This is a genomic window from Streptodolium elevatio, assembly GCF_053592165.1.
Window position 1 is genome coordinate 114,143 of sequence record NZ_JBSFVE010000006.1, and the last position, 52,522, is coordinate 166,664.

The 52,522-nt window shown below is 71.0% G+C and carries 43 protein-coding genes, 2 tRNA genes and 1 pseudogene (1 of these 46 only partly in view); 18 read left to right on the plus strand and 28 right to left on the minus strand.

The window, feature by feature from the left end; translation table 11 throughout:
* Nucleotides 1-654, minus strand: partial view of a nitrate- and nitrite sensing domain-containing protein gene (locus ACWD12_RS13900; RefSeq protein WP_358358850.1) — the 5' end (the start) only. The gene continues 1,764 nt to the left of window position 1, outside the view; only the first 654 of its 2,418 coding nucleotides appear in the window; its start codon is at nt 652-654; its stop codon lies beyond the left edge, outside the window.
* Between the two features lie 515 nt (nt 655-1,169).
* On the opposite strand from ACWD12_RS13900, the gene ACWD12_RS13905 reads away from it, so the two are divergent.
* Nucleotides 1,170-2,375: an FAD-dependent monooxygenase gene (locus tag ACWD12_RS13905; protein WP_450099744.1), complete on the plus strand. Its 1,206-nt coding sequence runs from the start codon at nt 1,170-1,172 to the stop codon at nt 2,373-2,375.
* Here ACWD12_RS13905 and ACWD12_RS13910 read toward each other — a convergent pair.
* Nucleotides 2,369-2,965: an anthrone oxygenase family protein gene (locus tag ACWD12_RS13910; RefSeq protein WP_450099745.1), complete on the minus strand. Its 597-nt coding sequence runs from the start codon at nt 2,963-2,965 to the stop codon at nt 2,369-2,371. The genes ACWD12_RS13905 and ACWD12_RS13910 overlap by 7 nt on opposite strands.
* A 365-nt stretch (nt 2,966-3,330) precedes the next feature.
* On the opposite strand from ACWD12_RS13910, the gene ACWD12_RS13915 reads away from it, so the two are divergent.
* Nucleotides 3,331-5,283 carry an ATP-binding cassette domain-containing protein gene (locus tag ACWD12_RS13915; RefSeq protein ID WP_450099746.1) on the plus strand — a complete coding sequence of 651 codons (1,953 nt, stop codon included), beginning with the start codon at nt 3,331-3,333 and terminating at the stop codon, nt 5,281-5,283.
* A 195-nt stretch (nt 5,284-5,478) separates the two neighbouring features.
* On the opposite strand, the gene ACWD12_RS13920 is transcribed toward ACWD12_RS13915, so the two are convergent.
* On the minus strand, nt 5,479-6,945 hold the full coding sequence (locus ACWD12_RS13920) for an MFS transporter (RefSeq protein WP_450099747.1): 1,467 nt from the start codon (nt 6,943-6,945) through the stop codon (nt 5,479-5,481).
* 265 nt (nt 6,946-7,210) lie between these two features.
* Here ACWD12_RS13920 and ACWD12_RS13925 point away from each other — a divergent pair, with 265 nt between their 5' ends.
* From ACWD12_RS13925 to ACWD12_RS13935, 3 genes are all read left to right on the plus strand, one after another.
* Nucleotides 7,211-7,516: a putative quinol monooxygenase gene (locus ACWD12_RS13925; RefSeq protein WP_358361770.1), complete on the plus strand. Its 306-nt coding sequence runs from the start codon at nt 7,211-7,213 to the stop codon at nt 7,514-7,516.
* 186 nt (nt 7,517-7,702) lie between these two features.
* Nucleotides 7,703-8,374 (plus strand): helix-turn-helix domain-containing protein, encoded by a 672-nt coding sequence (locus ACWD12_RS13930; RefSeq protein WP_450099748.1) that lies wholly within the window; start codon nt 7,703-7,705, stop codon nt 8,372-8,374.
* Nucleotides 8,371-10,935 carry an FtsX-like permease family protein gene (locus ACWD12_RS13935; protein ID WP_450099749.1) on the plus strand — a complete coding sequence of 855 codons (2,565 nt, stop codon included), beginning with the start codon at nt 8,371-8,373 and terminating at the stop codon, nt 10,933-10,935. The genes ACWD12_RS13930 and ACWD12_RS13935 overlap by 4 nt, the downstream gene beginning before the upstream one ends.
* 66 nt (nt 10,936-11,001) lie before the next feature.
* Here ACWD12_RS13935 and ACWD12_RS13940 read toward each other — a convergent pair whose 3' ends face one another.
* The 6 genes from ACWD12_RS13940 to ACWD12_RS13965 all read right to left on the minus strand — a co-directional run bounded on the left by ACWD12_RS13940 (nt 11,002) and on the right by ACWD12_RS13965 (nt 18,985).
* Nucleotides 11,002-11,817: an ABC transporter ATP-binding protein gene (locus ACWD12_RS13940; RefSeq protein ID WP_450099750.1), complete on the minus strand. Its 816-nt coding sequence runs from the start codon at nt 11,815-11,817 to the stop codon at nt 11,002-11,004.
* Nucleotides 11,814-14,609 (minus strand): ABC transporter permease subunit, encoded by a 2,796-nt coding sequence (locus ACWD12_RS13945; RefSeq protein ID WP_450099751.1) that lies wholly within the window; start codon nt 14,607-14,609, stop codon nt 11,814-11,816. The genes ACWD12_RS13940 and ACWD12_RS13945 overlap by 4 nt, the downstream gene beginning before the upstream one ends.
* A 159-nt stretch (nt 14,610-14,768) precedes the next feature.
* Nucleotides 14,769-16,028 (minus strand): ABC transporter substrate-binding protein, encoded by a 1,260-nt coding sequence (locus ACWD12_RS13950; RefSeq protein WP_358361758.1) that lies wholly within the window; start codon nt 16,026-16,028, stop codon nt 14,769-14,771.
* A gap of 269 nt (nt 16,029-16,297) precedes the next feature.
* A complete protein-coding gene (locus ACWD12_RS13955) occupies nt 16,298-16,975 on the minus strand; it encodes a TetR/AcrR family transcriptional regulator (protein WP_450099752.1) in 678 nt (225 codons plus the stop codon).
* Between the two features lie 375 nt (nt 16,976-17,350).
* Nucleotides 17,351-17,557: a developmental transcriptional regulator BldC gene (bldC, locus tag ACWD12_RS13960; RefSeq protein WP_003980577.1), complete on the minus strand. Its 207-nt coding sequence runs from the start codon at nt 17,555-17,557 to the stop codon at nt 17,351-17,353.
* Between the two features lie 519 nt (nt 17,558-18,076).
* Nucleotides 18,077-18,985 (minus strand): hypothetical protein, encoded by a 909-nt coding sequence (locus ACWD12_RS13965; protein ID WP_450099753.1) that lies wholly within the window; start codon nt 18,983-18,985, stop codon nt 18,077-18,079.
* A 188-nt stretch (nt 18,986-19,173) separates the two neighbouring features.
* Here ACWD12_RS13965 and ACWD12_RS13970 point away from each other — a divergent pair, with 188 nt between their 5' ends.
* Both ACWD12_RS13970 and ACWD12_RS13975 read left to right on the plus strand, forming a co-directional pair.
* Nucleotides 19,174-20,238 (plus strand): Glu/Leu/Phe/Val family dehydrogenase, encoded by a 1,065-nt coding sequence (locus ACWD12_RS13970; RefSeq protein ID WP_450099754.1) that lies wholly within the window; start codon nt 19,174-19,176, stop codon nt 20,236-20,238.
* A 239-nt stretch (nt 20,239-20,477) separates the two neighbouring features.
* Complete coding sequence (locus ACWD12_RS13975) at nt 20,478-20,723, plus strand: DUF3073 domain-containing protein (RefSeq protein WP_358361745.1); 246 nt, start codon at nt 20,478-20,480, stop codon at nt 20,721-20,723.
* A 134-nt stretch (nt 20,724-20,857) separates the two neighbouring features.
* Here the strand turns inward: ACWD12_RS13975 and purM are convergent, their stop codons facing one another.
* From purM to ACWD12_RS13990, 3 genes are all read right to left on the minus strand, one after another.
* Nucleotides 20,858-21,916, minus strand: coding sequence for a phosphoribosylformylglycinamidine cyclo-ligase (gene purM / locus ACWD12_RS13980; RefSeq protein ID WP_450099755.1), 1,059 nt, complete (start codon nt 21,914-21,916; stop codon nt 20,858-20,860).
* Nucleotides 21,917-22,011: 95 nt separating this feature from the next.
* Complete coding sequence (gene purF, locus ACWD12_RS13985; protein ID WP_358361739.1) at nt 22,012-23,568, minus strand: amidophosphoribosyltransferase; 1,557 nt, start codon at nt 23,566-23,568, stop codon at nt 22,012-22,014.
* 37 nt (nt 23,569-23,605) lie between these two features.
* Entirely contained in the window at nt 23,606-24,394 is a 789-nt protein-coding gene (locus ACWD12_RS13990; RefSeq protein ID WP_450099756.1) for a sterol carrier family protein, read from the minus strand.
* 360 nt (nt 24,395-24,754) lie between these two features.
* Here ACWD12_RS13990 and ACWD12_RS13995 point away from each other — a divergent pair, with 360 nt between their 5' ends.
* From ACWD12_RS13995 to ACWD12_RS14010, 4 genes and pseudogenes are all read left to right on the plus strand, one after another.
* Nucleotides 24,755-25,033, plus strand: a complete 279-nt coding sequence (locus ACWD12_RS13995; protein WP_450099757.1) for a hypothetical protein — start codon at nt 24,755-24,757, stop codon at nt 25,031-25,033.
* Between the two features lie 253 nt (nt 25,034-25,286).
* Complete coding sequence (locus ACWD12_RS14000) at nt 25,287-26,399, plus strand: hypothetical protein (RefSeq protein WP_450099758.1); 1,113 nt, start codon at nt 25,287-25,289, stop codon at nt 26,397-26,399.
* Nucleotides 26,400-26,770: 371 nt separating this feature from the next.
* On the plus strand, nt 26,771-27,760 hold the full coding sequence (locus ACWD12_RS14005; RefSeq protein ID WP_450099759.1) for an aldo/keto reductase: 990 nt from the start codon (nt 26,771-26,773) through the stop codon (nt 27,758-27,760).
* 394 nt (nt 27,761-28,154) lie between these two features.
* Nucleotides 28,155-28,400 (plus strand): annotated as a pseudogene (locus ACWD12_RS14010) (hypothetical protein); the annotation flags it as partial.
* Between the two features lie 365 nt (nt 28,401-28,765).
* On the opposite strand, the gene purL reads toward ACWD12_RS14010, so the two are convergent.
* From purL to purS, 3 genes are read right to left on the minus strand one after another with little or no spacing between them, the layout of a single operon-like run.
* Nucleotides 28,766-31,057 carry a phosphoribosylformylglycinamidine synthase subunit PurL gene (gene purL, locus ACWD12_RS14015; protein ID WP_358361723.1) on the minus strand — a complete coding sequence of 764 codons (2,292 nt, stop codon included), beginning with the start codon at nt 31,055-31,057 and terminating at the stop codon, nt 28,766-28,768.
* Entirely contained in the window at nt 31,054-31,731 is a 678-nt protein-coding gene (gene purQ, locus ACWD12_RS14020) for a phosphoribosylformylglycinamidine synthase subunit PurQ (RefSeq protein WP_358361721.1), read from the minus strand. The genes purL and purQ overlap by 4 nt, the downstream gene beginning before the upstream one ends.
* On the minus strand, nt 31,728-31,976 hold the full coding sequence (purS, locus tag ACWD12_RS14025; protein ID WP_235050812.1) for a phosphoribosylformylglycinamidine synthase subunit PurS: 249 nt from the start codon (nt 31,974-31,976) through the stop codon (nt 31,728-31,730). Before purS ends, purQ begins: the two co-directional genes overlap by 4 nt.
* Nucleotides 31,977-32,765: 789 nt before the next feature.
* Here purS and ACWD12_RS14030 point away from each other — a divergent pair.
* The 3 genes from ACWD12_RS14030 to ACWD12_RS14040 all read left to right on the plus strand — a co-directional run bounded on the left by ACWD12_RS14030 (nt 32,766) and on the right by ACWD12_RS14040 (nt 33,789).
* The gene (locus tag ACWD12_RS14030) at nt 32,766-33,083 is read left to right on the plus strand and encodes a histone-like nucleoid-structuring protein Lsr2 (protein WP_358361718.1); all 318 of its coding nucleotides are present in this window, start codon (nt 32,766-32,768) and stop codon (nt 33,081-33,083) included.
* 468 nt (nt 33,084-33,551) lie between these two features.
* Nucleotides 33,552-33,623 (plus strand) — tRNA-Gly (locus ACWD12_RS14035).
* A gap of 93 nt (nt 33,624-33,716) precedes the next feature.
* A tRNA-Gly gene (locus ACWD12_RS14040) sits at nt 33,717-33,789 on the plus strand.
* A 247-nt stretch (nt 33,790-34,036) separates the two neighbouring features.
* On the opposite strand, the gene ACWD12_RS14045 is transcribed toward ACWD12_RS14040, so the two are convergent.
* The 4 genes from ACWD12_RS14045 to purD all read right to left on the minus strand — a co-directional run bounded on the left by ACWD12_RS14045 (nt 34,037) and on the right by purD (nt 39,985).
* Entirely contained in the window at nt 34,037-34,939 is a 903-nt protein-coding gene (locus ACWD12_RS14045) for a phosphoribosylaminoimidazolesuccinocarboxamide synthase (protein ID WP_450099760.1), read from the minus strand.
* A gap of 94 nt (nt 34,940-35,033) precedes the next feature.
* Nucleotides 35,034-36,647, minus strand: a complete 1,614-nt coding sequence (locus ACWD12_RS14050) for a N,N-dimethylformamidase beta subunit family domain-containing protein (protein ID WP_450099761.1) — start codon at nt 36,645-36,647, stop codon at nt 35,034-35,036.
* A 218-nt stretch (nt 36,648-36,865) separates the two neighbouring features.
* On the minus strand, nt 36,866-38,272 hold the full coding sequence (locus ACWD12_RS14055; protein WP_450099762.1) for a hypothetical protein: 1,407 nt from the start codon (nt 38,270-38,272) through the stop codon (nt 36,866-36,868).
* A 453-nt stretch (nt 38,273-38,725) separates the two neighbouring features.
* Nucleotides 38,726-39,985 (minus strand): phosphoribosylamine--glycine ligase, encoded by a 1,260-nt coding sequence (purD, locus tag ACWD12_RS14060; RefSeq protein ID WP_358351954.1) that lies wholly within the window; start codon nt 39,983-39,985, stop codon nt 38,726-38,728.
* A 448-nt stretch (nt 39,986-40,433) separates the two neighbouring features.
* Between purD and ACWD12_RS14065 the strand changes: the two genes are divergently transcribed.
* Nucleotides 40,434-40,934 carry a hypothetical protein gene (locus ACWD12_RS14065; protein ID WP_450099763.1) on the plus strand — a complete coding sequence of 167 codons (501 nt, stop codon included), beginning with the start codon at nt 40,434-40,436 and terminating at the stop codon, nt 40,932-40,934.
* A 74-nt stretch (nt 40,935-41,008) separates the two neighbouring features.
* Here ACWD12_RS14065 and ACWD12_RS14070 read toward each other — a convergent pair whose 3' ends face one another.
* The 6 genes from ACWD12_RS14070 to ACWD12_RS14095 all read right to left on the minus strand — a co-directional run bounded on the left by ACWD12_RS14070 (nt 41,009) and on the right by ACWD12_RS14095 (nt 46,827).
* Nucleotides 41,009-41,422: a hypothetical protein gene (locus tag ACWD12_RS14070; protein ID WP_450099764.1), complete on the minus strand. Its 414-nt coding sequence runs from the start codon at nt 41,420-41,422 to the stop codon at nt 41,009-41,011.
* Nucleotides 41,423-41,622: 200 nt separating this feature from the next.
* Nucleotides 41,623-42,180, minus strand: coding sequence for an RNA polymerase sigma factor (locus tag ACWD12_RS14075; protein ID WP_450099765.1), 558 nt, complete (start codon nt 42,178-42,180; stop codon nt 41,623-41,625).
* A gap of 246 nt (nt 42,181-42,426) precedes the next feature.
* Complete coding sequence (locus tag ACWD12_RS14080) at nt 42,427-43,032, minus strand: hypothetical protein (RefSeq protein ID WP_450099766.1); 606 nt, start codon at nt 43,030-43,032, stop codon at nt 42,427-42,429.
* A 71-nt stretch (nt 43,033-43,103) separates the two neighbouring features.
* Nucleotides 43,104-43,814: a GntR family transcriptional regulator gene (locus ACWD12_RS14085; protein WP_450099767.1), complete on the minus strand. Its 711-nt coding sequence runs from the start codon at nt 43,812-43,814 to the stop codon at nt 43,104-43,106.
* A 256-nt stretch (nt 43,815-44,070) separates the two neighbouring features.
* Entirely contained in the window at nt 44,071-45,423 is a 1,353-nt protein-coding gene (locus tag ACWD12_RS14090) for an aspartate aminotransferase family protein (protein ID WP_358351928.1), read from the minus strand.
* Nucleotides 45,424-45,537: 114 nt separating this feature from the next.
* Nucleotides 45,538-46,827: an adenylosuccinate synthase gene (locus ACWD12_RS14095; RefSeq protein ID WP_450099768.1), complete on the minus strand. Its 1,290-nt coding sequence runs from the start codon at nt 46,825-46,827 to the stop codon at nt 45,538-45,540.
* 122 nt (nt 46,828-46,949) lie between these two features.
* Here ACWD12_RS14095 and ACWD12_RS14100 point away from each other — a divergent pair, with 122 nt between their 5' ends.
* Complete coding sequence (locus tag ACWD12_RS14100) at nt 46,950-47,987, plus strand: diacylglycerol kinase family protein (protein ID WP_450099769.1); 1,038 nt, start codon at nt 46,950-46,952, stop codon at nt 47,985-47,987.
* 7 nt (nt 47,988-47,994) lie between these two features.
* On the opposite strand, the gene ACWD12_RS14105 is transcribed toward ACWD12_RS14100, so the two are convergent.
* Nucleotides 47,995-48,411 carry a DUF3151 domain-containing protein gene (locus ACWD12_RS14105; protein ID WP_358351920.1) on the minus strand — a complete coding sequence of 139 codons (417 nt, stop codon included), beginning with the start codon at nt 48,409-48,411 and terminating at the stop codon, nt 47,995-47,997.
* Between the two features lie 180 nt (nt 48,412-48,591).
* On the opposite strand from ACWD12_RS14105, the gene ACWD12_RS14110 reads away from it, so the two are divergent.
* The gene (locus ACWD12_RS14110; protein ID WP_358351917.1) at nt 48,592-48,855 is read left to right on the plus strand and encodes a hypothetical protein; all 264 of its coding nucleotides are present in this window, start codon (nt 48,592-48,594) and stop codon (nt 48,853-48,855) included.
* Nucleotides 48,856-48,949: 94 nt separating this feature from the next.
* Here the strand turns inward: ACWD12_RS14110 and fbaA are convergent, their stop codons facing one another.
* Together fbaA and ACWD12_RS14120 are read right to left on the minus strand one after the other, a co-directional pair.
* Nucleotides 48,950-49,972 carry a class II fructose-bisphosphate aldolase gene (fbaA, locus tag ACWD12_RS14115; RefSeq protein WP_358351914.1) on the minus strand — a complete coding sequence of 341 codons (1,023 nt, stop codon included), beginning with the start codon at nt 49,970-49,972 and terminating at the stop codon, nt 48,950-48,952.
* Nucleotides 49,973-50,165: 193 nt separating this feature from the next.
* On the minus strand, nt 50,166-51,545 hold the full coding sequence (locus ACWD12_RS14120) for an FAD-dependent oxidoreductase (protein WP_358351911.1): 1,380 nt from the start codon (nt 51,543-51,545) through the stop codon (nt 50,166-50,168).
* A gap of 109 nt (nt 51,546-51,654) precedes the next feature.
* On the opposite strand from ACWD12_RS14120, the gene ACWD12_RS14125 reads away from it, so the two are divergent.
* A complete protein-coding gene (locus ACWD12_RS14125; RefSeq protein WP_450099770.1) occupies nt 51,655-52,344 on the plus strand; it encodes a DedA family protein in 690 nt (229 codons plus the stop codon).
* Nucleotides 52,345-52,522: the final 178 nt, after the last annotated feature.

A 52,522-nucleotide genomic window follows, 5' to 3' on the forward strand; every position in this document is an offset into this window, starting at 1 on the left:
CCGCGCGGGGCCCGAGAGGGCGATCAGCGCGTCCTCGCGCGAGAGTGCCTCGAAGGCGTGCATCAGGCCGACCAGCGGGCGCGTCTCGTACGTGAGCGGCCCGTCGTCCATGTTGGACATCTCCTGGTACAGCCGGATCATCTGGTCGATGACGCCGTTGTAGTAGTCCAGGACCTTCTGCGGGTCGCCGGCGCGGGTGTCGGCCAGGCGGCGGTGTTCGTCGAGGCCGACGAGCTTGTCCTTCACCATGACGACGTAGTCGTAGACGAACCGGTCGGATGCCGGGAGTTCCGGACCCGACAGGCGCATGAAGTCCGCCTCGACCTTGTCGGTGGCCGCGCGCTGCTTCTCCATCTCCTCCTGCGAGACGGGGGTGCCGCCGAGCCGGGCGGCGGTGAGACGCCGCTCCGCCTGTATCTGCTCCATCACCATGTAGCTGGGGAGGCCGGCCTTCTCACCCGTGACCGAGTCGTCCCGAATGTTGTCTGCTTGCTCGAGCAACCGCACGGCGGTGAAAGCCACTTGCGCGCCCAGCGCGACGGTGACGACGACGGCGAGCAGGATCAGCAGTGTGCGGATGCGGACGGCGCGCGGCGGACGCTGCGGGCGCGGCGACGCGTTGCGGTCATCGGTTAAGGGTGTGGAAGTCGTCATGAGTCCTCGTGGGCGGTCGGTTGTGGCTCCTGCGACGACCCTCGCCGCTCTGGGGCGAGTGCCTGCACCGATCCGGACGGATGCGACTTCGCTCTGCGCCTCCGACCCCCGCGCTACCCACAAGCGCTTCCGGCGTCGCTGCATCGTGGCAATGGGCTGGCACGGCACCGTCTCTGACGTGCCGTCAGCCAAGCAGGCATAGTCTCGCTCTAGGCTCTGTACACGCGCGTGGCCCTCCCGTTGCTGCGGCGCGTGGGCCCGTGGAGCCTACCGCCGCGTGACGGCAGTGGCCAATGGGTCGCAAGTGGCCAAATCGCCACAGTCGATACCCGGCCGCCCGAACCGGTGGCTCCCTCGCCTAGGCACGGAAACCACGCGGCACCGGCCGCGGCGCACGCACTGACCGGACCCGCACCGCGGGTGGTCAGCGGCCGGTAAGTGCCTGGTCAGCGGGCCGAACGAAGCTCTGAACACGACGCGGTGAACGGCCGCGACACGAATCAGAGGAGCGCAACATGGACACCGCCACCGGCAACCTCGGCATCGACACCGACATTCTGATCTCGGGTGCGAGCATCGGCGGCCCGGCGCTGGCGTACTGGCTCGACCGGTACGGGTTCAACGTCACCGTGGTGGAGCTTGCGCCGCGGATGCGGGTCGGCGGCCAGGCGGTCGACGTACGCGGTCCCGCACTGGAGGTCGCCGAACGCATGGGCGTCCTGGACGGACTGCGCGCAAGGCAAGTGCAGATGCGCGGCATGTCCATGGTCGACGGCGACGGCACCGAGCTGTTCAGGACGACCGAACGGACCATCACCGGCGGGGACATCGACAGCGAGGACATCGAAATCCTGCGCGACGACCTGTCCGAGGTGCTGGCCGGGGCGGCGGACGACCGTGTGGAGTACCTGTTCGGGGACTCGATCACCGCGATCCAGGAGGACGAGGACGGTGTTCTGGTCACCTTCCGGAACCACGCGCCGCGGCGCTTCCATCTGGTCGTGGGCGCCGACGGCCTGCACTCCAACACGCGACGGCTGGTGTTCGGCCCGGAGTCGGACTTCATCCGGCACATGGGCACGTACCTGTCGGTGTGGACCGTCCCCAACTTCCTGGGCCTGGACCGCTGGCAGGTCTTCCACCAGGTGCCCGGCGGCACTTGGGGCGGCGGGGTCATGAGCGTGCGCGGCAACACCGAGTGCCGGGTCTACCTGGGCTTCGAGTCCGCCGAGCCGATCGAGTACGACCACCGCGACGCCGAGGCCCAGAAGCGCCTGCTCGCCGCACGGCTGGGCGGCCTGGGCTGGGAGATCCCGCGGCTGCTGGAACACATGTGGACCGCCGAGGACTTCCACCTGGACTCGATGGCGCAGATCAAGATGGACTCGTGGTCGCGCGGCCGCGTGGTGCTGCTCGGCGACGCCGGCTACTGCGCGTCGCCGCTGTCGGGTCAGGGCACGACGATGGCGATCGCCGCCGCCTACATCCTGGCCGGCGAGCTGAAGGCGGCCGGAGGCGACCACGTCGTCGCGTTCGCGGCGTACGAGGAGGCGCTGCGCAAGTACGTGGCGCAGAACCAGGAGTTGGCGTACACCAACAAGGCCCGCGTCGAGGCCCAGGCCGCCGCGGAGATGGGCGCCGACACCGAACTCGACACCGCCGTGCCCGACTTCCAGGAGGCCGCGGACATTGTCGGCTCCCTCGTCCTCAAGGACTACTGACCCGCGCGGCGGAACGCGGTGACGCGGCGGTGCAGGCGAACGGCCTTGACGGCGCAGACGAAGGCGGCCGTGGACAGCACCGCCCGCACCCCGTTCCAGACGTTCCAGGTGGTCTCGAAGTCGGCGCGGACTCCCGAGGGGTTCGCGTCGCCCTTCGACGCGAGCATCTCGTTCAGCGGCACGTTGATGCCCGACGTGGTGAGCACCCCGGCGGTGTAGAGCGCGAAAGCGGCGGCCGTCCACTTGAGCAGGGTGCGGTCGCCACCGCGCTTGCGCAGCTTCCACCACGCCACGGCGGGAGCCAGCATCGCCCCGAAGAACGCGGCGAAGAACACCGGGTTCTCGATCACGACGTTGATGCGCTGCATCGAGTCGACGAACCCGGCGTCGTCCTTGCGCCCGAGCATCGGCATCACGAACGCGCTGAAGGCGAAGTACGTGGCGGCCATCGCACCGCTGGTGACGGCGCCCGCGGTCAGCCACTTGCCGAGGGAGTCGCGGGTGGTCGCGCTGAGCGCGGGGGCGGCGGTGGTGCCGATGACGGTCGGCGCGGTGATGGCGTTGGTGGTGGTGCGGTCGTAGGCGGCCATGGCGAACTCCTCAAGAAGGCGCGTCAGGTGGGGTCTTGCCGGCAGGGGCCGCGGTCCGTGTGCTCCGGTCCGTTCCACCCCGCTCTCTGTGTCTCAAGACTCCTCGATCGCAAGGGCCCGAACAACGGCCAGGTCGGCAACCCCGGTTAACCCACGAGTTACCGATCCGAGCGCCCCCGGACCTGCGGTCCCGGCGCGCGGCGCGCCCGAACCCGGTGCCGACGAGGACCCCGCGGAAGCCCGGATGGTCGAGCGCACGTTCGAGAGGAGTCGGGGCCGGGCGCCGTCGGTGTGCCTCCGCACGCCCTGCCGTCACCCCGTCTGCCAGGACGACCATGGCGTCCCGTCACGCCCCGGAGGTCCCCATGACACAGCCCACGCCTGTCCCCTCCTCCCCCGCCGTCCCCGCCCAGGCCGCCCGTGAGTCCCAGGCGGATCCGCCCGAACCCGCCGACCGGGCAGGCGAGTCCGGGCAGGAACTGCGCTACGTGGGCAGCGCGGGCGACACCGAGGAGGCGCTGCGGCAGGTCACCACGCGCGCGATGGCCGCACGCCTGCCGCGCCTCATCGCCCAGGCCCTGCGCCTGGCCTGGGCCGCCGACCCTCGGGCGTCCGCCGCGCTGCTCGTGTGCCAGGTCCTCGCGGGCATCCTGGAGGCCTTCGGCCTGCTCGCCACGACGTCGACGATCACCGCCGTCATCTCGTCCGGCGAGATCGGCGACCGCCTCCGCGACGCCGCGCCCTCGCTGGTCGTGCTGGCCGCCGCCGTGGGCCTGCGCGCCCTCCTCGGGGTGGCGGTCGTCGCGTTGTCGGCGCGCGTCACCCCGCGTCTGACCCGGGAGGCCGAGACGCTGCTCCTCGACGCCTCCGCCCGCGCCGAACTGGTGGCGTACGACCACCCGGGCTTCAACAACCGCTGGGACAGCGCCGATCGGGGCGTGCAGTCGATGCGCGGGCTGATCCCGCAGACCCAGGACGTCATCGCGGCGTGCGCGTCGCTCGCCGCGGCGGCGACGGTGCTGACCGTGCTGCACCCGGTCCTGCTGCCCCTGCTGCTGTTCGGCGCGGTGCCGCGCGGGCTGGCGGCCGTACGCGCGGCGCGCATCGAGTACCAGACGACCATCGACACGCTCAACGAGCGCCGCATCCTCGGCATGATGCGCTGGCACATCTCGGACAAGCACTGGGCCGACCAACTGCGTTCGAGCACGATCGCGCCGTTCCTGCTGGACCGCTACCAGCGCGCGTCCGACCGCGTGCAGCAGGTGACGCAGGACGCCGCGTGGCGCACCGCCAAGGTCGGCACCCTCGGTGCGGCGGCGGGCGGTGTGGCGGCCGGACTCGTCTGGGGCGCCGTGGTGTTCCTGCTGGCGACCGACCGGATGTCGGTGGCCGCGGCGGGTACCGCGGTGATCGGGTTGCGTACCGTCAGCACCGCGCTCGGCGGCATCGTCGCCTCGGGGTCGCGGCTCTACAGCGTGGGGCTCTACCTGGACGATTGGGACCTCTTCCTCAAGGAGGCCGGCGGGCACCGCATGAGGCGCGGTTCCCTGGTGCTCAAGCAGCCGTCGGCGTTCCGCGCCGAGGGCGCCGGGTTCACGTACCCGGGCAAGGACCGGGCGGCCGTGACCGGCATCGATCTGGACGTACCGGTCGGCAAGGTCGTCGCGCTGGTCGGCGAGAACGGTTCGGGCAAGTCCACGCTGGCCAAGCTGCTCTGCGGGCTGTACCTGCCGACCGAGGGCCGCGTCACCTGGGACGGCCACGACGTCCGCGAACTCGATCCGCACGAGTTGTGGGCAAGGCTCGGCTACGTACCGCAGGAGATCGCCCGCTGGCCGCTCCAGGCGATCGACAACGTGACGCTCGGTCAGTTGCGGTCCGAGCACGAGGTGGAACTGTCGGCCGCGCTAGCGGCTTCCGGGACGGACCAAGTGGTCGCGGAGCTGAAGTTCGGCCTCAGTACGCTGCTCGCGCCCGACTACTGGAACGGCACGGGGTTGTCCGGCGGACAGTGGCAACGCGTGGGCCTGGCCCGGGCGTTCTACCGCGACGCGCGGCTGCTGGTGCTCGACGAACCCACGTCCGCCCTGGATCCGCGGGCGGAGAACCGCCTGTTCACGAGCCTGCGCACGCTCGCGAAGGACCGAGCGGTGGTGCTGGTGACGCACCGCCTGGCCAATGTCGCGAAGGCCGACGAGATCGTGGTGATGGAGCACGGCCGGGTACGCGAACGCGGCTGCTGCGACGAACTGTTGGCCATGCCGCGCGCGACCGGACTGTTCCGCGAACTGTGGGAGCTGCAAGGGGAACGCTAGCGGGCACGGCAACGGAGCCACGGCCCGCCTTCGCGGCGGGCCGTGGCTCCGGGTGGCGGAACGGCGGGCGGCTGCCCGTCATTCCTGGACGGATGTCGTGTCGGTGCGTGTCGGATCGGTCGATACCAGGTCGGTTGTCGTCCGGTCCGTCGGTGCCGTGTCGGTGGGTGCGTCCACCAGGTTCGCGGCTACAGCTCATACGCCCTGCCGGGTGGGTTCCGCCGAGCCGGCCGGCTCGGACGCGTCCTGCGCCCCGGCGTCCGCGCCCCGGCTGCCGCGCAGCGTCACGACGGCGAGCAGGGCGCCCGCGACGGCGATGCCCGCCGCCCCGAGGAACGCCGCGGAGAACCCGTCGGTCAGCGCGGCCGCGTTGCCCAGCTCGTCCGCACCCTGTGAGGTGGCCAGTGCGGTCATCGCCGCGAGGCCGAGTGCCGAACCGACCTGGTAGCTCGTGTTGACGATGCCGGACGCCAGGCCGCCTTCCTCCGGGCGGGCGCTCGACAGGGCGGTGCCCAGCGACGGGATGAACGCGAGCGACATACCGGTCGCGGCGACCAGCGACGCGGGCAGGACGTCGACCCAGAACGAGCCGTCGGCGCGCACGAACGACAGCCACATCATCCCTGCCGCCAGCAGCGCGAGACCGGAAACGACCAGCGGCTTCGGTCCGAAGCGGGCGATCAGGCGCGGCGCGACGGTGATCATCATGACCATGATCGCGACGGTCATCGGGAGCAGCGCCGACCCGCTGGCGAAGGCGCCGAGGCCGAGCACCTGCTGCAGGTACAGGTTCAGGAAGAACCACATCGGGATCCAGGCCGCGGCCATGAGGAACTGCGCGACGTTCGCCCCCGCGAGGTTCGGGGCCTTCCAGATGCCCAGGCGCATCAGCGGCTCGCGGCGTCGGGCCTGGATCGCCACGAACAGTCCGACCAGCAGCAGGCCCGCGGCCAGCACGAGCAGGGTCTCGGCCGAGCCCCAGCCCACCTCGGGCGCACGGACGATGGCGAACACGGTGGTGCCGAGTCCGGCGGTGACGGTGGCGGCACCCAGCAAGTCGACCGAGCCGGGCCGTGCGGGGGTCGCGGGCATCAGGCGCGGGGTGGCGACGAGAGCGATCACCGCGACCGGGATGTTGATGTAGAAGACCCACGGCCAGCTGGCGTATTCGGTGATGACACCGCCGAGGAAGACGCCTGCCGTGCCACCTGCGGGGGCGGCGGCGCCGTACAGCGCGAAGGCCTTGGTCAGCTCCTTCGGGTCCCCGCCGAACAGCATCATCAGGAGGGTGAGTGCGGAAGGTGCTATGAGTGCGGCGCCCACGCCCTGCACGGCGCGTCCGGTCAGCTCCACCCACACCTCGTCGGCGAGGCCCGCGGCCAGCGAGCCGGCGGCGAGCACCAGCCACCCGGCGCTGAACAGGCGCTTCGCACCGAACAGGTCGGAGAGCCGGCCGCCGAGGAGGAGCAGGCCGCCGAAGGCGACGACGTACGCGTTGAAGACCCAGGACAGGTTCTCCTGGGAGAACCCGAGGTCCGACTGCATCTCCGGAAGGGCCACGCCGATGATCGACGTGTCCATGATGACCATGAACTGCGCGGCGGCGATCAGCGCCAGCGCCTTCCAGCGCCGGGGGTTCGGCGCCGTCTGACTCGGGGACATCGTCTTCTCCTCTTCTCGCGGGCCCTCTCCGGGGCCGTGCTCCCGGGGCCCCGGTCTCGGGGCCCCGGGCTTCCCGCATGCCGCCGGGGGCGGCGCGCCGCGGGTGCGGAGCCCCTCGGCACGACCGGAAACATACCCTAGGGGGGTAGGGTATGCAATGAGGCAACCGCGCTTGACCGCTCTTCCGCCCGCCGCCCGCGTACCGCACCATGACGACCGGGCGCTCCCGCGCCTGACGAAACGTCAGCAATTCAGGAGGACGAACATGCTGGTCATCAGCGGTTTCCTGACCTTCCGCCCGGAGGACCGCGAGGAGATCATCGAGGGCCTCGTCGCGGTCTCGGAGCTCAGCCGCAAGGACCCGGGCTGCGTCGAGTACTGGTGGGCCGAGGAACTGGAGCGTCCCAACACGTTCCGCTTCTTCGAGGCGTGGGAGACGCCGGAGCAGTTCGAGGCGCACCGGGGGATGCCTTACGAGGAGGCGTTCAACGAGCGCTACCTGCCGAAGATCATCGGCGCCGACGCCAACGTGTACTCCGTCACCGAGCGGAAGTCGGCCATGGGCATGTAGGAGAGGGTGTGCGGCGCCGGCTCCTGATCGCGCCCGCGTACCGGACGGCCCCCGACCAGGGCCCGGCCGGTACGCGGGCGCTCCGCTTGTCGGGCCGGCTCGGCGCCGTACTGGGGATAGCCCCCCGCCCCAAGACGGGGGGTGGCTCCAGTGCACAGAAACCTGTGCACAAAATACTGTGCACTCATGCCCGAAAGCCCCGAACACCCCGGCGACCGCTCCGGCGATCAGCCCCTTGACCGGTCGTCCGCCCAGGCCGCCGACCGGCCCGACGCCCCCGAGCCGCCCCGCCCCCGTGAGGTCGGCGACCTGGAAGCGCTCAAGACGCTGGCCCACCCCCGTCGCGGGCGCATCATGCGGCACCTCACCGCCCACGGCCCCGCGACCTCCGCCGGACTCGGCCGCGCGCTCGGCCTCAACACCGGCGCCACCAGCTACCACCTGCGCGAACTCGCCCGGCACGGCTTCGTCGAGGAGATCGCCCCACCCGACGCGCACGGCCGCGAACGCTGGTGGCGCGCGGTCCGCGCCGACCTGCGCTTCCCTCCCCGCAGCCGCCAGACCCCGGAGATGCGCACCGCCGTCGACGAGATGAACCGGCTTGCGTTCACCTCCGACATCGAGGCCTTCATGCGCTTCCAACACGCGACCGAACCCGGGGACCCCTGGGCGGACGCGGCTCCCTACTCGCGCGGCACCATTCACGTGACGCCGGATGAACTCGCCGCGTTATTCGAGGAGTTCATCGCCCTGATCAATCGCTACAAGCGGGCCGACGCCGCGCTGCCGCCCGGCGCGCGCACCGTCCAGACGCGCTTCCTCGCCTTCCCCGCCGACCCTCCGGGAGCGGAATCATGATGATCGGCCTCGCCTGGTCGACCCTGCGTGCCCGCAAGGGCGGCTTCATCGGCGCCTTCACCGCCCTGCTGTGCGCCGCCGCGCTGGTCACCGCTTGCGGCGTCCTGCTGGAGACGGGCCTGCGCGGCGACATACCGACCGAGCGGTACGCGGACTCCCCCGTCGTCGTCACCGCCGACCAGAACCTCCACTGGACCAAGCACAAGAAGGGGAAGGAGAAGGTCAAGTCCAAACCGCTCACCGAGCGCGCCTGGCTCGCCGCCGACACCGCGGACCGCCTGGCCGGCGTCCCGGGGATCGCCGCCGTCGTCCCCGAAGTCACGTTCCCCGCAACAGTCTTCGCTGCCGACGGAAGTCCCCTCGAAGGTCCGGACGGCGGCCCGTCCTGGGGCCACGGCTGGGAGTCCGCCCGGCTCACCCCGTTCACGCTGCGCGCCGGAACCGCCCCCGCGGCCGACGGCGACGTCGTCCTGGACGCCGAACTGGCGGAGCGCGCCGGGGCGGTGGTCGGCTCGCGGTTCACCGTGCAGTCCACCGGAGCGCCCGCGACCTACCGGGTCAGCGGCATCGCCGCACCCGACGGCCGCGACGGACTCCCCCATCAGTCCGCGCTCTTCTTCTCGTCCGCCGAGGCAACGCGCCTTGCGGCGCATCCGGGACAGGTCGCCGTACTCGGCATCCTGACCGCGCCGGGCGCCGACGTCGGCCAGCTCAAGAAGGACCTGAAGGCGGCACTGGCCGGCACGACCGCCCAGGTCCGCGGCGGCGACGCACGCGGCCCGGTCGAGTTCATCGACGCGTCCAAGGCCCGCGTCACGCTGATCAGCCTGGGCGGCGCCCTCGGCGGTACGTCCCTGCTCGTCGCCGTGCTCGTCGTCTCCGGCACCTTCGTGCTGTCCCTCCAGCAGCGCCGTCGCGAGATCGCCCTGCTCCGGGCGGTCGGCGCCACCCCGAAGCAGATCCGCCGCTTGGTCGGCCTGGAAGCGGTGTTCGTCGGAGTCGTCGCGGGCGCGCTCGGGGCGTTCGCGGGACTCGGCCTGTCGCGTTGGCTGCACGACCGCTTCGTGGCGGCCGGCGCCATGCCCAGGACACTGGAGACCGCGGTCAGCCCGTTCCCGATGATCGCGGCGGTGCTCACCACGGTGCTCGCCGCGTGGGCGGCCGCGCGCATCTCGGCCCGGCGCCCCGCGCGGATACGCCCGACCGAGGCCCTCGCCGACGCCGCCATCGAGAGCGAGCGCCTCGGCGCCGTACGCGTCACTCTCGGCCTGCTACTCGCCGCCGGGTATGTCGTCCTCCTCCTGGTGCTGCGCAACCTGCACACCGACGCGGCCGCAACTCCGGTGACGTTCCTGTCCGTCGTGATGGCAGCCGTCTCCGTCTCGCTGCTCGGCCCCCTGCTGGCCCGCGGCGCGACCGCCGTCCTCTCCGCCCCGCTGCGCCTGCTCTCCCCGGTCGGCGGCCGGCTCGCGGCGAGCAACAACCGGGCGCGCCTTCAGCGCGTGGCCGCGGTGGTGACCCCGTTGACCCTCGCCATGTCCATGACCTGCACGATCCTGTTCGTGCAGACGACCACGTCGCATGCCGCCGAGGAGCAGGTGGCGGCGGGCACCGCCAACGCCGACTACGTCCTGGCCTCGCGGGGACCCGGGGTGCCGCACGCCGCGGTCGAGGCGGTACGCACGGTCCCGGGCGTCACCGGCGCAACTGAGTTGGTGCGTACGGTGGTTCGCGCCGGCCAGGACAAGTTCCCGGCCCAGGGCGTCACCCCCGAAGGCGTCGACCGGGTTCTCGACCTGGAGACAACCGAGGGCAGTCTCGCGGACATGCGCGACGACACCGTGGCGGTCAGCGCACAAGCCGCACGCACCAAGGGAGTCGGCGTCGGCGACACACTGGAGGTCACCCTCGGCGACGGAGTGGAGATCCGGCCGCGCGTCGTCGCGGTGTACGAACGCGGGCTCGGCTTCGGCGATCTGACCCTGCCGTACTCCGTGGTCGCCGCGCACGTGGACAACCCGCTGGCGGCACAGGTCCTGATCAGTACCGAATCCCCCGGCACCCCCAGCGCCCGCGGCGCCCTCGACGCCGCCGCCGCGGCCTTCCCCGGCGTACGCGTCCTCGACCGCGACCAGGTCAAAGCCGCCCGTCGGACCCAGCAGGGCACGCAGACGCAGGTCAACTACGTCGCGATGGGCCTGATCATCGCGTTCACCGCGATCGCGATCGTCAACACGCTGATGATGGCCACCTCGGCGCGTGCCCGCGAGTTCGCGCTCATGCGCCTGGTCGGCATGACGCGCCGTCAGATCCTCCGGATGCTGCGGTGGGAGACGCTGACGATGGTGCTGTTCGCGACGGTGCTCGGCACGGCGATCGGCTGGGCGACGCTCAGTGCGTATGCGACAGGCATGACCGGCACCGGGACGCCGTACGCCCCGCCGCTGACCTACCTGGCAATCGTCGCGGCCGCCGCCGTCCTCGCGTTCGCGGCGACCTCCCTGCCGGCCCGGCTCGCCCTGCGCACCCGTCCGGTCGACGCGATCGGCACCAAGGAGTAGCCCCGCCACGGGGTCGGGCGAATCATCCGTCGGGGGCGGGCCTTTCGAGGCCCGCCCCCGACGCGTTCATCCGCCGCCGAGGTACGCATCGCGCACCGCCTGGTCCGCCCGCACCTCGGCCGGCGTGCCCTCGGCCAGCACCTCGCCCAGATTGAGCACGACGACCCGGGAGGCCAGGCCCATGACGAACGCGACGTCGTGTTCGACCAGCAGCACCGCACACTGCTCGTGGTCGACAAGGCGGCGGACCACCTCGCCCAGCCACACGCTCTCCGCCGACGACATCCCCGACGCCGGCTCGTCGAGCAGCAGCACTTTGGGGGTGTCCACCACAGCCCTGGCGAGCTCCACCATGCGGGCCTGCCCCACCGGCAGCGTCCCGGCATATTTGTCACGCAAGTCGGTCAGACCGCACAAGTCGAGGATCTCCTCGGCCCGTACCCGCCGTTCGCGCTCACGGCGGCGCCGGCTCGGAAGCGCCAGCAGGTCGGCCGCGATGCCGCCGCCACCGCCGCGCCACTCCTCCGCGACCACGAGGTTGTCCAGCACGGTCAGGCGGCCGAACAGTTGTTGGCGCTGGAACGTACGCCGCATCCCGTGCCGTGCCCGCCACACCGGCCCGCGCGCCGACACGTCGACCCCGGCGAAGCGCACCACGCCCGAGTCCGGCCGCCGGATGCCCGACAGGACGTCGAACAAGGTCGTCTTCCCCGCGCCGTTCGGTCCGATGAGCCCGCAGACCTCGCCCGCGCGCACCTCCAACGTCACACCGCTCAGCGCGTTGACGCCGCCGAAGGCGACCCCGACGTTCTCGGCCCGCAGGACGGGCGGCTGCGCCACGTCCCCGGCCGACTCGGCGACATCCACCACGGTCCCGCTCATGCCCCCACACTCCGCACGTCGGTGTCGGTCAGGCCGAGGTACGCGGCGGTCAGGCGGTTCCCGTCCACCTCCGCGCGCGGGCCGGTCCACGACACGCGTCCGACACTCATGAAGGCCACGGTGTCCGCGACCGTCAGGATCTCCGACGCCTTCTCCTCCACCAGCAGCAATGCCACGCCCAGGTCCCGGAGTTCGACGACGAAGCGGAAGATCTCCTCGACCACCAGCGGGGCGAGGCCGAGTGACGGCTCGTCCGCGACGAGCACGCGGGGCGGGCGTACCAGCAGCGGAGCGACGGTCAGCTGCTGCTGCTCGCCGCCCGACAGCGAACCGGCGGGCACCTTGCGCCGCCCGGCGAGGTTCGGGAAGCGCTCGTAGACGCGCTCGCGTTCGCCGGCCGACCGCAGCCACATCGACAGGTTCTCGTCGATGGTCAGCGACGGGAAGATGCCGCGGCCTTCCGGGGCGAGCAGGACGCCTTCGCGCGACCTGCGTACCGCCGACAGACGCGTGACATCGCGGACGACACCGTCGCCCGACGCGAGTTCGACCGTGCCCGCGGTGGGCGCCAGCAGCCCTGCGGCGATCGCACATGTCGTCGTCTTGCCGGCCCCGTTGGCGCCCAGCAGTGCCAGGATCCGGCCCGCCCGGACGTCCAGGTCGACGCCGTGCAGCACCTCGACACCGCCGTATCCGGCATGGATGCCGCGCAGCCGCAGCAGCACTTCCGCTGCCTCGTCGGCATCCTGGGGTTCCGCACCGCCCGACCCCTGCGGCGCGACAGCCGTCACGACCGGCGCGGCCTCCTCGGCAACCGGCGCGGCCCGCGGCCCACCGGCCGCCGCAACCTTGTCCGCAACAGGCCTGGTACGCCCGGAGATCCGACCGCGCAGCGCATGCAGCCCCTCGGTCATCTGCACGACCCAGCCCTCGGGATTCCCGGCCAACGCCAGGCCGGCGAGGCCGAACAGGATCACCGGCACGTGCGGCGAGTCGGTGATGTAGTCCTCCATGACATGCGGGAACAACGCGAACGTCAGTCCCGCGACGACGGCGAACTGCGGCCTGCGGATGCCCGCGGCGACCACGATGGCCAGCCAGATCAGACCGTTCATCGCGGTGAACTCGGTCGCGGTGATGCGGGTGTTGAAGGAGGCCCAGAACACTCCGCCGAACCCGGCGATGCCCGCCGAGATCGCGAAAAGCGCGAGCTTGGTGCGCAGGATCGAGACGCCGGACGCCATCGCCGCCGGCGGCGCGGAACGGACCGCGAGCATCGCGCGGCCCGACGCGGAGTTCTCCAGGTTCCGGATGAGCACGACCACCGCCGCGACGATGACCAGGAGAGCGAGGGCGAGCGCCCGGTCGTCGTTGAGGTCGACCGGCCCGACCACCGGGCGCGGGATCGCCCATCCCACGTCCCCGTTACGCAACCAGCTCATCTGGAACAGCACTTGGTCACCCAGGAAGGCCAGCGCGAGGGTGGCCAGCGCGAGCATGCGCCCGGACAGCCGCAGCGCCGGCAGCGCGACCACCATGCCGAGCAGCGCGGCCACGAGTGTCCCCGCGACGAGGGCGAGGAAGAACGACACCCCGTGGCTCATGAGCAGGCCCGCGGTCAGCGCGGACGCGGTCACGAAGGTGGCCTGCGCGAGACTGACCATGCCGCCGAGGCCCGTGACGACGGTGAACGACAGGAACACCAGGGACGCCGCGAGCCCTTGGGCGATCAGGCCGATCCAGAAGGCGGTCGTCCAGGTGTAGAGGCTGACCGCCAGGAAAGCGGCCGCGATCAGCCACGGCGCCCAGCGGCGCAGCGGCGGCATCCCGGCCAGGTAGTCGGGCGGCGGCTGGTCCACGGCGGCGGTCCCGGCGCTGCGCTTGCTGCGGGACATCACCAGGAGGCCGACGAACAGCAGGACGAACGGGACCGCCGTACGAAGGCCGGTGATCTCGTCGGTCCACGAAGGCGCGTACCCCGCGACGAGGTTCTGCACGACTCCGAGGAGCAGGCCGCCGCCGAAGGCGATCGGCACCGACTTGAAGCGGCCGAGCACAGCGGCGGCCGCGGAGACGAACATGACCAGCGTGTAGTCGACCGGGCTGAGCGCGAGCAGCGGTGCGGCCAGCACTCCGACCGCGCCCGCGAGTCCGGCGGAGAGCATCCAGGCGATGCCGGAGAGCCGGTCGGCGCTCACGCCGCGCAGCTCGGTGAGCGTACGGCTGTCCACCGAGGCGCGCAGCCGCAGGCCGAGCGGCGTGTGGCGCATCAGGATCCACAGCCCCACGGCGACAACTGCCGTGACGATCCAGGTGATCAGCTGGTTGGAGTCGATGCCGACCCCGTCCATCAGCTCCCAGTGCTCGGGCGGGTTCGGTCCCACGCCCGGCAGGCCGTACTGGTTCTCGGACGGCGCGAGGTCGACGCCGGCGTCGGTCAGCAGCTTGACGATCCACTGGCCGAGGGCGGGCAGCGCGACCAGGAGGCCGATCGTGGCGACGATCTGCGGGGTCTCGCCGAGTCTGGCGAGTTTGCGGAACATTATGCGGTCGAGCATCCAGCCGAGGCCGGGTGCGAAGACGAAGACGGTGACCAGGGCGGCGGGTACGGACGGCCAGTCGAGGCCCTGGTTGAGTTCGTAGAAGAACAGCGCGGACAGGAACGCGGTGGCCCCGTGGGCGAAGTTGAGCACCCCCGAGGCGGAGTAGGCGAGCACGAGTCCGGACGCCAGCAGCGCGTAGATCGCGCCGGTGACCAGACCGCTGATGATGTAGCCGACGAGCTCACTCATGTGCCGGTGACGCTCCCTCGTACGACGTGCGGACGGCGCCGGATCGGGGTCGGTGCGACAGGCGGTGCGGCTCCCGGCCCGCCCGCAGAGCCGGGGGGCGGCGGGCGGGCCGGAGGCGTGCCGGTCAGGTGGCGTAGGGCCGGGTCGTCCGGCCGCGCGTCACTTGAACGGGATGGAGGGGTAGCACTTGTAGGGCGAAGTGATGCCGTACGTCTCGCCCTTGAGCTGCACCATCGCACCGCAGCCGAACGAGTCGTTGCGGCCGAGCGGGAACTTGCGGTCCCCGACGAGTGCGTAGGTGTCCTGGAAATTGGCCGCGGCGGCCTGGAAGGTCTCCACGGTCAGGTTGTCGCCCGCCTTCTTGGCGATCGCGAGGAACAGGTCCGCGGAGTTCCAGCCGACCATCATCGACTGGTTCCACTCGGTGACCTCGGAGCCCTTGGCCTTGGAGATGTACTCCTTGAACTTGGCCATCTCCGGGGCCGTCGACTCGAACGGCATGTTCTGCACGAACACCTGGACGTCCTGCAGCGCCTCCTTCGACGCGGCCTGCTTGAGCAGCGCCGGGTCGTAGTCGGTGGCGTCGGTCAGGATGCCCTTGAACCCGGCCCGCTTGAGGGCGGTGAACAGGCCGATGTTGGCCGGGGTCTGCATCACGGACACCACGACGTCCGGGGCCTTGCCGCCGTTGCTCGACATGATCTCGCCGACCCAGGGGCTCCAGTCCGTCGGGACCGACGTGCCGGGGACGGTGGACTTGGCGTACGACACCGTGAACCCGCCGGGCGGGAAGGCCTGTTGGTAGGTGCGCAGGCCGAACTTGCCGGCGTCCGTGTCCTGTGTGATCAGCGCGACGCTCTTGCCCTGCGCGCCGCCGAGGATGTCGCCGAGCAGGCCCGGCCACGACGTGTTCACGTTGTGGCCCGGCGTCGGCACCAGGCAGCCGTTGTAGCCCATGCCGTACTCCTGACCGCAGAACGCGGGCAGCGTCCCCCAGCCGATGTACGGGGTCTTGTTGTCGCGCAGGAAGTCCGCGGATCCGCCGATCGTGGTCGTGTTGACGGGCACGATCGCGAACACCTTGTCCTGCTGCACCAGTTTGCGCACCGCGGTGATGGTGCGGGCGGACTCCTGGCCGTCGTCCTCGGAACCGATGTAGTCGATCTTGCGGCCGTTCACCCCGCCTTCGTCGTTGGCCATCATGAAGCGGGCCTTGGCGCCGAGGTCGGTGTCGGCCTTGCTGTAGCCCGACGAGGTGGTCTTGGAGACCACGCCGCCGATCTTGACCGGGTCCTTCGAGGCCGACGCACCGGGCTGGTTCGGCTCGTCGCCGTCCTTGTCCGTCGTCGACGAGTTGCACCCGGCGATCAACAGGACCGGCACCATGACCAGTCCTGCGGCGCGTAGGAGACGTGGCAAGGATTCCTCCTCACGGACCGCCGGGACGCAGTGCCCCTGACGGAGTTCGGTCGTTCACCTGACTGACGTGCCGTTCAGTGCGCGGTGGTGCCGTACGTGGTTCGCGAGGACTTGCTGCCGGTCGCGGGCAAGCCTGAAGTACCCGACTTGTCGATCAAACGACTGGCTGAGATTGGTGATTGTGTGCCCGGCCTGACACATCGTCAAGAGACGTTGCCGGACAGAGATGTCGGCGGTCGATGACTTGGCGGGAGGCGCGCTCGGCGCGCTCAGGCGGAGTGCGACGGCGCGGCGAGCGCACCGACGAGGAAGTCGACCAGCTGGTCGAACAGCACCTTCTCGTCGTCCGACGCGTGCCGGCGCAGCCACTCGCGCACCGCGCCCTGGCGCAGGACGCGGTTCATCAGGTCCTTGGCGATGCCGAAGCGGAACAGGATGACCTCGTGCGGCACTTCGGGCAGCGCGCGCCGGAGGACCGACAGGTACCGCGCGGTGAGCGGGTCGACCTCGTCGGTGATCAGATGCATGGACGTCGGATGCTCGCCGACCGCGACGAGGAAGCCCAGGTAGTGGTGGCCGCCGCCGCGGCGGTCGCGGCTCAGCTCGACGGTCGGGAGCAGCAGTGCCACCACCACGTCGCGCAGCGCGGGCTGCTCGTCGGCCTCCAGCTCGGCGAGCAGTTGCTCGCGGCGTACGCCGAGGGACTCCAGGCGGCGGTGCAGGATCGCGGCGATCAGGTCCTGCTTGGACCCGAAGTGGTAGTGCACGGCCGCGCTGTTGGCCCCCGCGGTACCGGTGATGTCCCGGACCGAGACGCCGTCGATGCCGTTCTTGGCGAACAGGCGTTCCGCGGTACGCAGCAGCTTGGCGCGGGTGGCCGCCCCCGAGCTGTTGCCGTTCCGGGGGTTCACCTCGGCCGCCCCGGTAACCCGCGTACTACTGGACATGGCGACCACTGTAGGGCGTGGTGCCGCGGTCCGAATCACCCGTCTCGACGTGCGATCCGACGGGCGCGGCAACCGACTGGACCACGGGTCGGCGGACAGTGTGACGCACGTCACGGTTTTGACTGGAAATGGTTTTCAAAAGAGGCTGGAAACAGGCCATGCATTGTATGTGATATTTTACTGAAATCGAGGTTGGCCACGCTGGGAAACAGCCGGGTTCACCCTCGCCCAACCCCTGATCCGGCCCTTGATCCGGTCTCGGGTCCAGCCCCCGGGTGCGATGCGGCACGCACAAAAGCGTCGCCCTCGGATCCGGCGGGATCCGAGGGCGACGCTCAAGACAAACGGCTGATGCAGGTGGCCCCTGCCCAGGCTTTAGGACTCGCTGCGCTGCTGCGGAATGCCCGCAAGCAGGGCACGAACCTCCGCCTCGCGGTAGCGGCGGTGGCCACCGAGGGTGCGGATCGACGTGAGCTTGCCGGCCTTGGCCCAGCGCGTGACCGTCTTCGGGTCGACGCGGAACATGGTGGCAACCTCGGCCGGCGTCAGCAGCGGCTCGGCATCAGGCGTACGAGCGGTCATGAGCGGCCTCCTCGGGAGAACCGAACCAAGCACGGTTCTTTCTTCAAATTCTGCACCTTGACCCCCGATGTCCGAAATGGTGCTCGGCGGCCAAGTCGGTTATAGGACGAACGGCTTGTCCTTCACAGTACAAGTACACCATCCGGCGGCCCTGGTTGGCCAAACCGCCGGAATTGGCATCGCAGCACTCAACCGGCGCGATCCCGAAGGACCGTACATAGCGGACAGTCACCCGCCTGTGACGAAGAGTCACTTCCGGCCGTTCGGCCCCCCGCGCCCACCCAGCCACACCAATCTCGGGAGACCGGCGGATTCTGGGCGTCCCCTGGGGGAACTGAGTGCTACTGCGTGATACTGCGTGGAACTGGGTAATCCTGTGTAGTTACAGCATGACAAGAGGTGACCAGCACCCCTTTGTCCGATTCATCATATACGAGCAATTCGCTGGCGTATGCGCCCTATGAGATGTTGATCTCAGAAATTCTTGCCCACTGGGCATCCGGGCGCCAAGTGGCCTGCTCAGCTGGCATGTTCCAGCGCTCGCACCGCGGACCACCGCTCGGTGATCCGCCGGTACGCCTCCGACGCGCGCGCTCCGTCACCCGCCGCGAGCGCCGTCAGGCCCTCCGCAACGTGCTCGGCAGTGCGCTCCTCGGCGAGATCGCCGGACGGAATCAGCCGCACCAGTCCGCCGAAATCGAGCTCGACCATGGCCCTCGGATGGAACTCTTCAAGCCAACGGCCCAGATGCTCGAGCCCGGAGATCAGTGCGCCTTCCTCCAGGGTGTCGCGCAGAACCCGCAGCGCGCGAGCGACCCGACGCCGAGCCTGCACCATCGGCGTCCGGTAGTACAGCTCCCATCCGTCCCCGACGTCCTCCGCCCCCTCCGCGCGCACGCCCTCCGGCTGCCCGCCTTCGGGTGCGACGAGGACGCGCTCGTCCTGGGCGAACAACACGAACCACCGCATGGGCACGTGCCAGGTGCTGCTGTGGATGTGCGGCTGGACATCCGGATTGTCCGCCCGCCAGCGGTCGTGGTCCGCCTCGGCCTGCGCCAGCACGACGCGGGGCCAGAAGGCGTCGAGCACCACCGGCGGGAACTCCCGGCGCATCTCGGCCAGGGCCGTCCAGCAGCGCAGCCGCGTCTGGCGCGGGCAGATCACCGGGACCCCGTCGATCTCCGCGACGAACGCGTCCTCGCTCTCGTGCGGCGGTGCCGGCTCGGGAGGCGTCGCGAGGATGCCCTCCATCGCCATCCGCTGTTCCTGGGCGGTCAGTTCGGCCGTCGTGCCGGCGCCCCAGGCGCGCCGCGTATGCACGTCGCGCACGTAGTCGGCCCAGCGCGAGCGGTCCGGCTCCGGGAAAGCCGCGAGCGGCTCGTACACACGCAGGTATGCCGAGTAGGGGGCCACCACCGAAGTCCGCACGTACCGAATGTTCGCATGCCCCCGTTCGCGCCGCCGTCCGACCCGGGATTCCGGCACGTGGGGGCGCGGCGGTCCTAGGGTTGGGGCAGACGCCCGCGATCACCCACCGCGGGCCGGACTCGGGAGTCACCACAGTGACGACGACAAGTACGACGGGCACCAGCGCACGGACCCACACCCCGGGACCCGTGTTCGGCAGGAGCTCCGGACACGAACAGGTCGTGTTCTGCCAGGACCAGGCGAGCGGGCTCAAGGCCGTCATCGCCATCTACTCGACAGCGCTCGGCCCCTCCCTGGGCGGCACGCGCTTCTACCCGTACGCGACCGAGGACGAGGCCGTCGAGGACGTCCTCAACCTGTCCAAGGGCATGGCGTACAAAAACGCCCTCGCGGGCCTCGACCACGGCGGCGGCAAGGCCGTCATCATCGGCGACCCGAAGCGCGACAAGAGCGAGGCCCTGCTGCGTGCCTACGGGCGCTTCGTGCAGTCCCTCGGAGGCCGCTACGTGACCGCGTGCGACGTGGGCACGTACGTCGAGGACATGGACGTAGTGGCACGGGAGTGCGGCTTCGTCACCGGCCGTTCACCCGACTCGGGCGGCGCGGGCGACTCGTCGGTACTCACCGCCTACGGCGTCTACCAGGGCATGCTGGCGAGTGCCGAACACCTCTGGGGCACCGCGGACCTGCGCGGCCGGCGCGTCGGCATCGCCGGGGTCGGCAAGGTCGGCAGGCACCTCGTCGGGCACCTCCTCGAGGACGGCGCCGAGGTGCTGGTCACGGACGTCGACCCGGCCGCGGTCGAACGCGTGCGAGCGGCCTACCCCGCCGTCTCGGTCGCGGCCGACACGGACGCCCTCATCCGCGAGCCCATCGACGTGTACGCACCCTGCGCGCTCGGCGGCGCGCTCGACGACGCCAGTGTGGCGGTGCTCACCGCGAAAATCGTCTGCGGCGCGGCCAACAACCAGCTCGCACACCCGGGCGTCGACAAGACGCTCGCCGAGCGCGGCGTGCTGTACGCGCCGGACTACGTGGTCAATTCGGGCGGCGTCATCCAGGTGGCCGACGAGCTGCACGGATTCGACTTCGAACGGGCAAAGCGCCAGGCCTCGGGGATCCGCACCACCACCGCGCGGGTCTTCGCACTCGCCGACGAAGAGGGCGTCCCGCCCGCCGTCGCGGCCGACCGACTCGCCGAACGACGCATGGCGGATGTGGGTCGTCTGCGCGGGATCTACCTTGGAAGCTGAATCACAGGGTATCGTCAGCCTCGGCGAAGGACCCACGATCAGGCCCCTGACCAGCCGGAACAGTATTGCCGGGTCGGGGTCCGCGCCCACCTGTCACCCATGCGACGTACCGTCGCGCCGCGGAAGCAGGTACCGTTAATGCTCCACGGGCCGGTTCTTGAACCTGGATGAACCGACCCTGATCGTGAACGCGTGTCAAGACCCGGGGCCGTGAGCCCCGTCGTTGAGGGGGTCGAGCCATGGGGCGCGGCCGGGCCAAGGCCAAGCAGACAAAGGTCGCCCGCCAGCTGAAGTACAACAGCGGCGGAACAGATCTGAACCGTCTGGCCGAAGAGCTGGGCGTGTCGTCAGCCGATGAACCGCAGGTTCAGTCGGACGGTGACGACACGTATGAAGACGAGCTCGACGATCCCTACGCGGCGTATGCGGATTATTACGACGATGACGACGACGAGGACGACGTCGGCCCCTCGGGCCGCCGCTGACCACGTCGCGGGCCTCGTCTGACGGTTCGCCGCCCGTGTCAGGGGTGTAGCAGCACCCGATCGGTCCGGGACCAGACCCTTGGTGGTCGGTCCCGGACCCTTTGTGCTGTCCGCGAAGTCGCGGCCAGTCGGCGTCAGCGTCCGTGCGAGCCCTCCAGGACCGCCTGGCCCGTACCGGCCTCGACGCGGCCCAGCACCCACGCCGGTACGCCGCGCTCGGCCAGCACCGCGAGCGCCGCGTCCACGGCGTCCGCCGCGACGACCGCCACCATGCCCACGCCCATGTTGAGGGTCTTCTCCAGCTCCGGCTGGGCGACCTTGCCGAGCTCGCCGACGAGCGAGAACACCGCGCCGGGCGTCCACGTCGAACGGTCCAGGCGGGCGTCCAGGTGGCCGGGCAGGACGCGGGCCAGGTTGGCCGCCAGGCCGCCGCCGGTGACGTGCGAGAAGGCGTGCACCTCGGTACGGCGGGCCAGGTCGAGGCAGGCGAGCGAGTAGATGCGGGTCGGCTCCAGGAGCTCCTCGCCGAGCGTACGGCCGAACTCCGGCACGTCGCGGTCCAGCTCCCAGCCGGCGCCCGCGAAGAACACGTGGCGCACGAGCGAGTAGCCGTTGGAGTGCAGGCCCGACGCGGCCATCGCGACGACCGCGTCGCCCTCGCGCACGCGCTCGGCGCCCAGGAGGCGGTCCGCCTCGACGACGCCCGTGCCCGCGCCCGCGACGTCGTACTCGTCCGGGTCGAGCAGCCCCGGGTGTTCGGCCGTCTCGCCGCCCACCAGCGCGCACCCGGCCAGCACACAGCCCTCGGCGATGCCCTTGACGATCGACGCGATGCGCTCCGGGACGACCTTGCCGGTCGCGATGTAGTCGGTCATGAACAGCGGCTCCGCGCCGCACACCACGAGGTCGTCGACCACCATGCCGACGAGGTCCCGGCCGATCGTGTCGTGCTTGTCCATGCGCTGCGCGATCGCGACCTTGGTGCCGACGCCGTCGGTCGAGGTGGCCAGCAGCGGGCGCGTGTACCGCGTGAACGCGGAGACGTCGAAGAGCCCCGCGAAGCCCCCGATGCCGCCGAGGACCTCGGGGCGGGTGGCCTTCCCGACCCAGGTCTTCATCAGTTCGACGGCGCGGTCGCCGGCTTCGATGTCGACACCGGCGGCGGCGTAGGTGGTGGAGGGGTTGTCGGTCACGACGGTACGGCCCTTTCGGGTCGGGTGGTTCGGGGTGGTGTCCAGTTCGCGGGCACGGACTGCGGGGGTGCGGTTCCACACCCCCGCTCGCGGCGCTACGGGCGGCGCAGGGCGTCTTCCGCGCCCGCGCCCCCGAGAAGGGACTGGACGCCGTCCACATCGCTGCGCACGGCCTGCTCCAGGCCTTCCAGGAGGTGCTTGCCCAGGCGCTCCGGGTCGGGCAGCTCGATCGGGTAGACCCCGTCGAAGCACGCCCGGCACAGGTTGTCCTTGGGAATTGTGGTCGCCTCGACCATCGCGTCGATCGAGATGTACGCGAGCGAGTCCGCACCGAGCGACTTGGCGATCTCGTCGACCGACAGGCCGTTCGCGATCAGCTCGGCGCGCGTCGCGAAGTCGATGCCGAAGAAGCACGGCCACTTCACGGGCGGGGACGAGATGCGCACGTGCACCTCGGCCGCACCGGCTTCGCGCAGCATGCGCACGAGGGCGCGCTGCGTGTTGCCGCGCACGATCGAGTCGTCGACGACGACGAGGCGCTTGCCGGCGATGACCTCGCGCAGCGGGTTGAGCTTGAGGCGGATGCCGAGCTGGCGGATGGTCTGGCTCGGCTGGATGAAGGTGCGGCCGACGTACGAGTTCTTGACCAGGCCCTGGCCGAACGGGATGCCGGACGCCTCGGCGTACCCGATCGCCGCCGGGGTCCCGGACTCCGGGGTCGGCATGACCAGGTCGGCTTCGACCGGGGCTTCCTTCGCGAGGCGGCGGCCCATCTCGACACGTGCCGCGTGCACCCCGCGGCCGGCGATCGAGGTGTCGGGGCGGGCGAGGTAGACGTACTCGAACACGCAGCCCTTGGGCTCGGCCTTGGCGAACCGCTGGGTGCGCAGGCCGTGCTCGTCGATGGCGACCAGCTCGCCCGGCTCGATCTCGCGGATGAACGACGCGCCCACGATGTCGAGTGCGGCGGTCTCGCTCGCGGCGACCCAGCCGCGCTCCAGGCGGCCGAGCACGAGCGGGCGGATGCCCTGCGGATCGCGGGCCGCGTACAGCGTGCCCTCGTCCATGAAGACCAGCGAGAACGCGCCCTTGAGCTTGGGCAGGATCTGCATGGCGGTCTCCTCCAGCGACAGGTCGGGACGACCCGCGAGGAGGGAGGCCAGCAGATCGGTGTCGCTGGTGGCCTCGATTCGGCCTTGGTAGGGGTAGTTGAGCTCACCGCGGTCCGGGCCCTGCTCCGCGACCATGCGGGCCAGCTCACCGGTGTTGGTGAGATTGCCGTTGTGGCCGAGGGCGATGCTGCCCGTCGCGGTGGCCCGGAAGGTCGGCTGGGCGTTCTCCCAGACCGAGGAACCGGTGGTGGAGTAGCGGGCGTGTCCGACGGCCATGTGGCCGCGCAACGATCCCAAGGTCGCCTCGTCGAAGACCTGGGACACCAGGCCCATGTCCTTGAAGACGAGGATCTGGGAGCCGTTGCTCACCGCGATACCGGCGGATTCCGTCCCGCGGTGCTGCAGTGCGTAGAGCCCGAAATAGGTAAGTTTCGCGACCTCTTCGCCGGGGGCCCAGACGCCGAAGACGCCGCAGGCGTCCTGCGGGCCCTTCTCGCCGGGGAAGAGATCGTGGTTGAGTCGTCCGTCGCCACGTGGCACGCGGACGAGTCTACGCGAGGCTGTCGGGGGCCGTGGTTCACCCCAACAGCGGCAGCCACCCGGACAGGTCGGCGCGTTCCCCACTGGCCCGCACGCTGCCGTCGTCGACGGTGTCTTCCCAGGTCACACGGCCTGCGGCGAGTCGGAGCCAGGTGCGCGGATCGCTCTCGACGACGTTCGGCGGAGTCCCCCGGGTGTGCTTCGGGCCTGTGACGCATTGCACGACGGCGAACGGCGGGACCCGCACCTCGACCGAGTGGCCGGGCGCCCGGACGGCCAGGATGTCGGCGAGGACCCTGGTCACGACCGCGAGTGCCTGCCGGTCGTGCGGGAAGGCCGCGCCGGTGGCCCGCTCCAGGTCGTCGGCGTGCACGACGGCCTCGATGAGGCGCGTGACGAGCATGTCCGGGACGCGCATGGGACCGATACGAGTGACGCTCACCCGGGTGTCGGGTGTCTCGGCGACGAGCCGAGTCGCGTCCTCGACGTAGTCGCGCGGGGTCTTGCCTGCCTCGGCCATCTCCTGCGCCAGATCGGAGATCGCCTCGGCGGCCGCGGCGGTGCCGCCCGCCCACTGCTCGACGGTGATGGGTGGGCCGGTCGGCTCGGGCTGCCCGAGCCAGCGGGGCACGGCCTCGACGCCGGCGGCGATGTGCCCGACGAGGTCGGCGAGGGTCCAGCCGGTGAGTCCGGACGGGTCCTTGAGCCGCGCCGACTCCAGTGCGTCGGTGAAGTCCGCGAGGGCCTGCCATTCGGCCGCCAATGCGGCCCGCACGCGGGCGGGGTCGACGGGACGGATCGCGGGGGTACGCGCGGCGGCAGGCATGGCCGGAGGATACGACTCGGCGCTCCCGGCGTGGAAACGTTTTCCACCGTCCTGGGGCAACTATCCGCGTCTTCCACAGATTCGAGCCTGGGCCCTGCGGCGGACCGCGATGACGCCGACCATGGAGTCACGGCCGCGAAAGCGGTCCCCGAGAACCGCAGGGCCGCAGGACCGCAGGACCGCAGCACGGGAGTACCGCGACACGGCAGCAGGCAGCAGGCAGCAGGCAGCACGGAGAACAGGGCAGCAGCACCGCAGTTCTTTGCGCGGTGATCGCGCAGTTGATTGCCCATCACGGCAGTGCGGCAGTACGCCCGCAGAAGCACCCCGCCCGTCACCGCTTCGCCGAAGGAGGCGTCCATGACCGAGGTTTCGTCGTCCGCCGATCCCGCCCGGATCAGCGCCCGCGCGCATGCGCTGGCGGTCGCCGCGACCCGTATCGACAACGACGCCGTGACGCTCGCGGCCGGTGTCCGGTCGGCCCTGACCCGGTGGTCCGGCACCGCCGCGGCCGCCTTCCGTTCGTACGCGGGGGCCACCGACGCGTCACGCATCGCCACGTCGTCGGCGTTGCGGGTGGCGGCCATACGCCTGGAAGCGCACGCCGAAGCCGTCGCGGCCGCTCGCGCCCGGCCGTGATCCGACGCACTCACCCAGTGCGTAAGCGGGCCTAAGCGCTCTCGGGGAACTGGGGTGCGCTCCGCGTTGTCCAGTGCGTGCTGTCGCGAGGCGCGGGACCGAAGCTCGTATTCGGCCGTACTCGCAAGGTCCCGCAACGCCGCGAGAGTGCGTGCCGGGCAGCGCGGATATGTGCCCCAGTTCCCCGAGGCCGCTTAGCCGCGGCGCTCCGAGATCCTTCCGTTCCGAGCTCCTTCCGTCAGGAGGTCGTCCGTTGAATGCGCCGATTCGAATCTCGCCCCAGGAACTGTCCGGCCTCGCCGCCGGGTTCGACGCCGCGGTACCCGGCCTGGAAGCGGCGCGCGAGGCACTGCGCGCCGCCGAGGGCGACTTCGACCTCGCCGCCAGTCGGACCGACTCCCCCGGCACGTGGGCCGCGGCGACCGCGGCCGTCGAACACGCGATGGCGGAGGCCACCCATCTCCACAGCGTCGTCGCGTCCACGCCGGGGCTGCTGCGGTCCTGCGCGGAGGGGTACGCGACCGGCGACCGCCTGGCCGCCGATCTCCTGCGGGCGCTCGCGGCACACGGCGACCCGCTTCCTCCGCTCACCCTGTCCGAGTACGCGACACCGCCGCCCACGCCCCCGCCGCCTCCGCCCGCCGTGGTCCGTGCCGACGCACCGGCACCCGAGGTGCCGCCGTTCCGCGTCGCGCAGTTCAACTCTCCGGCGGTCGAGTTCGCCGCGCAGGTCGCGGGTGTGACCCGGGCGGGGCCGGGAGGGTCGGGCACCGGACCGCCGCCCCGGGTCGGCGGTGCGCAGCGCACGAGGTCGTCGGTCGAACGGCCGGCCGGCGGGGCCGCGAACGGCCCGGCTCCCGGCGGCCGAAGCCCCCAAGGCGGGAGTTCCGGGGCCGCGCGCACGCCGGCGCCGGGTGCCACCGGATCGACCCCGAAGGGAGCGAGCGTCGCGGTGCCCGGTGACGTACAGCGTTCGGAGATCCTGCGGCGGGCCAAGCGCTGGGCGGATCTGGGACTCGACTACAGCATGGCCCGCACGTTCGAGGGCCATCGCATGGACTGCTCCGGCCTGGTGTCGATGGCGTGGGGGCTTCCCGCGCCCGGCCTGACCACCGACACGTTGCCGCAGGTGTCGCACCGCATCGACAAGGACGAACTGCTGCCCGGGGACATCCTGGTGAACACCGCTCCGGGCGCCGCCGGACACACGCTGATCTTCGCCGGGTGGGCGGACGCCGCGCACACGCGCTACTTCGCGTACGAGGAAAGCGGCGGCAAGGGCGCGCACTTCGGAACCGTGCCGTACCCCTACTGGCCGGGCCACGGAACGTTCCAGCCATACCGGCTCGACAGCTTAGGAGGCTGAACCGACCAACGGGTCCACCCGCGTAGAGCTTTCCACCTTCGTGCAATGGACCCGACAGGCCCGCCCCTCCACTATTGAGTCGCGGGGAACGGAGGTCGACGGCGAACCACGATGCCGATGACCACCACCTGTGTGGGACCCCGGGGGCTTTCACACGGGAAACATCCAGGGGGAATATCCCGCACGAGCGAGGCCCGCGAGTCCCTGCCGGGGCTCGGGGGCTCCGGGGCTCGGGGGCTTGTCGTACGTCAGGCCGTGGGCAGACCACCGCCGCCGTCCTTGACATCGACACCTTGCTTGACTTCGAGAGCGCTCCAAGTCGCAAACTCCCGTTCCAGGCCCGGACAGTCGGGACGGAATGGAGACTCGGCATGAAATACCGTTCTATTGGCACGAACCCGGACACGCGCCGCGAGGTGAGTGTGCTCTCGCTCGGAGCGATGCTCTTCGGCACCGCCACCGACGAGAAGACGTCGTTCGCGGTCCTGGACCGGTACGTCGAGGCCGGCGGCACGTTCATCGACACGTCGAACAACTACGCGTACTGGGCGGACGGCGGCCTGGGCGGGCAGAGCGAAAAACTGCTCGGCAAATGGCGGAAGTCGCGTGGCATAGGCAACGAGATCGTCATCGCCACCAAGCTGGGGGCCCGGCCACGCACCCCCGGGACGGGCTTCCTCGACAACCCGGAGGGGCTGTCCGCGAAGACGATCCGCGAGGCCGCCGAACGCAGCCGCGAACGCCTGGGCGTCGAACGCATCGACCTGCTGTACGCACACATCGAGGACCGCACCGTCCCGCTGCGGGACACCGTCGAAGGGTTCGGCGAGCTGGTCGCGGAAGGCACGGTCGGGTTGCTCGGGGTGAGCAACCACGCAATCTGGCGCGTGGAACGCGCCCGTGCGCTGGCCGCCGCCGCAGGCCTGCCCGGCTACGAGGTCCTGCAGTACCAGCACAGCCTGCTGCGCCCGCGCTACGACATCCCGCAACCGCTGTTCCCCGAAGGGTCGCTCGGGCACAGCGGCGCCGAACTGGCGAGCTACCTGGGCGCCGAGCCGGACCTGACGCTGGTGGCGTACTCGCCGCTGATGGGCGGTCTCTACACGCGCGACGACAAGCAACTGCCGGACGACTACGACCACCCCGGCACTCCCGCGCGGCTCGCGGTGCTCCGCGAGATCGCCAAGGAGACGGGCGCGACGCCCAATCAGGTCGTGCTGGCCTGGCAGATCGGCGGCAACCTCCCGATCGTCCCGCTCGCCGGAGCGTCGTCCGTGGCCCAGTTGGAGGAGAACCTCGGAGCCGTCGACCTCGATCTGAGCCCCGAGCAGCGCGCCCGGCTGGACGCGGCCGGCGGGTGACTCGGCTGCCGGTCGGGCGGATCGCCGCGCGCAGCTCCGCGCGGAACACCGGGGAGGTCGCGGAACCGTACGCGTTGCGACGTCGACGCGGCCGCGGCCTCCCTCCGACCCCGCAGGGAAGCGGCGGACGAGCGGCGGGCAGAGCGGCGGAGGCAGAGCGGCGGAAACGGAACAGCGGAAGCGGCTGCGCGGCCGCCGTCCGGGGGTGGGCAAGCCACCGACGAGCGGAGGCGGAGCCGCGGGAAAGGGAATGGACGCGCCCGGCACCGTTGTTGGCATGATCGTTATGGCACGAGGTATTTGGTCGCAGAAGGTCCGCTCCGCCCGCTGACGGCGGCGCCTTCCTCCTGCTGACAGCGCGCTCGCCGTCCCGGTCCCGCCGGGCGGCGCCATTTTGCTACCCGGCTCCCCTGCGAGCCGCGGAGCGCGATGTGAACCCCACCCCTTTTCCCGAAGCCTCGTCCGTCCTGCCCGCTCCGTCCGTCGATGCGGGCGGCAGCGCGCACATCCGCGCCGAGGGCGTCACGGTCACCCGCCAGTCGCGGCGTGTCCTGGACGACGTCTCCCTCACCGTGTCCGCACGGCCCCGATCGCCGTCGTCGGCGAGAACGGCCGCGGCAAGACGACGCTGCTGCACATGCTCGCCGGGCTGATCACGCCCGACGAGGGCGTCGTCCGGCGGGTCGGTACGGTCGGCCTCGCCCGCCAGGAGCTGTCGGTCGGTGACGGCACGACCGTCGGCACCCTGACGTCCGAGGCATGGTGGTCGTGGGGTCGTCGCGTAGGTGGCCGTCGAGGTCGTCGGGGCGCGATGGGGCCGCGGCGGTCACCGAAGTGCCTGGTGGTCGCGATCGTCGCGAACGGGTCGATGCGGGGGTACGTCTCGATGTACGCGTCGAGCATCGTGCGCGATCGGGCGTCGGGCGCACAGGACCCCCTTGGACGACGCCAGGTACGTCACAAGCCGCGCCCGGCGGCAGACCGGGCGCGGCTTGTGTCGGTATATCAGGCGAAGAACTCGCGCAGCGGAGTCGCGTTGGCTGTCCGCAATTCGTCCATGCCGACCGTGAACTGGCCCTGGATCTCCAGGACTTCACCGTCCACGACGCCGATCCGGGCGACCGGCAGGTGACGGACGCGGCACATGTCGGTGAAGCGCAGTTCCTCGCTGCGCGGGACCGCCACGATCGCGCGTCCGGCGGACTCGCTGAACAGCGCCACGAACGGGTCCAGCTCCTCCGGGAGCACGACGCGCGCGCCGTTGCCGCCGCGCAGGCAGGCCTCGACGAGCGCCTGGGCGAGACCGCCGTCGGCGAGGTCGTGCGCGGCGTCGACCATGCCGTCGCGCGAGCCCGCGATCAGCACCTCGGCGAGCAGCCGCTCGCGCTCCAGGTCGACGGCCGGCGGGCGGCCGCCGAGGTGGCCGTGCGCGACGTCCGCCCAGACGGAGCCGGACAGTTCCTCGCGGGTGTCGCCGAGGAGCAGGATGATCTGCCCCTCCTCGCGGAACCCGATCGGGGTGCGGCGGGTGACGTCGTCGATGACGCCGAGCACGCCGACCACCGGAGTCGGGTGGATCGCCACGTCGCCGGTCTGGTTGTAGAACGAGACGTTGCCGCCGGTCACCGGGGTGCCGAGGGTCTGGCACGCGTCCGCCAGGCCGCGGCACGCCTCCGCGAACTGCCACATGACGCCCGGGTCTTCGGGGGATCCGAAGTTGAGGCAGTCGGTGACGGCCAGCGGGCGGGCGCCGGTGGTGGCCACGTTGCGGTACGCCTCGGCGAGCGCCAACTGCGCGCCCGCGTACGGGTCGAGCTTGCAGAACCGGCCGTTGCCGTCGGTCGAGACGGCCACCCCGAGGTTGGTCTCCTCGTCGACGCGGACCATGCCGGCGTCCTCGGGCTGGGCGAGGACGGTGTTGCCGAGGACGTACCGGTCGTACTGGTCGGTGATCCACGACTTGTCGGCGAGGTTCGGCGAGCCGGTGACCTTGAGCAGCGTCGCGCGCAGCTCGTCGCCGCCCTGCGGGCGCGGCAGCCGCTCGGCGGCGTCGGCCTGCAGCGCGTCCTGCCACTCGGGACGGGCGAACGGCCGCTCGTAGACCGGGCCTTCGTGCGCGACGGTACGCGGCGGCACGTCCACGATCTTCTCGCCGTGCCAGAAGATCTCCAGGCGGTCGCCGTCCGTGACCTCGCCGATGACCGTCGCGATGACGTCCCACTTGGCGCAGATCTCCAGGAACCGGGCGACCTTGCCCGGCTCGACGATCGCGCACATGCGCTCCTGCGACTCGCTCATGAGGATCTCCTCGGGAGCGAGCGTCGCGTCGCGCAGCGGCACCTTGTCGAGCTCGACGCGCATGCCGCCCGAACCGGCCGACGCCAGCTCGGAGGTGGCGCACGACAGGCCCGCGCCGCCGAGGTCCTGGATGCCGGTGACCAGGTCCTCGGCGAAGACCTCGAGCGTGCACTCGATGAGCAGCTTCTCCTGGAACGGGTCGCCGACCTGGACGGCGGGGCGCTTGGCCGGGCCGTCCGCCTCGAAGGTCTCGGATGCGAGGACCGAGACGCCGCCGATGCCGTCGCCGCCGGTGCGCGCGCCGTACAGGATCACCAGGTTGCCGGTGCCGGAGGCCTTGGCGAGGTGGATGTCCTCGTGCTTCATGACGCCCACGCACAGCGCGTTGACCAGCGGGTTGCCCTGGTAGCACGGGTCGAAGACGACCTCGCCCCCGATATTGGGCAGGCCGAGGCAGTTGCCGTAGCCGCCGATGCCGGAAACGACGCCCGGCAGCACGCGGCGCGTGTCCGGGTGGTCGAACGCGCCGAAGCGCAGCGGGTCCATGACGGCGACCGGGCGGGCACCCATCGCGAGGATGTCGCGGACGATGCCGCCGATCCCCGTCGCGGCGCCCTGGTACGGCTCGACGTAGCTGGGGTGGTTGTGCGACTCGACCTTGAAGGTCACCGCGTAGCCCTGGCCGACGTCGACGACGCCGGCGTTCTCGCCGATGCCGACGAGCATGGCGTCGGAGGCGGGGGCCTTGTCGCCGAACTGGCGCAGGTGCACCTTGCTGGACTTGTACGAGCAGTGCTCGGACCACATCACCGAGTACATCGCCAGCTCGGAACTGGTCGGGCGGCGGTCGAGGATGGTGACGATGCGCTCGTACTCGTCGGTCTTGAGGCCCAGTTCGGCGTACGGCTGGCCGAACGTGTGGGCGCCGACGGGACCGTCCTGCAGCCAGCCCCGGTCCTTGGAGTCGTCCTTGGCCTTGTCGACAGTGTCGAGGGTCATGCGTTGACCAGCTTCTTCAGAACGGACGTGAAGAACCCGAGGCCGTCCGTGGTCGGACCGGTCAGCGGCTCCACGGCGTGTTCGGGGTGCGGCATGAGGCCGACGACGTTGCCCGCCTCGTTGGTGATGCCGGCGATGTCGCGGCGCGAACCGTTGGGGTTCAGCTCCAGGTAGCGGGCGACGACGCGGCCCTCCGCCTCGAGCATGTCGAGGGTCCGCTCGTCGGCGACGAAGCCGCCCTCGCCGTTCTTGAGCGGGACGACGATCTCCTGCCCCTGCTCGTACGCGCCGGTCCACGCGGTGGCGGAGTTCTCGATCCGCAGGCGCTGGTCGCGGCAGATGAAGTGGAGGTGGTCGTTGCGGGTCAGGGCACCGGGCAGCAGGTGCGACTCGCACAGGATCTGGAAGCCGTTGCAGATGCCCAGCACCGGGAGGCCGTCCCGGGCACCCGTGATGATCGTCTCCATGACCGGGGAGAACCGGGAGATCGCACCGCAGCGCAGGTAGTCGCCGTAGCTGAAGCCGCCGGGCAGCACGACGCCGTCGACGCCGCGCAGGTCCTTGTCGCCGTGCCAGAGCGCGACGGGCTCGGCGCCCGCGAGCCGGACGGCGCGCTGCGCGTCGCGGTCGTCGAGCGAGCCGGGGAAAGTGACGACGCCGATCCGAGTGGTCACTTGTCCTCGACCCTTACGGTGAAGTCCTCGATGACGGTGTTGGCCAGGAAGGTCTCCGCGGCTTCGCGAATGCGCGCGAGCGCCGCGTCGTCCACCGGACCTTCGACTTCGAGTTCAAATCGCTTGCCCTGGCGGACATCGGCGATCCCGGTGAATCCGAGGCGCGGCAGCGCACGCTGCACGGCCTGGCCCTGGGGATCGAGAATTTCCGGCTTGAGCATGACGTCGACGACGACGCGTGCCACGCGCACTCCCACTGTGCTGGTGCTGGACCTGGATGGCTGGTGCTGGACCTGGATGTCAGCCGCGGGTCGGCAGCCGCTCGAGGACCTGCTGCTGGATCCCCTGCTGCTGGATCCCGGGGCCGGTACGGACCCCCTCTTCGGCGCCCCCAGCCTACCGGGGAGCCCCGGCTGCTCCCCGCCCGGAGGTCCGGTTATCCACAGCGGTCCGGTTGTCCACAGGCCGCAGGCTGTGGACAACTTTGTGGTCACCCGTTCGGGTGAACCGTGTCGATGATCGGATGACCCGGTCCGACCTGCGTGAATGTCAATAAATTACCGAGTCGCGCGGGGTGATGCACAGCCCGGTCGACGCGGTTACCCACAGTCCAGGCAAGTTATCCACAGGGCTGTGGACAGACTCTCCGCAGGTCGGCGGGCTCCCGCCCCCGCGCCACCCCGCTCCGAGCGGGCCCGCCGCTCCCGCTGCCCTCGGTCCGACCACCGGCGGCCGGCCCCGAAGCGGCGACGCGGTCGGCGCCGTCACACTCCGTTCGGACCGGACAACCCGTCGGACGGCCCGGAGGGCAACCGTCCGGACGCGGACCGCGGCGCCGCGGGCTCTTGACGCGGCGCGCCACGCCCGCGAATATCGGCAACCCGGGGAATTGAATGTCCGGGCAGTAAATTACCGGAAGCGCCCGCAAGATCGCATCGGCCGACCGTTTGTCGTGCCATCTCGCACCCTTATACTCGACATTGAGTCTTTAACTCACTCTTTTCCTCAGGTTCATCGCCGGAGAGGACACCGCCATGGCCCAGCGCGTAGTGGTGACGCTGCAAGACGACATCGACGGCAGCGCGGCGGCGGAGACGATCCGCTTCGGCCTTGACGGCAAGTCGTACGAAATCGACCTGTCCGAAGACCACGCGCAGGAGATGCGCGAGCTCCTCGGCCGTTACGTGGACGCGGCGCGGCGGACCGCCAAGTCCGGCAAGCCGTACAAGCAGACCACGGTCGCGCCGGACCCGGCCGCGGTACGGGCGTGGGCGCGTTCGCAGGGGATGGACGTCCCGACGCGCGGCCGCATTCCCCGCAGCATCTACCAGGAATTCGAAGCCGCCAACTGACTTCGCGATCGGCCGCGCGGCTTCCGCGGCGGCTTCGGCGGTGTGTTGAAGACCTGGCTTCAGGACCGGACTTCGGCGCGCGATTCGTACCGAAGTCGTGTGGAAGTCGCGTGGAAGTCGTGCCGAGTTCGCCGCTGACTTCGACGGCCGAGTTCCGGATCCGAGTTCGGCGCCGGCCGGTTCGGCGGCGGCCTTGCGGCCGGAACTCGAAGCCCGCCGGCCCCGGACATCAAGGCCCGACTTCCGGCGCCGACTTCGCGTCGGCCTCGCCTCGACTTCGTGCCGACTTCGCTTCGGCTTCGGCCGCCGGACTCACCCGGACTTCCGAAGTCCGCCGCCGACCCGGGGCGCGGATTTTACGGACTTTCCGGGGAAATCAGACATAGCCCAACGAAACGCCCCGGCAAGTTGCCACGACACGTGTCCCGCTCGGGTAATGTTCTTCTCGCACGGGGAACTCCCCGTCACGCAGGTGTAGCTCAGTGGCAGAGCGTCCCCTTTCCAAGGGGAAGACGCAGTGTTCGATCCCTGTCACCTGCTCGGTCCCAACAGGGCGCCAACGAACGAGTGGTGATCGCCGCTCGGGAGATGGGGTAGAGTTGGGGGCACGACGAGGGCGGTAGTCCAAGTCATGCGGACGTGGCTCAGTTGGTAGAGCATCACCTTGCCAAGGTGAGGGTCGCGAGTTCGAATCTCGTCGTCCGCTCAGATGAAGGCCGGATCATCATGATCCGGCCTTCTGCGTTGTCCGGCATGGAGATCCCCTCGGCATGGAGATCCCCTCGCACGAAGATCACGTCGACACGGAAATCACGGCCGATCGACAACCGACGGTCCGAGGCGGCACGTCTCCGCCGGCACGCCGATCGTCCGGAGCCCCCGCGCTGTGGCCGGTTCCCCCGATCGGGGGAACCGGCCACAGCCGTCGGTGCAGGCAGGGTGCCGGAGCGCGGTCAGCTCCAGCGGCGTCCGGTCAGCAGTTCGTACGCCTCCGCGTACTTCGCGCGCGTGCGCTCGACGACGGCCTCGGACAGCGGCGGGGGCGGCACCTCCGACCGGCGGTCCCAGCCGGACTCCGGCGACGCCAGCCAGTCGCGCACGATCTGCTTGTCGAACGACGGCTGCGACTGCCCCGGACGCCACTGGTCGGCCGGCCAGAACCGCGACGAGTCCGGCGTCAGGACCTCGTCCGCCAGCACCAGTTCGCCTGACGCGTCGAGACCGAACTCGAACTTGGTGTCCGCGAGGATGATGCCCCGGTCGCGTGCGATGTCCCGGGCGCGCGTGTAGACCGCGAGGGTCGCCTGCCGCAGGTTGGCCGCGAGTTCGGCACCCACCTGCGCCGCGACCTGTTCGTACGTCACGGCCTCGTCGTGCTCGCCGACCTCGGCCTTCGTGGTGGGCGTGAAGATGGGCGCGGGCAGTTCGGAGCCGTCCACCAGGCCCTCCGGCAGCGTGACGCCGCACACCGAGCGGGTCGCGGCGTACTCCTCAAGGCCGGAGCCGGCGAGGTAGCCGCGCGCGACGCACTCGACCGGGACCATCTCGAGGCGGCGGCACACGATCGCGCGTCCGGCCCAGTCGTCGGGCGCACCGGCCGGAAGGTCGGTCGACACCACGTGGTTCGGGTAGAGGTCGGAGAGCAGCTCGAACCACCACAGCGAAAGCGCCGTGAGGATGCGGCCCTTGTCCGGGATCTCCGGGTCGAGCACCCAGTCGAACGCGGAGACCCGGTTGCTCGCCACCATCACGAGGTTGCCGTCCCCGTCCGTGTAGAGGTCGCGGACCTTGCCGGTGTGCACATGGACGAGGCCGGGCACCTCGACCGGCTCGGGCTTGGTGACGAAACCACTCACAGGTCTTCCCTCGGCTCGCTGTTCGGCTGAAGGCGTGGCGGCCGACACCGCACGCCCCGGTGCCGTGAGTCTTTCACGGCGCGCCGAAGGCGCCCTACCGGCGACCGCCCGCGCGCAGCCGCTCGAAGAGGTTGTGCGTCGCGCGCTGGATGCGTTCGTCGCGGTACCTGGGGTGGTTGAGGGCGAGCGACCAGTTGAAGGTCCCCGCGCAGAACATCAGGGTGCCTTGCGGGCTTTCGTAGATCGAGGTGTTCTGCGTACGCCGGGCGCCACTGCGCAACTGGTACGGCGACTCGGCCAGCAGCGCCTGCCGCGCGCCCGGCGGGGTGGCCATCCCGGCTTCGATGCCGTCCGCCTCGCCGCCCACCACCTTGTCGATGGTGTCCCCGTCGCGCACCCCGGTGTTCGCCCACATCCAGTGCCCCGACGAACTCACCCGCAGCGGCGTCGGCGCCGCGACGATGCCGTTGTACTGGATGCCCAGGAACTCCTGCTCCGGACGGCGGATGCGGCGCCACATGTCCGTCGGCGCGGACAGCAGCGACGCACCCGGATCGCGGTCCTCACGCCAGCAGTTCATGACGCGGTTGGCGACGCCGCGCTCGTTCTTGTCGAACCGCACGTGCCAGTACATGTTGTTCGCGGTCAGCCACGCCTGGTTGACCCCCGCGCGGTGCGCCTCCTCGACGACCTCGCGCATCGGCGTCGACCAGTACTCGTCGTGCCCGGGGAAGACCAGCGCCCGGTACCAGCCGGGATCGACGCGGCGCGTCTCGATGTCGACGGTCGAGGCGTAGGTGACGTCGTAGCCGGAGCGCTCCATCCACGCGATCGCGCTCTGGTCGAGGTCGAATCGCGTGGGCGGCATGCCGTCGCCCATGAACGGCCGGTCGAACGAGACCTTGCGCGCCCGCGCCTGGTAGACGTTCTTCCCGTCCGGGCCGTAGCCGTAGTACAGGCTCTTCCCGGTACGGCCGTCCAGCGGGTACTGGTTGTACGCCTGGTAGGTCGAAAACGGCAGCACCACGAGGAAGTCCGCGGAGCGCCCGTCGTCGCGCACCACGAAGGCGGAGTAGTTGCGGTTGCCGCGCTCGTCGTCGAAGACCGCGAGGTACGTCCCCGACGTCCAGTCCTTCGGCACCTCCAGCGTCCAGCCCACCGGCCAGTCGCACGACAGCATGCCGCAGTCCTCGTCCAGCTTCGGGGCCTGGCCGGGCACACCGGTCAGGCGTGGGCTGCTGACCACATGCCGCGCGCCCGCGCCGCCGTAGTCGCCGAGGCGGTAGATGCCGATGGAGTACGCGCCCCCGGGGTTCACCGACATGTGGAAGTCGATGCGGCCGCCGAGACCGACGCTGGTCTCCGACGTGTAGCCCTTGATCTGGTGCGCGATGTCGTCGCCGACCCGGGTGCCGTTGCGCCCGGGCTTCCACGCGGTGGACCCCGTCTTGGCGTTCTCCGCGGCGATGCGGTGCGGATCGGAAGGCGGTACGGGCTGCCGCGAAGCGGGGGCCACCACGGGCGGCGCGGAAGACGCCGGCCCCGGCGTCGCCGGTCCCCCCGCGGGCGCGCCGTGCCCGAGCGGACGCGAGGCGGAACCGCCGGACTGCCCGCCGTCCGCCCCGGATCGCCACCACACGAGCCCAGCGGCGGTCGCGCCGACGGCGCCAAGCACGCCCAGTGCGCCCCGCCGATTCACCAACGGCACCTTGCAGCTCCTCGTGAATGGTCACGCCGACGACAAATCGGATATTAGCCGTCCAAGGCGTGCTGTCCGTGCGTGCGATCGCTCCCCGGCTTCCCGTGCGACCGGGTCGCCCCGCCAACCCTCTGACGTACGCCGAGGTCACCCGGTTGCACTATTCCGCGGCGTGCCGGATCCGCCGCCGCGTGGCCGCCCGGAACGCCGAGCACGCCCCCACGGCCTCAGCCACCCAGCCGGATGGGTTCGGCCGTGCGCACGCCGATGCCGTCCAGCCAGGCCCGCAGCGGGAGATCGTCGTGGTCGTCGACGGCCTGCCCGACCAGCGCGGACACGTCGGCCGGACGGCCGCCACCGTCGACCAGGACGGCGCCGTCGAGCCAGTCGACGCCCGCGTGCATGCGTCCGGTGTCGAGTGCGGCACACGACACGAGCGCGATGACGTGCTCGGTCATGCGCTCGGGGTCGAAGGCCTGCGTGTCGGCGGCCCGGTCGTGGTCGCCCGGGTCCTGGCCGGACCGGACCCGGGGTCGGGCGGCGGCACCCTCGCGGATGCGGTCGAGCACCCGCCCCACGCACGCGGGTCCGGGCTGCCCGTCGGAGGCGTCGAGGGCCTCCACCAGGACGCCCGCCTTCGCTCGCCAGATCGGCTCGATCACGTTGGCCGGGTAGTCCGCCCAGCCGACCGCCTGCCGCGCCGAGCGGTCCGCGAAGATGACCGCCGCGAGCCTCGACACCTGGGCGTCGACCCGCTCCGGCGCGGACAGCAGGTCGCACGCGGGACGCTCGGCGAGGCGCGCGCCGAACACGTCGGCCAGCCGGTCGCGCTGCGACAGTTCGGTCAGCGCCGCGACCACGCCGGCCATGAGGGCGTCCGGGTAGCGGCCCAGGTTCCAGGCCGGCGCGGCGAGCCGGGTCAGCAGGCGGTCCCATCCGGCGTACGCGAGCCCGACCTGCTCGTGCGCGGTCGCCCGCAGCGGGGCGTCCACGTCCTGCGCCCGGGAGGACGCCCACGCGGCGATGTCCCGCTCCATGATCTCGGCCTGACCCCGCGTCAGGTCGAGCAGTTGGCGGGCGAAGGCGCGCGGGACCCTGCGCAGCGGCGCGGTCCACGGGGAGACCCGGGCCGGCCGGATGCGCGCGGCGTACGGGTGGGCCAGCGCGTCGAGGCGCCGCACCCACGAACGGGCCGCGGCGACGGCCGGATCGGCGGCGGGCTCGGTGCCGGCGACGACGGGTGCCAGCAGCGCCCGGAGCTCGCCGACGCGCAGCCACCACAGGAAGGGCGCGCCGACCACGAGCACGGTCCGGGGGCGGCCCCAGAAGCGGCCGGGGTCCTGCTCCAGCCAGCTGTCGCACTCGGGGCACACGCGGACCGCGTCGGGCGCGGGTACGCCGAGGTCGGCGGCCAGCGAGGCGATCATGGTGTGGAACTCGGGGGCGTCGTCGGCCCGCAGCGTCACCGCGGCACTCGCGGGGCGGCGCACGAGGGCCAGCCCGAGAGCCGCCCACACGATCAGGGCGGTCAGGGCGAGGGCGACCGCGGCGAGCACGGTGCCCGGCAGTCCGTCACCCGCGCTGCGGTAAGCCCCCGTCAGGAGCAGCGCCGCGGCGCCGAGTGCGCACAGCATCGCGCCTGTGCGCAGACGTAGGACACTTCTCGCCCGCGCACGGGCATCGGCGGCACCGGTCACCCGTTCGCCCCCATCCAGGATTTGGGGTGTCACTGAACACGGCCCGCTCGGTTACGAACCGCAGTGCTCGCACGATAATGCGACGAGTTCGCAGGGTCATCCCGTTCGGCGTGAACTCCATCCGCGAGAGTGAGCGGAAAGCCGGTTGGAGGGGCCGAACGGCACAGTTGCCGACAGACGACGCCAGTTCCGATCACGGCGCCCCCGACGGAACGGCGATCCCGATCAGGCGGCGATTCCGCTCGGGCGGCGCCCGGCACCGCCGTACTCGCCGGCGACCGGACCGCGACGCGACGCGTCCGACGGTGCCGACAGGCCCGATCGTGCCGCCGGCCCGGTCGCGACCGGCAAGCCTGATGGCGCCGCGCCGGGCTGGTCGCTGCCGACGGGTCAGACGGCGATCTCGCCCTTCACGGCCCGGGCCGCGATGTCCGTGCGGTAGTGCGAGCCGTCCAGCTCGATGCGGGCAACCGCCTCGTACGCGCGGTCGCGTGCCGTCGCCAACGTGTCGCCGGTCGCGGTCACCGACAGCACGCGCCCCCCGGACGACAGCACACTGCCGTCCTCGGCCCGCCGGGTGCCCGCGTGCAGCACGTACGCGTCGGGCACGGACGCCGCGTCCGCGAGCCCGCCGACGGGGTCCCCGGTCCGCGGCGTCGCCGGGTAGTTCGCCGCCGCCACGACGACCGTCACGGCGGCGCCGTCCCGCCAGCGCAGCGGTTCGAGGTCGGCGAGCCTGCCCACCGCGCTCGCGTGCAGCACCGACGCCAGCGGGGTCCGCAGGCGGGCCAGCACGACCTGCGTCTCCGGGTCGCCGAAGCGGCAGTTGAACTCGATGACGCGCGGACCGCGCGAGGTGAGCGCCAGGCCCACGAAGAGCACGCCGGAGAAGGGCGTGCCGCGGCGGCGCATCTCGTCGATCGTCGGCGTGACGACCGTCTCCGTCAATTGGTCGACCAGGCCCTCGGGGGCCCACGTCAGCGGCGAGTAGGCGCCCATGCCGCCGGTGTTGGGGCCCGCGTCGTCGTCGCCGACGCGCTTGAAGTCCTGGGCGGGCTGGAGGGCGACCGACGTGGTCCCGTCGGTGATCGCGAACAGCGACACCTCGGGGCCGTCGAGGAACTCCTCGATGACGACCCGCTCGCACGACGCGGCGTGCTCCCGGGCGACGGCGAGGTCGTCGGTCACGACGACGCCCTTGCCGGCCGCGAGGCCGTCGTCCTTCACGACGTACGGCGGGCCGAACGCGTCGAGTGCCGCGTCGGCCTCCTCGGGCGTCGTGCAGACGTACGAACGGGCGGTCGGCACCCCCGCGGCGGCCATGACCTCCTTGGCGAACGCCTTGGAGCCCTCCAGGCGCGCGGCGGTGCCGGACGGGCCGAAGCACGCGATGCCGCGGGCCCGGACCGCGTCGGCGCAGCCGGCGACCAGCGGGCCCTCCGGGCCCACGACCACCAGGTCGGCGGCCAGGTCGGCGGCCAGGTCGGCGACGGCGGCGGCGTTCATCGCGTCGACCTGCCGCAGTTCGGCGATCTCCGCGATGCCGGCGTTGCCCGGCGCGCAGTAGAGAGAGTCGACCGAGGGGTCGAGGGACAGCGAACGGCACAGCGCGTGCTCGCGGGCACCACTGCCGATGACGAGGACCTTCACGGGGTCGAGCGTAGTGCCCCGCATCGGCGGCACCCCGCGCGCGTCCGTGCCTTCGCACCTCGGGTCCCATCGCCCCCACACGTCACTTGTGCGCCTCTTGTACGGCTCCGGACATGGTTGGCCGGAAATCCGGGCGGCCACCAACCGCCGCGATGGCACATCTTGCGCACACCAGGGCGAACGGGTGTGCGATTCCCGCTATTCGGACAGCGACTCCCGAATTCCCGCCGCGGCGATATTTCGCTTTCGGCCAACCAACGAATCAACTGTGCACCGAGATGCGCGATAAAGCGGATGTAAGGCCTGGCCGGAAGAGTACTTCCACTCTTCCCCCCGAACGGTTGGCCGGGCTAACATGCGCATCCGTATTGACGCCTTCGCGCTGCATCTCCCATTGCCGGGGAAAAGCCGAATGCGTCTGGGTGGGATACTTCAAATCGGAGTCCGCATGAATAGCAGGCGAATTCTGTCCATTTCCGCCGCCACAATTCTCGGGGCGTCGCTGCTGAGTGGCACCGCGGTCGCGGAGAGTGTCGAGGCACCCGCCGGGGCCAAGGAGCACTGCCTGGTCAACCTGGACAACCGCAAGACCACGTGCTTCGCGACGTACCAGGAAGTACTCGACTTCGCGTCCCGCGGGGCCGGTTCGGTGAACGCCCGCACCGCCGCGACACTTTTGAACACCGCAGTGGCCACTCTCTGGGGCGGCTACAGCAGCGGCACCACCCCGTCGGCGACTCTGTGGTCCCAGGCCGGCTGCGGTTATGACGCGGACAACGTGCCGAGCACCATCAACGACAAGGCGAGCTCGGTCACCGTCACCGGCGGATGCCGGGTGAATCTCTGGCAGCATTCCGGCCAGGGCGGGAACTTCGAGGTCCACTACGGCGGATTCAGCACGCTGGTCTACGACAACCAGATCTCGTCGTGGGAGAGCTACCCCGGGTAAAAAAGGTCGCCGGCACGGCGTCGGCCGGCCGGGCGGCATGTCCCGGCCCGGCCGGGGCGTGCCGCCCGAATTGCTCACCTACCGGTCAGCAGGGGCGGCAGCCCGGCGTTCCGGCAGAAGTCGGGGTCGTCCGAAGGGAACACCGCGGCGGCACCGTCGCGGACACAGGCCACGAGACCGGGCACCGGGTGCACGCGCTTCTGCTCGGACGCGCTGAGGTTGGGGTCGTTCGCGTCGACGACCACGGCGGGTGCCCCCGGCCTCAGCAGGCCCAGGCCCCACATGTCGGCGCACAGTTCGGTCGCGGCGGCGGCGCTGTCCGTCTTGCCGGCCAGCCTGCCGAGTTGCGCGCTGCCGCCGTGGAACGGATCGGCGGTGAGGTCGGTGTCCGAGTAACAGTCCGCGCGGTCGATCACGGTCGCCCGCTCGGGCTGCGGATAGACCAGGGCCACCGCGACCCCGGTCGAGGTGGCGACCACGACGCTCATCGGGATCAGCCACCTTCGCCTCCTCCGATTGCGTCCGGAGAGGGTCCGGCGCGGTGTCGGCCCGACCCCTGTACGGGTCGACACCGCGCCGGGGCGCGAAACGAGGATGTCCTCGAGGGTGAATCGGGCCTGCTCGGAGAGTTCCTCCGTGACCGGTGGAGCTGGGTCGTTCGGCCGCATCAGCGTGCGGACGTCGTCCGTCAGACGCATCGCTCCTCCAAACCCACTCGTGCCGGGGCGCCCGGCGGTTCCGGCGCTTCCTCGGCAGCCTTGTCCTGACGGTCGAGTGCAGTCCTCAACCGGCGTTTCGCGCGGTACAGGCGCGCGGTGAACGCGGGCACTGAGCACTGCATGACCATCGCGGCGGTGGGGACGTCGAGTCCCTCCCAGCCGACCAGGGCGAGCACTTCGCGGTCCGTCTCGCCCAGGCTTTGCCATGCACTGACCACGGAGTTGCGCTCCGCGGTGCGATCGGCCAGATCCCGGGTCGGCGGGTCGGGTTCGACCATGAGCCGTGCCTCGAGCATCTGTCCGCGGTTCTCGGTGCGCTGGTGGTTTTGCACGACGCCGCGGCCGACTCCGTAGAGCCACGGAAGAGGGTCCAGCCGTGGCACGGTCTCCCAGCGCCGCCACGCAATCAGGAAGACCTCGGCCGCGACGTCGTGAGCGGCGTCGGGGCCGACGCGGCGCCAGGCGTAGCGAAGTACGGCGTTGTAGTGCTCCCGGTATATGTCCCGGAACGCCTCATCTCGCCCCACCTGCACCCCCTGCCCCTCTACCGTCGCCTGTCTATGTCCGGACGCCCCCGGTTCTTTGCAGGGTGCGCGGAACTTTTTTGAGAAGTTCCGCGGGACGCGGGGACGAAGCGGACAGAAGCCTGCCAAACGTTCTGACGCTATGTCAGGAAGGGGGCCGCGGCACAGAGCGCGGGCGAAAACGGATAGCCCAAAGCATGCCGACCACAGCAGACCATGCGAACTCGGGTGAATTCCGCGGAAGAAGGGTCAGGCAAAGACGATCATGGAACCCTGACCGACACTCAGCTGCGCCGCGCGGTAGAGCACCGACCACACGAAGCGCTCGCGGCCGTACGGCGAACCGTCGTACGTCGGCAGCGGCATCGGCGGGTCGAGCAGGTCCACCCCGATGAACGGTGCCAGGTCCTCCAACTCGCGCAGCATCCCCAGGCTCGACCCGAGCGGCCCGCCGTCCTCCGGCAGCGGCTCGTCCATGAGCGGCCGCGGGAAGTCGACGGGCAGGTACGCCCCCGCGTGGTCGTAGTGCCACACCAGGTGCGAGTGCTGGGCCGCGGCCTCGAACGTCTCGAGCAGTTGGTCGTAGTCCTCGCCGAGCGTGTCGACCGGCGTCACCGGGAAGCCCGTGCGGTGCAGCAGATAGGCGCGGCGCAGGTAGTGCAGCGAGTCGTGGTCGAACGCGCCGACCGTCCAGACGCCCTTCTCCAGGCCCTCGGACCACGCGAAGACCGGCACCGGCGGGAGCCCACTGGCCGTCAGGACTGCGTCGTACGCCGCGAGTTCGTCCTTGAACGGGTTCTCGGGGTTGTGGCACAGCGCGTCGACGAGCGGGACGAGCCAGACGTCACAGTCCACTGTGCGAGCTCCAGGAGCGGTGAGAACGGGACGGGTCCGACCGGCCCCGGCCGGGGGCGTGCAAACAGACCCTAGCCCAGGAGGTCACCGGCGTCGCCGACCAACCGCCGCGCGAACGGCCGCAACGCGGCGATGTTGTCGCGCATGAGCCCCTGCGCTCCCTCGACGTCGCGGGCGGCCAGGCGTTCGACGAGTTCGCGGTGCCGCCGCCACGCCTCGGTCGGGCCGGGCGCGGCACGCAGATACGGCCCCAGGTACATCCACGCCTGCACCCGCAGCAGCCGCAGCATGCCGGACAACCGCCGGTTGCCCGACAACCGGCCGAGCTCGCCGAAGAACTGACGGTCGATCAGCGCGGTCTCGGTGGTGTCGCCGTACCAGCGCACGCCGTCCAACCGGTCGGCGAGCCGGCCCAGCTCGGGACCGCACTCCTCCGGCATCGTGCGCGCGATGCGGCCGATCAGCGGGACACCGATGAGCTTCCGGGCTTCGAGGATCTCGGTGAAGTCCGCCCAGGTGTAGCTGGCGACCTGGAAGCCGCGGTGGTGGCCGCCGGTGAACAGGCCGTGCGCGGCGAGCTCGATCAGCGCCTCGCGCACGGGGGTCGCGGAGACGCCGAAGCGCCGCGCGGCGTCGTTCACGGTCAACGAGGCCCCGGCGGCCAGGCGCCCGGTCACCAGGTCGTCGCTCAGCGCCTCGGCGATCTCCTCGCGCAGGCTGATGCGGCGTACCGCGCCCACGAACGAGATGCCGGTGAACACGTTGGACTCGGCCGGCTGCACGTCGGTCTCTTCTCACCCGGCCGCCGGAACGTGCGTTCCGACGGGCATCCCCCATCCGATCCGCTCGATCATATGAAGGGATGTCCGGTTTGGGTAGCAATGTTGTCGAAGAAACGCGCGAAAACGCGAAAACACGTGCGGGCCACGCCCGTTCCGGAGAACGGTGTGGCCCGCACGTGTGCGTCGGCCGACGGGCGGCGCGGTCAGGTCCCCCGGTATGCCGGTACTCGGAGACCCGCGCCCGCGCGCCGCGACATCAGACGCAGAACGCGTCCGCGACGGTGAGCGCCTCGTCGAGGATGGCCAGGCCTTCCTTGGCCTCCGCCTCGGTGGTGGTGCACGGCGGCACGACGTGTGTGCGGTTCATGTTGACGAACGGCCACAGACCGCGCGCCTTGCAGGCCGCCGCGAAGTCGTTCATCGGCTTGGCGTCGGCACCGGCCGCGTTGTACGCGGTCAGCGGCTCGCGCGTCCCCTTGTTCTTGACCAGCTCGACGGCCCAGAAGACGCCGAGGCCGCGGACCTCGCCGACCGACGGGTGGCGCTCGGCCATCGCGCGCAGCTCGGGGCCGATGACCGACTCGCCGAGCCACTTGGCGTTCTCGACGATCTTCTCGTCGCGCATCGCGTTGATGGTCGCGACGGCGGCGGCGCACGCCAGGGGGTGGCCGGAGTAGGTCAGCCCGCCCGGGAAGGGGCGCTCGCGGAAGGTCTCGAAGATCGCGTCGGAGATGACCACGCCGCCGAGCGGGACGTAGCCGGAGTTGACGCCCTTCGCGAAGGTGATCAGGTCTGGGGTGACGCCCCAGTTGTCCACCGCGAACCACGCCCCGGTGCGGCCGAAGCCGGCCATGACCTCATCGGCGATGAAGATGATGCCGTACTTGTCGCACAGCGCCCGCACGCCCGCGAGGTAGCCGGGCGGCGGCACCAGGATGCCGGCGGTGCCGACGACGGTCTCCAGCACGATCGCGGCGACGGTGGCCGGGCCCTCGAACACGATGGTGTTCTCCAGGTGTGCGAGCGCGCGCTCGCACTCCTCGGCCTCGGTGGTCGCGTGGAACGGCGAGCGGTAGGCGTACGGGCCCCAGAAGTGCACGATGCCCGACACGCCGGTCTCGTTCGGCCAGCGCCGGGGGTCGCCGGTCAGTGCGATCGCGTTGGCGGTGGCGCCGTGGTACGAGCGGTACGTCGCGAGCACCTTCTGCCGGCCCGTGTGCAGGCGCGCCATCCGGATCGCGTTCTCGTTGGCCTCCGCGCCGCCGTTCGTGAAGAACACCCGGTTGAGGTCACCGGGGGCGAGTCCGGCGATCAGACGGGCGGCCTCGCTGCGCGCGTCGTTCGCGAACGCGGGCTGGATCATGCAGAGCTTGTCGGCCTGCTCCTTGATCGCCGCGACGACCTTGGGGTGCTGGTGGCCGATGTTGGTGTTGACCAGCTGCGACGCGAAGTCGAGGTAGCGGTTGCCCTCGTAGTCCCAGAAATAGGAGCCTTCCGCGCCCGCGACCGGCAGGGGGGCGATGAGTCCCTGCGCGGACCAGGAATGAAAGACGTGTGCGCGATCTGCTTCGTACACGGCCTTCCCGGCCGCCGGGTCCACAGTGGTCATGGCGCACAGCCTAAGGAGCGGACAAGCCTCCGGAAACCGGCACTCTGGCAGTCGTTCACCCCCGGAGCCGACAAGGTGTCAGCCCCAGGGGTGAACGGCAACAGCCGGTACGGGCTACTTGTCCAGGAACGAGCGGACCGCGATGGTCTGCTCGCGGCCGGGCCCGACGCCGATCGCCGAGATCGGCGCGCCGGACATCTCCTCCAGCGCCTTGACGTACGCCTGCGCGTTCTTGGGCAGGTCGTCGAACGTCTTGGCCGCGGTCAGGTCCTCCGACCAGCCCGGCAGCATCTCGTAGACAGGCTTCGCGTGGTGGAAGTCGGTCTGCGACATGGGCATCTCGTCGTGCCGCACGCCGTCGACCTCGTAGGCGACGCAGACCGGGATCTGCTCCCAGCCGGTGAGCACGTCCAGCTTGGTGAGGAAGAAGTCGGTCAGCCCGTTCACCCGGGTCGCGTAGCGCGCGATGACCGCGTCGAACCAGCCGCAGCGCCGGTCACGACCGGTGGTGGTGCCGAACTCGTGGCCGATCGTGCGCAGCTTCTCGCCGTCCTCGTCGAGCAGCTCGGTCGGGAACGGGCCCGAACCGACACGCGTGGTGTACGCCTTGAGGATGCCGATGACCCGGCTGATCTTGGTCGGACCGATGCCCGACCCCGCGCACGCGCCGCCCGAGGTCGGGTTGGACGACGTGACGAACGGATACGTGCCGTGGTCGACGTCGAGCAGCGTGCCCTGACCGCCTTCCAGCAGCACCACCTTGTCTTCGTCGAGCGCCTTGTTGAGGATGTACGTCGTGTCGGCGACGAAGTCCTTGAGCGCGTCGGCGTACTGGAGATACTCCTCGACGACGGCCTGCACCGACAGTTCGCGCCGGTTGAACATCTTGACCAGCATCTGGTTCTTGTCGCGCAGCGCGCTCTCGACCTTCTGCTGGAGGATGCCGGGGTCGAAGAGGTCCTGGACCCGGATGCCGACGCGGTTGATCTTGTCCGCGTACGCCGGACCGATGCCACGACCCGTGGTACCGATCTTCCGGTTGCCGAGGAACCGTTCCGTCACCTTGTCGAGCGTGCGGTGGTAGGGCGTGATGAGATGCGCGTTGCCGGAGATCAGGAGCTTGGACGTGTCGACGTCGCGCTCCTGCAGCGTGCGGATCTCCTGGAGCAGCACACCGGGGTCGACGACGACTCCGTTGCCGATGACCGGGGTGCACCCCGGTGTGAGGATGCCGGAGGGCAGAAGGTGCAGCGCATACTTCTGGTCCCCGATGACAACCGTGTGGCCGGCATTGTTGCCGCCCTGGTATCGGACCACGTAGTCGACGGAACCGCCGAGCAGGTCGGTGGCCTTCCCCTTGCCCTCGTCTCCCCATTGGGCACCGACGAGCACGAGTGCGGGCATGAGGCGTACACCCCTTCCAGGCGGGGCATGTTTGTTCACGGGAGCCCCGGAAAGTCCAAGCCCCTTGACGCCTGCGCGCAAGGGGCTCTTGCGGGGAGAGGTTACCTGAGGAAGGACGACCGGTGTCGGCCGAGCGTGCGCTGCTCGTGATCACGGACCCTGCGGCACGCTCGGCGGACGGCGAGTCGGTCCGGGTCGCGCTGGACGTTTTGCGGGCTTCGGCCCCCACCAAGATCGTGGTTCCGGCCGATTCGGCGGAGCTCGAACGGGCTCTCGCACGGCGCGGCCGTCGGCGTGTCGTCGTGGTCGCGGGCGACGGCGGCGTGCACTCCGTGGTCCGGGTCCTGGACCGGCGGGGCGAGCTCGCCGAGACCCCTCTGGGCGTCGTCCCGGTGGACACCCATCCCGGCTCCGACCACGGCCTCGCGCGGGCCCTGGGACTGCCCGCGGAGCCCGCCAAGGCGGCCCGGGTGGCCCTCGGCGAGTACGACCGGGCGCTGGACCTGCTGCTGGACGACCTGGGCGGCGTGGCGCTGCGCTCGGTGCGCATCGGCAACGGCGTACGCGCGCTCCGGACCGGGTCCGCCGCGGGCCTCGCACCGCGCAAACCGTGGCGCTCGTTCTGGGACCGCGCGGCGCACACCGTGTCCTCCGCGGTCGGCCCGGCCGGCCACCGGCTGCGCGTCGAGGCCGACGGCCGGGTGGTCGCCGACGTCGACCGGCCGGTCTTCTCGGTGCATGTCGGATGTGACGATTGCGACAACGGCCCGGCGCGTGTCGGGGCCGCCCCCGAACTCCCGTCCGTAGCCGTGCAGGAACGGTCCGTCAACATCGACGGGCCGGAGCAGCCGTCGGCCACGCGCACCGAGCCGGCCCCCGCGACCGGCACCGCGACCGTCATGATCACCGCGTTCGCCTCGGGCGGCCGCTTCGGGCTCCCGGCGCAGACGCGCGGCACCGCGCGCCCGGCGGACGACACCGCCCCGGCGCGCGGCCCGATGCTCGAACTCCGGGCGCGCGAGATCACGGTCTGCGGACCCGACTTCACCTACGAGGCCGACGCCATGGCCACCGGCCCGGTCCGGCTGCGGACCTGGACGGTACGCCCGGGCGCGTGGCGCCTGTACGTGCCGCGGCCGGACCCGGTCGTACCCGGCTGAGGGACCGTCAGCCCTCGAACAGGTCGGCGGCGGTCTTGCTGCTGTCGCGCAGGAACAGCGTGCAGCGCACGTGCTCCTCCTCCTCGCCGATCGCCCCCGCGGCGCGCGCGAGCGCGTTCAGGGCACGCAGGAAGCCCTGGTTCGGCTCGTGCTCCCACGGCACCGGGCCGTGGCCGCGCCAGCCCGCCTTGCGCAGCGCGTCAAGCCCGCGGTGGTAGCCGGTGCGGGCGTACGCGTACGACTCCACCACGCTGCCCGCCTCGAACGCGCGGTCGGCGAGCGCGGCCCACGCGGCCGACGACTTGGGGTACTTCGCGGCGACCTCGGACGGGTCGGTGCCGGACTCCAGGAGCGTGCGCGGCTCCGGTTCGTCGGGCAGGAGCGTCGGGTCGGGGCCTCCGAAGAGGTTCTGGTCGATGGTCATGCCCCCATCCTGCACCGCCCCGCGGGGCGCGGCCCCCATCCGTCCCCGGCGCGCGGCGGACGCGCCCGCGCGGGGACCCGCCCGCCCGCGCGAGCGCTTTCGGGCCCGGCGACCGCTAGGGTCGGCGTGCGTACGACCGGTTCAGCCGCGGTTCGGCGGTTCGGCAGTCTTAGGGGATTCATGGATACGCGGCTCCGCCGCAGGCACGCTTCGGCCGTCGCGCTCGCTGCCGTACTCGTCTCGGTGCTGACGCTGACGGCGTGCGGGGGCGGCAAGGACGGCCAGGACCGCAAGGACGGCGGCGGCAACGGCAAGCGGCCGCGGCCCGGTTCGTCGGTCGGTGCGGCGCCGCACGACAGCGCGGTGCCGGTCAAGCCCGCCAGGAAGGACCCGCGCGGAGTGCCCGGCGCCCCGCAGAACGTGCCGATGCCCTGGCGCCGGTGAACGCCGCGCGGCCCGACACCCCCCGAGGGCGCCGGGCCGCGCAAACGTTCCTCCGACCATACGCGAGACCGCCGTTCGCGGTCCGCCCAGGTGCCTACTTCAGGCGGTTGCCCGCCGAACGCAGGTCCTGGCAGGCGACGACGACGCGCTCGGCCATCGACGTCTCGGCGGACTTGCCGTACGAACGCGGGTCGTACTGCTTCTTGTTGCCCACCTCGCCGTCGATCTTGAGCACGCCGTCGTAGTTGCGGAACATGTGCTCCGCGATCGGGCGGGTGAAGGCGTACTGCGTGTCGGTGTCGACGTTCATCTTCACCACGCCGTAGTCCAGCGCCTCGCGGATCTCCTCGAGCAGCGAGCCCGAACCGCCGTGGAACACCAGGTCGAACGGGCGCTCCTGGCCGTACTTCGCGCTGACCGCGTCCTGGATGTCCTTGAGGATGGACGGACGCAGCTGTACGTTGCCCGGCTTGTAGACGCCGTGCACGTTGCCGAAGGTGGCCGCGAGCATGTAGCGACCCTTCTCGCCGAGGCCGATCGCCTCGACGGTCTTCAGCGCGTCCTCGGGCGTCGTGTAGAGCTTGTCGTTGATCTCGTTGTCGACGCCGTCCTCCTCGCCGCCGACGACGCCGATCTCCAGCTCCATGACGATGCGCGCGGCGGCGCACTTCGCGATGAGCTCCTGCGCGATGGTCAGGTTCTCGTCCAGCGGAACCGCGGAGCCGTCCCACATGTGCGACTGGAACAGCGGGTCGAGGCCCTTCTTGACCCGCTCGGCCGAGACGTCGATAAGCGGACGCATGAAGCCGTCCAGCTTGTCCTTGGGGCAGTGGTCGGTGTGCAGGGCGACGTTGACCGAGTACTTCTCGGCGACGACCTTCGCGAACTCGGCGAACGCGACCGAGCCGGTGACCATGTCCTTGACGGTCGTGCCGGACAGGAACTCCGCGCCCCCGGTCGACACCTGGATGATGCCGTCGCTCTCCGCCTCGGCGAAGCCGCGCAGCGCCGCGTTGAGGGTCTGGGAGGAGGTCACGTTGATCGCCGGGTAGGCGAAGCGACCGGCCTTCGCCCGGTCGAGCATCTCGGCGTAGACCTCGGGAGTTGCGATGGGCATGCGTATGGCTCCTCGTCAAACGAGCGTGCGGCGGATATGAGGGTTTCGACACGGATGGCCGTATCACCGCTTGGCGCCCATCCTGGCAGACCTGTTCGCGCGTGACACCCTCCTCCCCCCGGCCCCGTGCACGGAGAATCTGCCCCGAAAGGCGTACCGGGACACCGAACCGCCGGCGTACGCCGGACCCGCGTCAGCTCTGCGCCAGCCGCTGCGCCGCCTTGCGCGCGGCGACCAGGATCGGGTCCCACACCGGAGAGAACGGCGGTGCGTAGCCCAGGTCGAGCGCGGTCACGTCCTCGACCGTCATCCGCGCGGTCAGCGCGACCGCCGCGACGTCGATGCGTTTCGCGGCTCCGTCGCGGCCGACGATCTGCACGCCCAGCAGCCTGCCGCTCACCCGTTCGGCGATCATCTTGACCGTCATGCGCTGCGCGCCCGGGTAGTAGCCGGCCCGACCGGTCGACTCGATCACGGCGGTGACGTACGAGAACCCGGCCGCGTCGGCGTCCGACTCGCGCAGCCCGGTCCGGGCGATCTCCAGCTCGCAGACCTTGCTGACCGCGGTGCCGACCACGCCGGGGAAGGTCCCGTAGTCGCCGCCGATGTTCATGCCGGCCACCCGGCCCTGCTTGTTGGCGTGGGTGCCGAGCGGGATGTGCCGGAAGCGGCCCGACACCAGGTCCAGCACCTCGACGCAGTCGCCGGCCGCCCAGACGCCCTCGTGGCGCGGGTCGCCGCCCCACACGCGCATGCGCAGGTCGGTGCGGATGCCACCGCTGTCGCCGAGCGGCAGGCCGGCGTCGCGCGCGAGGCCGGTGGCCGGGCGTACCCCGGTCCCGAGCACCACCAGGTCCGCGGGGTAGGAGCGCTCCGCGGTCGCGACCGCCCGCACGCGCCCGTCGGGGCCGGTCTCCACGGCCCGGACGTCGGCGTGCGTGACGACGTTGATCCCCATCTCCTCCATCTGCTCGTGCACGAGCACGCCCATGTCCGGGTCGAGCGTGGACATCGGCTGCGCGCCGCGGTCCAGGACCGTGACGTCGAGCCCGCGGAGCTTCATCGCCTCGGCCATCTCGATGCCGATGTAGCCGCCGCCGATCACGACGGCGTGCGTGTACGCGGGGTCGAGCGCGTCGATGAGCGCCTGCCCGTCGTCGAGGGTCTGCACGCCGTACACACCGGGAGCGTCGATGCCGGGCACGGGCGGGCGTACCGGGGTCGCCCCGGTGGCGATCACGAGCTGGTCGAAGCCGATGCGGTCGGCGGCGCCGGTGTGGACGTCGCGGACCGCCACCTCCCGCTTGTCGAGGTCGATCCCCTCGGCCTCGCTGCCCAGCCGTACGTCGAGCCCGCGCTCCCGGTGCGCCTCGGGCGCCCGGGCGACCAGGGCGTCGGCCCCGGAGACCAGGCCGCCCACCCAATAGGGCACCCCGCACGCCGAATACGACGTGTGGCGCCCCCGCTCCAGGACGACGATCTCCAGGTCGTCGGGGCCGCGCCGCTGCCTGGCCTGCGAGGCCGCCGACGCGCCCGCCGCGTCCCCGCCGATCACCACAAGTCGTTCCACCATGTTCCCGCTCCGCTTCCGGTCCGCGATCCGACCCACCCGGTGATCTCCCGAACACCGTGCGGGTGTACCGGCTTCCACGAGAGGCCCCGAACAGGGCTACCCTGCCCAGGTGGACTCCCTCGCTGTGAACGTGCTCGACGCCACGTCACTCATCTCGACGTTCGGTCTCATCGGCATCCTCGCGATCATCTTCGCGGAGACGGGCCTGCTCGTCGGGTTCTTCTTCCCCGGCGATTCGATGCTCTTCCTCGCCGGTGTGGCCGCCTCCAGCTCGGCCGAGAAGGTCGTCGGCACAAGCCTTCCGCTGACCTGGCTGCTGATCGGTTCGCCGCTGTGCGCCGTCGCGGGCGCCCAGCTCGGCCACTTCATCGGCGCCAAGGCCGGCCCGAAGATGTTCGCCAAGCCGAACTCCAAGCTGTTCAAGAAGGAGTACGTCGACAAGGCGGAGCACTACTTCGAGAAGTTCGGCCCCGCCAAGGCGGTGGTCCTCGCGCGCTTCATCCCGATCGTCCGCACGTTCCTCAACCCGGTCGCGGGCGTCCTGGAGATGCCGGCCCGGAAGTTCTTCGTCTGGAACGTCGTCGGCGGCGTCGTGTGGACCGTCGGCATCATCCTGGCGGGCTACTGGCTGGGCGACGCGATCGGCGACAGCATCGACAAGTACCTGCTGCCGGGCATCGCGGTGATCGTGCTCGTGTCGCTGCTGCCGATCTTCATCGAGGTCTACCGGGAGCGGAAGGCCAAGAAGCGCGCCGGCGCCGAGGTCACCGAAGCGGCCGAGGAGCCGGTCGGCAACTGACCCGCGCCGCGTCGGCACGACATGGGATCCACCACATCCCACGGCGGCCCCACGATATCCACGACGCAGGACGCACGGACGTGCGTGGTGGCCGCGGCGGCGCCGGCGGCGGGGCCAAGGCGCAGCTGGACCAGAAGCCCCGCGCCGCGGCCCCGGGCCCCACCCCCGACCGACGGCG

Coding starts and splice junctions, on each gene's coding strand:
- ACWD12_RS13905 (WP_450099744.1), top strand. CDS start 1,170: ATGGACACCGCCACCGGCAACCTCGGCATCGACACCGACATTCTGATC.
- ACWD12_RS13910 (WP_450099745.1), bottom strand. CDS start 2,965: ATGGCCGCCTACGACCGCACCACCACCAACGCCATCACCGCGCCGACC.
- ACWD12_RS13915 (WP_450099746.1), top strand. CDS start 3,331: ATGACACAGCCCACGCCTGTCCCCTCCTCCCCCGCCGTCCCCGCCCAG.
- ACWD12_RS13920 (WP_450099747.1), bottom strand. CDS start 6,945: ATGTCCCCGAGTCAGACGGCGCCGAACCCCCGGCGCTGGAAGGCGCTG.
- ACWD12_RS13925 (WP_358361770.1), top strand. CDS start 7,211: ATGCTGGTCATCAGCGGTTTCCTGACCTTCCGCCCGGAGGACCGCGAG.
- ACWD12_RS13930 (WP_450099748.1), top strand. CDS start 7,703: ATGCCCGAAAGCCCCGAACACCCCGGCGACCGCTCCGGCGATCAGCCC.
- ACWD12_RS13935 (WP_450099749.1), top strand. CDS start 8,371: ATGATGATCGGCCTCGCCTGGTCGACCCTGCGTGCCCGCAAGGGCGGC.
- ACWD12_RS13940 (WP_450099750.1), bottom strand. CDS start 11,817: ATGAGCGGGACCGTGGTGGATGTCGCCGAGTCGGCCGGGGACGTGGCG.
- ACWD12_RS13945 (WP_450099751.1), bottom strand. CDS start 14,609: ATGAGTGAGCTCGTCGGCTACATCATCAGCGGTCTGGTCACCGGCGCG.
- ACWD12_RS13955 (WP_450099752.1), bottom strand. CDS start 16,975: ATGTCCAGTAGTACGCGGGTTACCGGGGCGGCCGAGGTGAACCCCCGG.
- bldC (WP_003980577.1), bottom strand. CDS start 17,557: ATGACCGCTCGTACGCCTGATGCCGAGCCGCTGCTGACGCCGGCCGAG.
- ACWD12_RS13975 (WP_358361745.1), top strand. CDS start 20,478: ATGGGGCGCGGCCGGGCCAAGGCCAAGCAGACAAAGGTCGCCCGCCAG.
- ACWD12_RS13990 (WP_450099756.1), bottom strand. CDS start 24,394: ATGCCTGCCGCCGCGCGTACCCCCGCGATCCGTCCCGTCGACCCCGCC.
- ACWD12_RS13995 (WP_450099757.1), top strand. CDS start 24,755: ATGACCGAGGTTTCGTCGTCCGCCGATCCCGCCCGGATCAGCGCCCGC.
- ACWD12_RS14005 (WP_450099759.1), top strand. CDS start 26,771: ATGAAATACCGTTCTATTGGCACGAACCCGGACACGCGCCGCGAGGTG.
- purL (WP_358361723.1), bottom strand. CDS start 31,057: ATGACCCTCGACACTGTCGACAAGGCCAAGGACGACTCCAAGGACCGG.
- ACWD12_RS14030 (WP_358361718.1), top strand. CDS start 32,766: ATGGCCCAGCGCGTAGTGGTGACGCTGCAAGACGACATCGACGGCAGC.
- ACWD12_RS14055 (WP_450099762.1), bottom strand. CDS start 38,272: ATGCTGTGCGCACTCGGCGCCGCGGCGCTGCTCCTGACGGGGGCTTAC.
- ACWD12_RS14065 (WP_450099763.1), top strand. CDS start 40,434: ATGAATAGCAGGCGAATTCTGTCCATTTCCGCCGCCACAATTCTCGGG.
- ACWD12_RS14070 (WP_450099764.1), bottom strand. CDS start 41,422: ATGAGCGTCGTGGTCGCCACCTCGACCGGGGTCGCGGTGGCCCTGGTC.
- ACWD12_RS14090 (WP_358351928.1), bottom strand. CDS start 45,423: ATGACCACTGTGGACCCGGCGGCCGGGAAGGCCGTGTACGAAGCAGAT.
- ACWD12_RS14095 (WP_450099768.1), bottom strand. CDS start 46,827: ATGCCCGCACTCGTGCTCGTCGGTGCCCAATGGGGAGACGAGGGCAAG.
- ACWD12_RS14105 (WP_358351920.1), bottom strand. CDS start 48,411: ATGACCATCGACCAGAACCTCTTCGGAGGCCCCGACCCGACGCTCCTG.
- ACWD12_RS14110 (WP_358351917.1), top strand. CDS start 48,592: ATGGATACGCGGCTCCGCCGCAGGCACGCTTCGGCCGTCGCGCTCGCT.
- fbaA (WP_358351914.1), bottom strand. CDS start 49,972: ATGCCCATCGCAACTCCCGAGGTCTACGCCGAGATGCTCGACCGGGCG.
- ACWD12_RS14120 (WP_358351911.1), bottom strand. CDS start 51,545: ATGGTGGAACGACTTGTGGTGATCGGCGGGGACGCGGCGGGCGCGTCG.